Source organism: Actinoplanes sp. NPDC004185, assembly GCF_053603475.1.
Genome location: NZ_JBSGFR010000033.1, coordinates 1 through 55295, shown reverse-complemented (window position 1 = coordinate 55295; position 55295 = coordinate 1). Strand labels below are relative to the sequence as shown.

The window sequence follows — 55295 nt, the reverse complement described above, 5'->3', positions numbered from 1 at the left end:
CGAGTGGCTCGAGCAGTTCACCCCGGCCGCCGGCTGGGAGCGCCGCTTCGACGCCCTCGAGACCGAGGTCTACCGCACTCGTCGCGAGCGCCGCCGCAGCGGCCCGACGGACCAACGACAGGAGAACACGGCATGATCAGCTCACCCACCGGCCGGCTCTTTCCCACCGCCGACGGCGGCGATCTCGTGGTCAGCCGTACGTTCCGGGCCCCGATCGAGGACGTGTGGGCGAGCGTGACCGAGTCCGGTCGCACCGCCCGCTGGTTCGGCGCCTGGAAGGGTGATGCCGCCCCCGGGAACACCATCAAAGTGCAGATGGCCTTCGAGGAGCAGGCACCCTGGTTCGACGTCCGGATCGACGCGTGCGAGCCGCCGCGCCGGCTGGCGGTGTCGATGACCGAGCAGGCCGCCGACCGGCAGATCGAGCTGCTGCTGTCGCACAGTGAGGGCCGGACTGAGCTGCGGCTCGTGCATCGCCTCGACAACGTGGCCCAGACCGGCGAGATGGGTCCCGGCTGGGAGTACTACCTCGACATGCTGGTGGCGGCCCGGGACGGCCTGCCCACCCCGAGTTTCGACGACTACTACCCGGCCATGAAGCCGTACTACGAGGGACTTCTGCCCATCACCGACCATTGATCTTTCCTTCGTGCTGACAGGCGTCGATCCGAAACGGTCTGAGATCCGTATCACTGTCAGGGCCGGATGCAGGGATCCGGCGAGCGGAGGCGCCACGGTGAACGGCAGACATGGCAAGGAGCCGTCGCGGTCCGGACCGGCTCCCGACGCGCCCGACGACGCCCGGGACTGGTTCGAACCGCGGGCCGCCGTGACCGAGCCGACGCAGGTCCTGCCGCTCGTCGCCGCCTCGCCGCCCCGGATGCCGCCGCCGATGGTGGTCGCCCGGGCGGTGATCGTCTACCAGGAACGGCCGCGGCGGCCCTGGCGGTTGTGGGTCTTCACCGTGGCGATCGTGGCGCTGACCATCGGGGTCGTCCTCGGGCAGACGGCCGCGTTCGACCCGGTCTACCGGCCGGCGGCCGGCGCCCAGGTCGAGCCGCTCCCACCGGCCCCGTCCGCACCATCCGGGCCGGCTCCGTCCGGGCCGGTGCCGAGCACGCTCGACCAGCCGTGGCCGGACGCCGCCCACCGGATCACCGCGCCGCTCGGCTCGGTGCGGGCGCGGCGCCTGGAGGTGGCCGGGGCCTCGGCGGTGCTCCGCGTCCGCGGCGCGGACCTCGGCGGGAACCTGTTCGACATCGCGACGACGGACCGGAGCGCGGTGCCGAGCCTGACCGAGAGCAAGCAGGGCTCGCGGCTCGAGCTGACCCCGACCACCGAGCCCGGGACGGTGGGTGCCGAACTTCAGCTCAACACGAAGGTCGCGTGGACCCTGAAGCTGGCCGGGGGCACGGCCGAGCAGACCATCGACCTGCGGGCGGGCATCGTGGCGGGCATCGAGATCGTCGGCGGCACCACCCAGCTCGTCCTGCAACTGCCCGAGCCGAAGGGCACCGTCAAAATCTCGGTCAGCGGCCCCGTCGGCGAGCTGGTCGTGCGCACCGCGGCCGGCACCCCGGTCCGGCTCCGCCTGCGGGGCGGCGCCAAGACGGCCACCGTCGCCGGCAAGAAACCGCGCAAGGTCAAGTCCGGCGGCGCGCTGACCCCGGACGGCTGGTCGGCCGCCCGGAACCGCTACGACGTGGTCGCCGCCGACCCGGTGACCTCGGTCAGCTCGGCGGCGTTCTGACCGGCGGCGTTCGGATGGATCAGGACCTTCAATCCGGTACGGGCGGCAGCGGTGCTCAGGGCCGTGGTGACCGCGCTCAGCGGGAACACGTCCGAGACGATCGGCGCCAGGTCGACCAGGCCCCGCGCGGCCAGGTCGATCGCGCGCGGGTAGACCTCACCCATCCGGCGGACCATCACCAGTGTCAGCCCCTTGCGCCGGGCCAGCCCCGCGCTGAACGACGTGCGGTCGCCGTCGGGAATGCCGACCAGCACGACCCGGGCGCCGGGCTTGGCCAGCCGCAGCGCCGCGTCCACGGCCGCGTCCGACCCGGAGACCTCGAAGACCACGTCCGCGACGCCGGCCCCGTCGGCCGGCTCCGCGCCGAACGACGCGGCGGCGGCCATCCGATGCGGCAACGGCTCGGCGGCGAGCACCCGGGTGGCGCCGTGCCGGCGAGCCAGCTGCACCAGCAGCAGGCCGATCGGTCCGCAGCCGACGACCGCCACCGTCGACGCCATCCGCAGGTGGGCCAGGTCGAGGGCGTGCAACGCGACACCCAGCGGTTCGAGCAGGGCGCCGTCGTCCTCGGAGAGGTTGTCCGGCAGCGGGTGCAGGCGGTCGGCCGGCCAGGTCAGGAACTGCCGCAGACCGCCGTCGCAGGAGCCGTGCCCGGCGAAGACGACAGTCGGGCACAAATTGCCGTGCCCCTCCCGGCAGGACTCGCAGACGCCGCACGGGATCGCCGGGTCGATCGCGACCCGCCGGCCGTCGTCCGGTCCGCCGCGGATGACGCCGGCCATCTCGTGACCGAGCACCAGCGGCCGGGCCAGCACAGCGTCACCGATCCCACCCTCGGTGAACCAGTGCAGGTCGGAGCCGCAGATCCCCACCGAGGTCACCTCGACGAACCGCGCGTCGGCGCTCCCCGGCGACGGACGGTCCTCGGCGTGCAGCCGGACGTCCCCGGCGCCGTGCAGACGGGCCACACGCATGCTCAGCTCGGTCACGGATCGACGCTAACACCGTTCCGGGGATCGCGAGTTGCCGATGAACCCGTCATGATCAGCGACATGACCGACGCCGCGGTGCCCCGCCCATGACCGCCGCCGACCTGCGCGCGATGCTCACCGCCGACCACCTCACGCACGTACCGGGGGTCTGGGACCCGGCCAGTGCGGCGCTCGCCGTCCGGGCCGGGCACCGGGCCGTGCACCTGTCCGGGCAGGCGATCGCGGCCACCATGCTGGGCCGGCCGGACCTCGGCCACACCCCGGCCACGCAGATCGCCGACCGGGCCACGACCCTGATCCCGGCCCTCGAAGGTGTGCCCCTGCTCGCCGACGCGGACATCGGCTACGACAGCCGTGACGACGCCGTGTGGACCGCGCTCTCCTACCAGCGGGCCGGGATCAGCGGGCTCGTCCTCGACGACGGCCAGGACGCCGGCCGGTCGGCCGACCGGATCGCAGCGCTGGTCGCCCAGGTGCCCGGCATCGTCCTGGTCGCCCGGGTACGCGGACGCGGGCTCGCCGAGACGATCGAACGGTGCCGGGCGTACGCGGGCGCGGGCGCGGACGCGGTCCTGCTGGAGGACATCTCCGAGGCGGACGATCTCGGTCGATTGCGAGCCGCGCTTCCCGCCGTACCGCTGGCAGTGAACCGATCGGAGACCGCGAGTGGCCGCGGGCGCCTGACCGGCGCGGAGCTGGCCGGGTCGGGGGTGCGGCTGGTGCTGCACCCGCTCGCTGCCGTGCTGGCCGCGCTGCGGGCGGCGTCGCTGACCTACCGCACGATCGCCGACGAGGGGGACGCCGGGAACGTGGACCGGATGCCGCCGGCGGCGCTGGCCACGGTGACCCAACGGCCGGCCGCGCCGCCGGCGACGCGCGAGCAGCCGGCCATCGACAAGATCGACACCTGAGCCGGTTAATGGGTTGTCCGCCCGGCCGGGGCGGGCCTACCGTATGGATCACCACCGAGACGCACCGAGATGGTCAGGAGACCGAGATGTTGTGGCAGCCCTCGAACACCGCGCACCGGCTCACGCCGTGCCGCGAGGCTGCCGTCGCCCTGACCGGGCGGCTCAGTGCGGTCAGCGAGAACAGCCACGGCAACCAGGAATCGGGCAGGCGGCGCGACTAGCGCACCCTCGGCACAGCCGCCGCCCACCCTGCCGGGTCGGGCGGCTTTCTCGTATCCCTACGGGCGTAGCTCAATCGGTAGAGCAACGGCTTCCAAAACCGTGCGTTGCGGGTTCGACTCCTGCCGCCCGTGCTTCTGCGCCCCGGCCCCGGCCGGCGGCAACGGCGCTTGAAAACTCCACAGCGGATGACAGAAGAGAACCGCCGCGCCACGGGCGCGGCGGCGACGCCCGTGAGGCTGAGGGAGGTAGACCACCGGACTCTCAATCCGGAGGACCGGGTTCGACCCCCGGACGGGCGACGGCACTTGTTCGACGCGGTTGTAGCTCAGTGGTAGAGCGCGACGTTGCCAACGTCGAGGTCCCGGGTTCGAGTCCCGGCAGCCGCTCCGAATCATCCTGGGTCGCGCGCTTTCCCGGCGTGGCGACCGGCCGGCGGGGCCGCGACCCCGCCGGCCCCCTGCGGGCTGGTGCAATCCGGCAGCACGCCCGGCTCTGGACCGGGAGGTTGGAGGTTCGAATCCTCCGCCCGCAGCTCACGCCCTCGTAGCCCAACGGCAGAGGCCCGACGTTGAGGACGTCGCCAGTGCGCGTTCGAATCGCGCCGAGGGCACGCAAGGCAGGCCAGTGGAGCACGACAGGTCGTGCACCCGTTTCGTAATCGGGAGGTAGCGGGTTCGAGTCCCGCCGCTGGCTCCGCACCTGGGCTCGTAGCTCATCTGGTAGAGCGCCCGTGTCGCAAGCGGGAGGTGGCCGGTTCGACTCCGGCCGGGTCCACGCAAGAAGACCACCGCGCGTCGGTGGTCCAAGGAGAGCTGGCCGAGTCCGGTTGAAGGCAGCGGAGTGCTAATCCGCCGCAGGGGCACCAGCCCCTGCCGAGGGTTCGAATCCCTCGCTCTCCGCGAGTGCATCGCACGATCCGGCGTCGCCCAATCGGCAGGGCAGCGCACTGTTAATGCGTACAGGTGAAGGTTCGAGTCCTTCCGCCGGAGCCGTCCCGCCCGTATAGCTCAGCGGGAGAGCGCCGCCTTCACACGGCGGATGTCCCAGGTTCGATCCCTGGTGCGGGCACTGGCCGGACAGGCCGACGTTGTGGCTGTAGCTCAGCTGGTCCAGAGTGCCGGGTCGTGGCCCCGGAGGTCGCCGGTTCGAATCCGGTCAGTCACCCTCACGTCTGATATGCCCTCGTAGCTCAGCGGACAGAGCACCGGATTCCGGATCCGGGGGCCGCTGGTTCGATCCCAGCCGGGGGCGCGCACGGTCGGATGCCCGAGTGGTCAGGGACCCGTCTGCAAAACGGGACACGCCGGTTCGAATCCGGCTTCGGCCTCCAACCTGTCATCCGCTGTGGAGAAGCCCGTGACCCCTGATCTGGGCACCGTTTTCGTACGGTGGACGTGGTGCCGGGCCGTATTGCACCGCGGCTGGTGGCTGGTGACCAGCGTCTACCTCGTCGTCGACGCGCAGCTCGGCCCGTCCGAGCTGGTGGTGATCGGTGTCGTCCAGGCCGGGGTGGCGCTGGTGTTCGAGGTCCCCGCCGGGGTCGTCGCCGACACTGTCAGCCGTAAGTGGTCGCTGGTGCTCTCGCACGTGCTCATGGGGACCGCCATGCTCGCCACCGCGCTGGTCGACGGCTTCCTGTCGTTGCTGGCCACGCAGATGTTGTGGGGGCTGTCGTGGACCTTCGCCGGCGGCGCGGACGTGGCGTGGATCAGCGACGAGCTTGATGATCCGGTTCGCGTCCCGGTGGTGTTGATCCGCGCCGAGCAGGCCCAGCTCACCGGGACCGTCGCCGGGCTGGCCGGCGTCGGCGGGCTGGCCTGGCTCACCGGGCGGCCCACGGCGATGGTGCTCGCCGGCGCAGCCATGTCGCTTCTCGGCCTGTACGTGGCCGCCTTCCCCGAGCGGCGTTTCGTTCCGGCGCCGGCGAAGCGGTGGGCGGCGGCCTGGTCGATCCTGATACGGGGATCGGCGCTGGTCCGCGCCGGCCCGGCCCTGATCGCCGTGTTCGCCGCGACGTTCCTGGTCAGCGGTGTGGCCGATGCCTTCGGGCGGCTGTACCCGTTGCGGCTGGTCGCTCTCGCGCCGGGCGTCGATCCGGTGCTCTGGTTCACCGGGCTGGGCGTGGTGATGTGTCTCGCGGGGGTGGCTGCCCTGCGCTTCGAGCGGGCCCGGCTGGGCGGTCCGCCCATCGTCCGGCGGGGCTTCGTGCTGGCCTGCGGCGTCGCGGCGATCGGCGTCGTCGGCCTGGCGTTCGCCCCCGACCCGGTCAGCGGCAGTTTCGCCGTACTGCTGGCGGCGGGTGCCCTGCCGCTGACCCGGACCTTCGGCACCCTGCTTGTCAACGCGCGGACCCCACCGGCGGTCCGGGCCACGGTGCACTCGCTGCTCGCCCAGGCCGAGTACGCGGGAAAAATCGTCTGCGGGCTCGCGATCGCCCTCGTCGCCGGCCGCACCGGGATGCATCTGGCGCTGACAGCGTGCGGTCTTCTGCTGGTCGTCGCCGGGGTCGTGGCCCGGTGGCGCCGCGTTTAGGACGGCGGCGCGGTCGGCTTGGGGGAGTGCTTGTCCTTGCACTCGGCCACGGTCAGGCAGGTGAAGACGAGCTGGTCGACGCCGGACAGGCTCTTCACCGGGCGCTCGTCGTCGCGGAGTTTGCGGACCGCGGCGATGTCGGTCATCCGCACCTCGAAGCTCTCCGGCAGGTTCTCCGGACCGATGCCCGCCACATCGGACGGATCGGCCGAGAACATCTGGTGCATCTTCTCGTACGCGGCCTGCTTGTCCGTGAACGTGAGGCCGGTGAAGCCGGGCAGGGCCCGCAGCGCCGTCTCGACCTCCGCCCGCTGCGCCGGGGTCGCCTCGTTGTCGAGGATCACCGAGAAGAACGCGTTCTCGTCCAGGATCTTCTGGATCTGCTCGTCCCGCGACGGCCCCGCGTCATCGCCGAACAGGCCGCACCCGGCGGACCCGGCCACCGCCAGCAGAAGGACAACGACGATCTTCAAAGTGCGCACGGCGGGTAATGCTAGTGCGGCCCGCAAGGATCGACGCTTGCCCGGATCAGCCGCTGACCGGTCCGGACACGAAGGTGCCCGGGCGGGACGCCCGGGCACCTTGTGGCGGGGTCAGCGGATCACGAGATCCGGATCTTGGCGGAGGTGCCGTTCTCCTGCAGGACGCGGATCTTCACGCCCACCGCGGGAAGCTTGACCCCGTGGTTGGGCAGTTCCTCGTAGAAGTACTTCTTGGTGTCGTCGAACAGCGGCTGCGCCGCCTGCCCGCGCAGGTACGACGGCTGGCCGTTGATGTGCAGCGTGAACGAGTCGGCCTTGCGGAGCCCGAACGGCGCGTCGTAGACCTGGATGCGCGCGCTCCACGGCAGCCCGTCGAGCCGGTACTGCGGCTGGGGATGGGCGTCGATGTAGAGGTTGCGGCCCTGGCCCGGATGCCAGTTGGTGTCGTTGTCCACCTGCGAGCGGTCCCAGTAGGAGATGAGCACACCCTGCTGGTACGAGTAATGCTCCACCCAGTCCGGTTTCGTGTTGAGGAAGCCGAAGTTGTACGGGCCGGTCTTGAGATAGCGGTCGTAGGAGACGTACGTCCGGTGCCCGGCGATGTAGAAGTTGTCGTAGTCGCCGGTGGAGCTGGTGCCCACGGTGCTGAAGCCCTTCAGCGTCCAGGGCGTGGTGCCCTCGGCGTCGTCGCTGAACAGCACCGTGCCACCGTCGGTGACCTGGATGTTGTCGGCGAAGAAGCCACCGGCCGAGAAGCCGCCGTCGGTGCGGTAGTAGAGCTGCAGGTAGACGTTCTGGCCCGCGTACGCGTCCAGCGGCACGTTGACGTCGACCCACTGGTTGTCGGTGCTGCCGTCGATCGCCGGCCGCGGCGGGTTGGCCCCGTCCCGCCCGAACGGCTGCCCGTTGACCGTGCCGTCGAGGGCCGTCCACCGCTGGCCGTCGAGCGACGCCCGGACGTACAGGTAGTCGAAGCCCTCCTCGATGTTGTAGCGGGCCTTGAACGACAAGGCCGGATCGGTCGCTCCGGAGAGGTCGAACTGCCGGGTCATCGAGTTGCGCAGGTCGTCGGCGTTGCCGGAGAAGTACTGCCGGGAGCCGGCGAACGGCGCGCCGAACTCGGTGGTCACCCGTTTCTTCGGCAGCACCACGACGGCCGCCTGAGCCTTCTTGCTGTTGTACTCCTGGGGGCCGAGGGTCAAGGTGCGCTTCTGCTTCGCCACCACCGTCTCGTAGTCGAGCCAGCCGAGCTGCAGTTTGTTCCACGCGCCGAGATCGCCCGGGCGGGTGCCCAGCGGCTCACCCTTGGCGTTGAGGCGGCTCTGCGCCATCAGCGTCCAGTACTCGTTGTTGTTGGTGCCGCCGGTCAGCACGTTGTAGTCGTCCGGCAGGCCCAGGTCGTGGCCGTACTCGTGGACGAAGACGCTGAGCCCGCCGTTCTCCGGCTGCATCGTGTAGTCGCCGATCCACAGGCCGGTGCCGGCGATCTCCGTGCCGCCCAGCAGGTTGCCGGCCGGGCCGCGGTCACCCTCGTCGTCGCCGTACGCGAAAGCGCGGTGGCTCCAGATGGCGTCCTCGGCCTGGTACGGGTCACCGTCGGCCTCGTCCCCGCCCGCATGCACGATCTGGAAGTGGTCGAGGTAGCCGTCCGGCTCGTTGAAGTTGCCGTCGGCGTCGAAGTCGTACCGGTCCCACTGGTCGAAGGTCTTGAGCTCCGCGGTGATCTGGGCCTTGGTGCGCCCGCGGGCCTCCTGGTCGGCGACCCACTGGTTGGCGGCGTCGCGGACCAGGTCGTAGGAGGTGTTGCAGACGTTGCTGGAGCAGACGTTCGGGTCGTCGCCGTTGGCGTCGGTCGGATCGTCGCCGGAGCGGCCGTACCGGGCCTCGTTGTACTTGACCTTGACCCAGTCGGTGACCGTGCCGTCCACGCTGTACCGGCCGGAGGACTGCGTCTGGTAGTAGGTCTTGACCGACTCGACGTTGCGGCCCTCGCCGAAGTACAGGTTCTGGTAGTGCTCGCGGTTGTAGTCGGCCTGCCAGACGGTCGTGTTGTCGACCGCCCGGTTCGGCGCGGGGATCTGGTTGTGCACCGGACCGTCGAAGCGCTGCGGCCCGGGCGTGCCCGGATCGGTGTCCTTGTCCGGGAAGCGCGGGTCACGTTCGTCGCCGAACTCGGCGAGGATGACGAAGATCCGGTCGGTCTGCTCGCGGGCCAGCTCGACGTACTGGTCCCGGTTGTCCTTGGCGCCGCGGCGGTGACGCGCCTCGCCGCCGAAAGCGCCACCGCCGGCGGCCTGACCGACCTTGACGACGGTGCTGCCGTTGCGCTTCTCCAGCTTCGCGCGGCCGGACAGGACGTCACTGACGGCCTTGTCCCGCAGCGTGCGCCGCTTCTTCTCCAACGGGCTGACCAGCTCGTCGCTGGACACGCCCGGGTCGTTCTTCGACGGCCCCGCCGCCGCTGTATCGGCCGGCGGAGCCGCGACCGCCGCCGGACTGAGTGAGACGCCCACACCGGACGCCAGACTCAGGCTCAACAATCCCACCAAGGCTTTTCGCACGGACGAACCTCCGCGATCGTCTTGCCGTCCCCGCCGATCAGGCGGGACGGCCCGGATCGAATGTGGACCTGGACAAGGCCTGTGAAGGAACGTAGACATCGACGAGTTCGGAAGGGAAGACCTGGGCCGGGTCGGCTGCGCGACGCCGCTCGGCAAGAGCAACAAGCGACTCCTCGGCTATACCGGTACACACACGGCCAGCTCGGCTTTTGTCGCAGGGCAGGTCGCCCGTCGCTCTTGGTCTCACCTCAACGTCCCGATTCCCCCGTACGCGCTGCGTAACCGGGCGAGGGCGACCTGTTCCCTGCAACGGATCCAATGGTCGTCGGCAGACCTTGTGCGAAGCATGGGAGACTGGTCAGGTTCCTTGTAGATTTCTTGAATCCCCTGGTGGGGAGCGTTCGGGTGAAGGGTGTGCTGAGGTCAGTTGGCGGCGGAGTTCGGGGTGCTCGGCGCCGTGGAGGCCCGGGTCGACGGCCGTCCGGCCGAGCTCGGGCATGCTCGGCAGCGCTGCGTCCTGGGGGTGCTGCTCGTCGAGGCCGGCCGGCCGGTCACGGTCGACCAGCTGATCGACCGGGTGTGGGGCGCCGACGCCCCGCAACGGGCCACCGGCGCGCTCTACAGCTATCTGTCCCGGCTGCGGCGGGCCGTCGCCGGCGCCGCCGAGGTGACGATCGAGCGCCGGGCCGGCGGATACGTCCTGACCGTCGACCCGCAGGCGGTGGATCTGCACCTCTTCCGCCGGCTCGTCACGCAGGCCCGGGCGGCCGAGTCCGACCGGTCGGCCACCGAGCTGATCGAGCAGGCCCTCGGCCTGTGGCGCGGTGAGCCCTTCGCCGGCCTGGACACCCCGTGGCTGAACGCGATGCGGCGGCTGCTGCTCGGTGAGCGGTTCGCCGCCGAGCTCGACCGCAACGACGTGCTGCTCCGGCTGGGCCGGCACGGTGAGCTGCTGCCCGCCCTGGCGGCCGCCGTCGCCGAGCATCCGCTGGACGAGCGGCTCGCCGAGCAGTCGATGCTGGCTCTGTACAGGTGTGGCCGCCAGGCGGACGCCGACGAGCAGTACCGGCTGATCCGGCGCCGCCTCGCCGACGAGCTCGGCAGCGATCCCGGCGCCGGGCTGCGCCGGCTGCACGAGCGCATCCTGGCCGCCGACCCGGCTCTGGCCGCCCCGGCCGCCGACGCCCCGGCTGCGGCGGTTCAGCTCGCCGCGCCGGCGACGGTGCCGGCCCAGCTGCCCGCGGACGTGCGCGCCTTCACCGGCCGTACCGGTGAACTGGCCGCGCTGGACCGCCTGCTGGCGCCGCCCGAGGGCGACGAGCCGCCGCTGACGGTCGCGCTGCTCTCCGGCACGGCCGGGGTGGGGAAGTCGGCCCTGGCCGTACGGTGGGCGCACCGCGTCCGGGAGGCGTTCCCCGACGGCCAGCTGTACGTGAACCTGCGCGGTTACGACGCCGAGCAGCCCGTGGCAGTCGCCGACGCCCTGGCCGGTTTCCTGACCGCGCTGGGCGTACGGGGTGCGGAGATGCCGCTGGGCACCGACGAGCGCGCCGGCCGCTACCGGTCCGAGCTGACCGGCCGCCGGATGCTGGTGCTGCTCGACAACGCCTCGTCGGTGGAGCAGATCCGGCCGCTGCTGCCCGGCACCGGCTCGTGCCTGGTGCTGATCACCAGCCGGGACTCGCTGCCGGGCATGGTGGCGGTGCACGGCGCCGAGCGCGTCAACCTGGATCTGCTTCCCCTGGCCGACGCGGTGGGCCTGCTGCGCCGGCTGATCGGTGCCCGGGTGGACCGCGAGCCGTCCGTGGCCGCCGACCTGGCCGCCGCCTGCGCCCGGTTGCCGCTGGCGCTGCGGATCGCCGCCGAGCTGGCCGCCGCGCGCAGCGACGTCTCGCTGGCCGAGCTGGTCGCCGAGCTCGGCGACCATCAGCTGCGGCTGGACCTGCTGGACGCGGGCGGCGACCCGCGGGCCGCGGTCCGCGCCGTGTTCTCGTGGTCGTACCAGAATCTGCCCGCCGACGCGGCGCGGGCGTTCCGGCTGCTCGGTCTGCATCCGGGCGACACCGTGCACGTCGCGGCGGTGGCCGCGCTGACCGGCGCGGACCTGGGGGAGGCCCGGCGGCTGCTCGGCGTGCTGGTCCGGGCCAGCCTGGTGTACATCGGGCGGGGCGGGCGGTACGGCATGCACGACCTGCTGCGGGCGTACGCCGCGGAACTGGCGGCCGAGCACGACCCCGCGCAGGAGCGGAAGGCCGCCCTGACCCGGGTTTTCGACCACTACCTGGCCGGTGCCGTCGCGGCGATGAACGCCCTGCACCCGGATGACCCCGCGACCGGCGGTGACCCGGACACGGCCCGCAGCTGGATCGAGGCGGAACGGCCCAATCTGGCCGCCGCCTGCACGTACGGCGCCGCGCACGGCTGGTATCGGCACGCCGTCACCATCGCGGCGACCATGTTCCGCTATCTCGACGCCGGCGGCCCGGTCGCCGAGGCGGTCACCGTGACCGCAGCCGCTGTCTCCGCGGCGCGGGCCCTCGGCGACCGCGAGGCCCAGGCCCGGGCACTGTCCGATCTGGGCCGGTTGCACCGGCGGCAGGGCCGGCTCGACGAGGCCGCCGAGACCTACCGGCAAGCTCTGCTGCTCTACGCCGACCTCGGTGAACGCGCAGCCGAAGCGGTGGCGCTGCGCAACCTGGGCAGCGTCCACTGGCGGCTGGGCGACTACCGGCAGGCCGCGGAGCACTATCGGCGGGCCTGGACGCACTACCGCGAGCTGGGCGACGAGGCCGGGCAGGCCGACGCCTCGGTACGGCTGGGCCTGGTCGACGCCCGGCTCGGCGACGAGACCCAGGCGAGCGGACGGCTCCGGTCGGCCCTGGAGCTCTTCGCGCGGCTCGGCGACCGGTTCAGCGAGGCGTACGTGCTCTCCCTGCTCGCGCGGCTCACCCAGCAGCCCGCCGACCTCGAACGGGCCGGCGTCCACCTGGAACAGAGCCTCGCCGCGGTCCGGCAGGCCGGCGACCGCACCGCGGAGGCGTACGTGCTCACCGACCTGGCCGCCGTGTACGCCCGGGTCGGGCGGCTCGCCGAGGCGGCCGGTCAGCTGCGGCAGGCGCTGTTGCTGCACCGACGGATCGGCGACCGGGCCAGCGAGGCCGAGGCGCTCAACGACCTCGGCCAGGTGCTGCGCGCCGCCGGTGACGACCAGGAGGCGCGGCACCAGCACGACCAGGCGCTGCTGCTGGCGCGGGAGATCGGCGACCGGTTCGAGCAGGCCCGCGCGCACGACGGCCTCGCCGCCACCGACGTGACCGGCGGGCCGCACCGCGAGCTCGCCCGCGCTCTCTTCGCCGACCTGGCCGTGCCCGCCGCGCCCAGCCTGGAAATGCCCACGGCGACTCCCGGCCGGTAGTCAGACCCGGAGCACGCCCTCGACCCACAGCACCGTGACCGGGCATCCCCGGGTCCGGGCATACGTGACGATGTCCGCCGTGCCGCCGAGGCCGCGGGCCGGCCGTCCGTCCCACACCGCGAAGAGATGATCACAGCGGTCCACCAGGGCCTGACCGGCGGCGAGATACGCCTGCTCGCTGGGCTCCGGGTACGGCATCGTGGTGACCGTCGCCGCCGCCCGCCTGAGCTTGGCGAACCTGGCCCGGCTGTCGGCCCCGCTCAGCGAGCAGGCGTAGCCCTCGCACGGCAGGATCACCTCCAAAGTGCCGCCGGCCGCCAGCACGTGGGCGGCGAACAGCTGGTCGGCGCCGTCGGCGAGGTTCGACAACCCGTACAGCTGGGCGCCGGCCGGGAGGACCCGGCGCCAGTGGTCCTCCGCGCGGTCGACGATCTCCGGCGGGAGAATCTGATGACCGGTGACACCGAACCGCACCCCGACCCCCGTACGAAGGCTCGTCGACCTGTAGAAGCACCATGACGATACGGTCTCCCGCCTTTTGCCGGGGGACGCCGGCATGGACAATCTGTCGTCGCTGGACATGCTGACTGCCGGGGGATCGTGTCATGACCTTCAATGGGTTCATTTCGTACAGCCATGCCGCGGACGGGCGTCTCGCGCCCGCCGTGCAGCGTGGTCTGCACCGGCTGGCCAAGCCCTGGCACCGTCGGCGCGCCCTGTGGATCTTCCGGGACCAGACCGGTCTGTCGGTGACCCCGGCGCTGTGGTCGTCCATCCAGACCGCGCTGGACGGCTCCGAGTACTTCGTGCTGCTCGCCTCGCCGGAGGCCGCGGGATCACCGTGGGTGAACCGGGAGATCGAGCACTGGATGGCCACCAAGACGGCGGACCACATCCTGCCCGTGGTGACCGACGGCGAATGGGCGTGGGACTCCGAGCGGCACGACTTCACCGAGGACTCGACGGCGGTGCCCGCGGCGCTGCGCGGCGTGTTCGACGAGGAGCCACTGTTCCTCGACCTGCGCTGGGCGCGCGGCAGCGAGCACCTCAGCCTCCAGCATTCCCGCTTCCGCGACGCGATCGCCCAGCTCGCGGCCCCGATGCACGGGGTCAGCAAGGACGAACTGGAAGGCGAGGACGTCCGGCAGCACCGCCGGGCGCGGCGGCTGCGCTCGGGTGCCGTGGCGACCCTGGTGCTGCTGACGATGCTGGCCACGGTTACCGGCATGTCGGCAGTGCGCAACGCGGAACGGGCGCGGGCCGCGGCGGCCGAGGCGATGCGCCAGCAGCAGGTGGCCGAGGTGCAGCGCGGCAGTGCCGAGCGGTCCGCGCAGGAGGCGCTGCGCCAGCAGGAGCTGGCCCGGCAGCAGCAGGATCTGGCGCAGCAGCAGCGCACCCGGGCGACCGACGCGGCAGCCGCGGCGGAGGAGGCCGAACGGCTGGCCGGGGAGCAGCAGAAGATCGCCGACGCGGCGGCCGCGGAGGCGCGGCGGCAGCAGCGGCTCGCCGACCGGGCGGCGACCCGGACGCGCGAGCAGCAGCGCCTGGCCAAGACGGCGACCGAGCGCGCGCAACGGATGGAGGAGGAGGCGCGGCGGCTCGAAAAGGTCGCGCAGGAGCAGCGGAGGCTGGCCCGGGAAGCAGCCGCGGAAGCCGACCGGCAGCAGGCCAAGGCCGACGAGCAGCAGCGGATCGCGGTCAGCCGGCGACTCATGATCCGGGCCAAGGCGTCGATCGTCGACGACCCGAAGACGGCCCTGATGCTCGGCGAGGCCGCCCACGAGCTGCGGCCCGACGCCGAGAGCCACAAGGAGCTGGCCGGGGTCATCACGGCGACGAACTACGCCGGCTCGATCAAGAACGCGACCTGGACCGCGTACGCGAAGGACGGCGTTCTGGCCGCGCTCGGCACCGACGGCCGGGTGACGCTGTGGGACGTCACCGACCGGCGGAACCCGTCGGCGATCGCCACGCTGCGCGAGCCGGCCGCCAAGGGCGGGTCTCTACTGTTCAGCCCGGACGGCAGGACGCTGGCCGTGGTGGGTGCGCAGGACAAGGCGGTGCTGTGGGACGTGGCCGTCCGGTCGCGTCCGGCCCGGCTCGCCACGCTGCCGAACGACGGCACGGTTCGCTCGCTGGCGTACAGCGCGGACGGCAAGACCTTCGTCACGGGTGACCGGTCCGGGATCACCACCCTGTGGGACACCAGTGACCGGGCCGAGCCCGAGCTGATCACCCGGCTGGACGACTTCCTGCCGTACCCGGTGGAGGACCTCGCGTTCAGCCCGGACGGACGCACTCTGATCGTGGACAAGGGCCGGTTCGTCCCGGTCTATGATATGACCGATCCGCTGGATCCGATCTCGCTGCGCGGGGTCGTCGGTTTTGGCGGGTCCCCCATGGTGTTCACGCCGGACTCGACGAAGCTGATCGTCGGTGAGTACGACGGCAGGGTCGCCTACTACGACATCGAGGCGCGCCGGAACGAGGTCCGTGACCGGGTCCGGGTCATGGACGACGGTCCGCAGCCGCCGGACATGCCGCCGGACGAGCCGGACTGGGGCGCTTACGACGTGGTCACCAGCCTCGGCGGGTCCATCAGCGCGATCACCCTCAGCCCGGACGGGCGGATGATGGCCGCCGGTGACAGAAACGGAACGGTGACCGTGTGGGACGGCCGCGAGGTGGTCTCCAGCATGCGGGCCAACGCCGGGATCGGGACGCTGGCCTTCGGGCCGGGTGCGGAGACGCTCGTCACCGCCGACGGCTCCGGGACCGTGACCATGTGGAACGTGAGGCCCCGCTCCGCCCCGGACCGCCTGGCCGCGCTCGCCGGGCCGGGCGGGTCGAACCGGTCCACGTCCTTCCGCCCGGACGGCCGTACCCTGCTCGCCGCCGGCTCCGACGGCACGGCGAGATCGTGGAAGGTGACCGACCCCGCCCGTCCCGTCCGGGATGCCGACGTGACCGTCCACAACGGAGCGGTGCGGTCGGTAGCGTTCAGTGCGGACGGCCGCACTGTGGCGGCGGTCGGGTCGGAGGACGGTCGGCTGACAGTCTCCGACGTGGCCCGGCCGGCCCGGTCCGTGACGCTCACCGTGTTGCCTGACTACGTGCTGGGAACGAACGCGATGGTGTTCAGTCCCGACGGGCGCACCCTCGCCGTCGTCGTGGACGAGACCAGAATGATGCTGTGGGACCTGGCCGACCGGAAGCGCCCGGTCCTGCGGGCCACGCTGGGTGACGGCAGCTACGGCACGGCGCTGGCCTTCAGCCCGGACGGGCGGACCCTGGCCGTCGGCGGCTACGACCGCACGCTGACGCTGTGGGATGTGGCCGGCCGCGGCCGTCCCGTCCGGCTCGCCGCGCTCACCGGTCACAGCGACTTCGTCGAGTCTCTCGCGTTCGCCCCGAACGGGCGGACCCTGGCCAGCGCCGGCTTCGACGCCAGAACGGTCCTGTGGGATGTCACCGATCGCGTTCGCCCGCTCCGGCTCGCCCTGCTGGGCGGTCACGCCGGGCCTGTCGAGTCGGTGGCCTTCAGCCCCGACGGGCGCACCATGGCGACCGGCGGCCGGGACGAGACGGTGACCCTGTGGGACACCGCGAAGCCGGCTGAGCCGATCCGGGTGGCCACGATCCCGTCCGGCCTCGACGGCGAGGCCCGCGAGGTGACCTTCCGGCGCGACGGGCAGACGCTGGCGGTCACCGGGCAGTCCCGTGACAGCGTGACCGTGACGCTGTGGAGCTACGCGAAGCTGAACAGCCTGCGCAACGATCCGGCGGGATACGCCTGTGCGATCACGGGCCGCGGCCTCAACCGGAGCGAGTGGGCCCGGCACGTTCCCGAGCTGGCCTACCGCCGTACCTGTGCCGGCTAAGGGTCGAGCCCGGCCCGCCGGGCCCGGAGGAAGGCCCGCTCGGTCTCGTTGCCGGCCAGGGTGATGGCTTCGTCGTAGGCCGCCGCGGCCTCGCGCACCCGGCCGAGCCGGACCAGCAGGTCAGCGCGGGTCGCGGGCAGCAGGTGGTAACCGGGCAGCTGGAGGTGCTCCAGCGCGGCCAGCGCCAGCGCCGGCCCGTGCACCTCGGCCACCGCGACCGCCCGGTTCAGCGCCACCACGGGGGTCGGCGCCAGCGCCTGCAGCTGGTCGTAGAGCGCCAGGACCTGCTGCCAGTCGGTGGCCGGGCCGTCGGTGTGCACGGCGTTGATCGCCGCCTGGATCTGGTACGGGCCCGGCCGGTTGCGCCGCAGGCACCGGCGGACCAGGTCATGTCCCTCGGCGATCAGCGCCCGGTTCCACAGTGACCGGTCCTGGTCCGGCAGCAGCACCAGCTCGCCCCCGGGACCGGTACGGGCCGGCCGGCGCGCCTCGGTGAGCAGCAGCAGGGCGAGCAGGCCGACGACCTCGGGCTCGTCCGGCATCAGCGCGGCCAGCTCCCGCGCCAGCCGGATCGCCTCGGCGCACAGGTCGGTTCGGATCAGGGACCCGCTGGTGGCCGCGTACCCCTCGTTGAACATCAGGTAGAGCACCGTCAGCACCGGCGGCAGCCGGTCCGGGAGCTCCTCGGCGCGCGGCACCCGGTACGGGATGCCGGTGTCGCGGATCTTCTTCTTGGCGCGCACGATGCGCTGGGCGATGGTCGCCTCCGGCATCAGGTACGCCCGGGCGATCTCCGGCACCTCGAGCCCGCCGAGCAGGCGCAGGGTCAGAGCGGTCCGCGCGTCGGGGGCGAGCGCCGGGTGGCAGCAGGTGAAGATGAGTCGAAGCTGGTCGTCCTGCACCGGTCCCACCTCCTGGGGTTCGTCCGGTTGGTGCAGCAGCAGCGCCTGGGCGTGCCGGGCCTCGCGGGTGGATTCCCGGCGGAGCCGGTCGATGGCCCGGTTGCGGGCGGTGGTCACGATCCAGGCGCCCGGGTTCGGCGGCAGCGTGTCCCACTTCTCCAGGGCCACCGCGAACGCGTCCTGGACGGCCTCCTCGGCGAGGCTGATGTCGCCGAGGAGACGCACGAGCGTCGCCACGCAGCGGCCGTACTCCGCCCGGTAGACGCCGTCGATGTCCATGCCGGCGGGCCGCCCGTTCAGCTCTCGGGCTCGTCTTCGAACGGCCGCACCTCGACCGGCCCCATACAGGCCGCGGAGCACTTGGCGGCCCAGCTCAACGCCTCGTCGAGGTCCCGGCAGCGCAGCACCCAGAACCCGCCGAGCTGCTCCTTGGTCTCGGCGAACGGGCCATCGGTCATGGTGGTGCCGCCGCTGTCGGCCCGCACGACGGTCGCGCTGTCGGGCGGCAGGAGGCCTCCGCCGAAGACCCAGGCGCCGACGGCCTTCAACTCATCGTTGACCTTGTCGACCTGGGCGTAGGCCTGCTGCGTCTCCTCCGCCGAGCGCGTCGGCGCGTCCTCGACCATGTGGACGGCGAGCATGTACTGCTTCATGATTCTTCCTCCGGTGAATAGACAGCTGAAATGGTGACAGAACCGAGGGGTGCGTGTCGCGAGGTCAGGCCGGCAGACGCCGGGCGACGACCGGGATGACGATCGCGGCGGCGACCAGGTGGGTGAGCATGAGCAGCGCCCTGGTGCCGGGCGCGGCGTCCACGATCAGGTCCGGGACCAGCGAGAGGGCGGTCAGCACGACGGTCGTGCGCACGAAGGCCCGCCGCGGGTGCCGGGCCGTACGCGCCAGCACCGCGGCCAGGATCACGCCGACCAGGGAGAACACGGTCGTCAGCACGCCGAATCCGGAGACCGGGATCGGCGCGCCGCCGACGTCGAGGCTGACCCCGGCCGCATCACCGGCAGCGGCGATGATCATCGTGGCGGCACTCGCGGCCGCGGTGGCGGCGACCCCGAACCCGATCAGGGCCGCGACGCCGGAACCGGCGGTACGGGTCGTCGTGGCGGTGGTGGCGGCGGTGGTGGTCATGATGCCCTCCGGGCGGTCCGCGGGCCGGCTCCGTGCCGGCCTCTCACCAGGGCTACGAAAAGCGCCCGCCCCGATCGACGACCCCGCCGAAGATTCTCAGAACTTTTTTGCGGCGCCGTCTGATTCCTCCCGGCGCACCATCTCGGTGATCCAGATCGGCGCGAACGGTGAGGTGCAGTTCGGCGGCGTCGGATAGTCCTCGAGCACCTGCAGCCGCTCGCCGATGGCGATCGCGCGGGCGCGGTGCCCGGCGTGCTCGATCCCGATCTGGGCCAGGCAGTGGTTCATCGCCCACTGCAGGCGGTCGGGGGCGTCCTTCATCCCGGCCTCGATGATGTCGAGCAGCCCGCCGAGATCCAGGCCGGCCGGTTGCTTCGCCACCCGTTCGGTGGTCAGCGCCCACCCGGCGCTCGCGACCACCGGGTCGGGATCGGCGAACCAGGCCAGGCGCAGCTCCTCGGCGTGCGGGCTCTTCTTGACCACGTAGTTGACGAGCCAGTCGTGCACCTTGGGCGTACGCGCCCGGCGCACCATCACGTCCAGCTCGTCCCGCCCGAACGCCTTCGGCCGGCAGATCAGCAGCGCCAGCAGCTTCGCCGCGGTGTCGTCGGTCTCCCAGAGCTGCCGCGCGAGGTCCTGCTGGACCTTCAGCCGCTTCGCCACCGCGCGCAGCTTGGTGAGGTTCACCCCGTGATCGTCACCGTGCCGCTCGTTGACCGCGCGGACCTTCGGGTCCTCGAGCGCGGCCAGCTCGGCCAGCACCTCGTCCACCGTCGTCCCCGCCACCTCGAGCTCCCCTCGTCACCCGGGGTGTCAGCCTACGAGGTGCGGCGGATGATCGGATCGGACGCCGATGATCGGGCGCCGCCGGCACGTCGCGGGCCAGGATCGACCCCGAAGGGAGGCCTCGTGATCGCGGACCTCAACCGGCTGGTCGACCTGGTCGAGCAGCACCTGACCGGGGACCTGGACGTCACCGCGACGGCCCGGGAGCTCGGCACGACCGAGTACCACCTGCGCCGGGTGTTCTCGTCGCTGGCCGGCATGCCCCTGTCGGAGTACGTGCGCCGGCGTCGCATGACCGTCGCCGCTGCCGAGGTCGTCAGGGGCGAGGATGATCTGCTGACCATCGCGGTCCGGCACGGCTACGGCTCCACCGAGGCGTTCGGCCGGGCGTTCCGGGCAGTCCACGGCGCCGGTCCGGGTGACGTACGGCGTCACGGCGGCCCCCTTCGCACACAACCACAGCTCAGGTTCCGCCTGACCGTCGAAGGGAGCAACCCCATGGACACCCGCATCGTCGACCGGCCCGCGTTCCGGCTCGTCGGACACGCCGCCCGCGTCCCGCTGCAGCACCGGGGCGTCAACCCGCACATCCAGCAGCACATCGCCGGGCTGCCGCACGAGGAACACAGCCGGCTCAAGGCGCTCGGGGACACCGAGCCGGAAGGCCTGCTGCAGGTCACCGACGACCTCGACCCGGACAGTGCCGAGGGCAGCGAGCTCACCTACCTGCACGGAGTCGCCGTCTCCGAGGACACCGCGGTGCCCGGGGACCTCGACGCCGTCGGTGTGCCGGCAGGCCGGTGGGCGGTCTTCCGCACGGCTGGTCCGCATCCGCAGGCGTTGCAGGAGACCTGGGCCGCGACCGCGACCGAGTGGTTCCCGTCCAACCCCTGGCGGCTCCGGCCGGGCCCGTCGATCGTCGCTGTCCTCGAACGCGCGGACGACTTCCGCACCGCGATCTGCGAGCTGTGGCTCCCGGTCGAACCGGCGTAACCGTCCTACAGTGCGAGCATCGCCGCGGCGACCTCGTCGGCGGCGGCGTCAGGGATCTTCGTCGCGGCCCGGTCGAGCACGAGCAGCCGGGCCCCGGGGATCTCGCGGGCGAGGGCCTCGCCGTTGCCCAGCGGGAAGAACGGGTCGCGGCGGCCGTGCACCACGAGCGTCGGGATGGTCAGCTCGGGCAGACGTTCGCGCCAGCGCGGTCCGCAGTCCAGCTTGGCGAACACCATGCCCAGCTGGTTGGCCATGTGTACGGCGGGCCGCGGGTCCGGCGTACGGTCGAAGATCCGCTCGGCCGTCGCGCGGGCCGCGGCCGGGTCGTCGCCGAGGATCTCCGCGCGGGCGGCGGCGCTCTGCGCCACCGCGGCGCGGTCGGACCAGTCGGGCAGCGGGAGCGCGAAAGCCCGGCTCATCGTCGCCGCGTCGTGGTCGGGCAGGTCGTCGTCGACCGGGCCCGGTGCCATCGGCCGCGTGCCGGCCAGGGTGAGCGCCGAGAAGGCGTCCGGGTGGTCCAGCGCGGCGACCTGGGCGACCAGCCCGCCAACGCCGATGCCGGCCAGCTGCGCCGGCCGGTCGTCCAGCCCGCGGGCGAGCGCGGCGGCATCGGCGGCGAGATCGCGCAACGTGTACGCCGGCGCGTCCGGATCACCGGTCGACGACGCACCGGAGTCACGCAGGTCGTAGCGCACCACGTGACGTCCGCCGCGAGCGAGGGCCGAGCACAGCGAGTCGGGCCAGGAGAGCATGGTCGTGCCGCCGGCGAGCAGCACCAAGGGGGCCGCCGCGTCACCGAAGTGCTCGACCGCGAGCGTGACGCCGCCGGGCGTACGGATCAGAACGGGGGCGCGTCCTCGCCCATCAGGGCCAGCGTGACGCCGCCCTTGCCGGTCTTGAGGCTCTGCACCACGACCTTGCCGGTGCGGCCGTCCGGCAGCTCCAGCGTGAACGTCTTGCCGACCGCGTTCTTGGGGCCGTAGCCGGCGTCGTTGGCCGGCCGGAAGTCGCCCGCCCACGGCGGGACGCCGCCTCGGCGACTGGGCTCGGCGAAGAGCGCGGCGGTGCCGGGCGTCCTGGTGCCGTCGGCGGAGACAAGCGTTGAGGAACTGCGAAAGGTAGCCATATGCGCTCAGGCTATCGCGCGCGGGCCCCTGCGTGGGGAACACCGCGGGCCCGATTGTCGGGAGCACCGGATGATCACGGAGCGTGGCATCGACGCCTTACTATGCCGGGGGTCGCGGCACCGCCGCCGCGAGCCACCGTCAGAAGGGTCGTCCGTATGTCATCGAAGACGCACCGACTACTGACCGCAGCGCTGGCCGGCATCGTGCTGGCCGGCGTCGCCGCCGCGCCGGGGTCGGCCGCCCCGGCCGCCGCCGAGCGCACCAGCAAGGCGGAGAGCCGGCGGGTCGACGCCGTGCCCACGCCCAAGCTCGGCTGGTACAAGTGCTACGACATCGCCGAGTGTGCGACCGCTCAGCTGCCCCTCGACTACGACCAGCCGAAGGGCGCCACCACCGAGATCGCCGTGCTGCGGATCAAGGCCAAGGACCAGAAGCACAAGCTCGGCAGCCTGTTCCTCAACCCCGGCGGTCCGGGCGGATCGGCGACCGACTTCGTGCTGTTCGCGCCGTACTTCCTCAGCGACTCGCTGCTCCAGCGCTTCGACATCGTGGGCGTCGACCCCCGGGGCATCGGGGCCAGCGCGAACGTCCACTGCTTCAAGTCGGTCAAGGACCAGACCGCGGTCCTCGACCTGCTGAACGTGCCGTTCCCGGTCACGAGGACCGAGGAGCGGCGGTACGTGAAGGGGTCGAAGCTGCTGGGCAAGGCCTGCTCGACCACCGGCCGGCCGCTGTCCGGCGCGATGTCCACCGCCGAGGTGGCCCGGGACATGGACGTCATGCGCCGCGCGGTGGGTGACCGCAAGCTCAACTACCTGGGCTTCAGTTACGGCAGCGCGCTCGGTCAGTACTACGCGAACATGTTCCCGGACCGGTTCCGCGCCCTGACGGTGGACGGCGTGCTCAACCCGGTCGCGTGGGTTGGCAACACCCGGCAGATCCTCGACGAGCGGCTGCGCTCGTCCGACGGCGCGTACCGGGCGCTGATCGAGATCCTGAGGCGCTGCGACCGGGCCGGTGAGAAGTTCTGCGTCTTCGCCGACGGCGACCCGGTCAAGAACTTCGAGACCATCGCCCGCCGGCTGCGTGCGAAGCCGCTGGAGCTGCCGGACGGCGACGGCGGCACGATCACCGTCACGTACGCGGTCTTCGTCAGCGCCATCCTGGGCTCGCTCTACGGGACCGACGCGGGCCAGGTGGTCACCGAGATCGCCGCCGAGGTCTGGGCAGCGCTGAACTCCGGCTCGACCGCCGCACTCACCGAACGGGCGCGGGCGGCGAAGGCGACCAAGCGGGGGTACGACTTCCCGTACCAGAACGGCTTCGAGGCGAGCAGCGCCGTCATCTGCACCGACGGCCGGCACCCGGCGAACGCGGAGTTCTGGCCGGCCGCCACGGCGCGCCGCGACCGGCAGGCGCCGTACTTCGGCCGGGCCTGGGGCTGGATCGACAGCCAGTGCGCCCACAAGACGTGGACGGTCCAGGACGAGGACGCCTACCGCGGGCCGTTCACCAAGCGGACCGCCGCCCCGGTGCTGGTCGTCGGCAACTTCTGGGACCCGGCGACGAACTACCAGGGAGCCGTCTCGTCGAGCCGGCTGCTGCCGAACTCGCGGCTGCTGTCGAGCAACAACTGGGGCCACACCGCGTACGGCTCGGGCGTGTGCGCCACCACCGCGATCGACAACTATCTGCTGACCGGAACGCCGCCCGCCAAGGGCACGGTCTGCACGGACTCGGCGCAGCCGTTCACCGAGCCGCTGCCGCCGCCGGGGGAGGCCACCATCCTGTCCACACCGACCGGTAAGCAGCGTCCGCCGGTCGCCACGCTGATCCCGGAGTCGCCGCTGACGCCGGCGAAGTGACCCTCCGTGGGCGGGGTGGCTCCGGCCGCCCCGCCCACGCGGGCGGTTTGGATTCCCCGGCGGCCGCTGGATCATGGGCCCGTGATCGGATCCGGCACCTTCTCGCTGACCACCCCGCCGTTGTTCGCCGCGCTGGCTCCGGCCCGCAACGTCCTGATCGCCGGCGCGGGTGGCGGATTCGACGTGTACGCCGGTCTGCCCCTGGCCCTGGCCCTGTGGCGCAGCGGCGTCCAGGTGCACCTGGCCAACCTGTCCTTCTCCGAACTCGTCCTGCTCGACCGGGACAGCTGGACGGCGGAGAACGTCGCGGTGGTGACCCCCGACTCGGCCAGCACGGACTGGTACTTCCCCGAGCGGACACTGGCCCGGTGGCTCGCGGATCAGGACCTGCCGTCGAAGGTGTACGCGTTCCCGCCGCTCGGGGTCGAACGGTTGCGGGCCGGCTACCGGCACCTGATCGACCAGCTGGACATCGACGCGGTGGTGCTGGTCGACGGGGCACCGACATCCTGTTGCGCGGCGACGAGAGCAACCTCGGCACACCGGTGGAGGACATCACCAGCCTCGCCGCGGCCACCAGAGGCGACTTCGGCGACGTCCAGTTCACCCGGCGCACCAGCGGCAGCACCCTCTTCGTCAATCCGCTGACGGCCATGTATTTCACCGTCGACTTCGACAAGCTCGCCGCCCGGTGCCTGTATCTCGACCGTATCGAGAACACCTGGGGCCGGCGTCAGGTGACCGGCCGGATCGAGAAGTTCCGGGCCGGGATCTCGCCCCGCATCCCGCGCGTGTTCCCGCACTGACCACCGTGGTGGGTCAGTGCCGCCCGACGAGGTCGCCCACCTCCGTACGCGACGAGACGCCCAGCTTGCGCAGGATGTTCGACACGTGCACGGCGGCGGTCTTCGGTGAGATGTAGAGGCGCCGGGCCAGCTCCGTGTTGGTCAGCCCGTCGCTGATCAGCACAGCCACCTCCCGCTCGCGGGGCGTCAGCGCGGCCGGGCCGGTCACTGCCGGTGGGGCGTCGACCGGGGCGAGGCCGAGCCGGGCGCGTACCCGGGCGAGCTGGTCCACCCGCCAGCCCCGCCACCCGGCCAGCAGGGATGCGGCCGCCTCGGCCCGCGCGGTGGCCTCCTCGCGCCGGTCCTCGGCGAGGAGGCAGCGGGCGGCGCCGACGTGGACGGTGCCGCGATTGGCCGGTCCCAGGATGTGCGCCTCGGTGATCGACAGGTAGCCGGTGAGGGCCTCGGCGTGCCGGCCGCGCGCCTCGGCGAGCTGGGCGTCGACGAGGGTCCGGTAGGCGTCCCACACGTCCTCGTCGAGCAGCGCGGCGGCCATCCGGTCGAGCTGGGGCGACGGCAGGCCGATCTCCAGCGCGGCGGAGATCAGGTCGTGGGCCTGCTCACCGCTGCGCCAGTTCTCGTCGGCCAGGGCCGTGAGCAGCTCGTCCAGGGCCGCCTCGGCGCGAGGCAGGTCGCCGCGGCGGCAGGCGAGGTTGAACACGAGGCCGGGGATCGTGGTCGGCGGGTTGTCGGTCAGCGTCGCCAGGTCGGTGATGAGCTGCTCGACCCGGTCCAGCTCGCCGGCCTCCAGGTAGAGCCCGGCCAGGAAGACCCCGTGGTAGTCGGCCCAGCGGCCCCGGCGCCGGTAGCCGCGGTCCTGCTCGCGTCCGCTCTCCAGCGCCGCGATCGCGGCATCGAGGTCGCCGGCCCGGATCGCCAGCCGGGCCCGGCCCTGGAAGTACGTGGCCACCGCGAGCGACTCGAAGCCGGCCCGCTCGGCGTCGACCCGCATCCGTTCCAGGGTCTCGGCGTGCTCAGCCGGTGAGGTGGGCGGCTCGCCGTGCACCAGGTTGTTGAGAGCCCGGGCGGCCAGCACCCATTCGCCGGCCTTCTCGGCCTCGTCGACGAGACCGGACAGGATCTGCCGGCCCTCGGCGGCGGTCTGCGGGCGTTCGGTGAGCGTCGAGCCCTTCTCCAGCAGCGCGGCCAGGCGCACGGTGGGCAGGTCGAATTCGTCGGCCAGGGCCAGGGCGCTGTCGGACCAGTGCAGCGCCGCGTCGGCGTCGTCGCGCAGGTACGCCGACTGCGCGATCGCGGTCATCGCCCGGGCCTGGTCGGCGCCGGGCGGCAGCTGCGCGATCAGCGTCTCGATGTCCTGGGTGAGGGTGCGCATCTCGTCGGTCTCGCGCGACTCCCAGGCGATCCGGACCAGCAGGTAGAGCGACTCGGCCCGGTCGGTCGAGGTGCCGGCCAGGTCCCGCCAGCGCCGGCCGTAGCGCAGCGCGTCGTCCAGCAGGCCGGCCAGCCACGCGGCCCGGGCCGCGGCGGCGACCAGCTCGGTGTCGTCGGGCACCTCGTCGAGGCCCATCTCGGCCAGCTGCAGGGCCTGGTAGGCCGAGCCGATCGACAGGTAGAGGGCGGCGCCGCGGCGGGCCGCGGCGATCATGTCGTCGTACCGGCCGGCGCCGCGGGCGTGGTGCGCCACCATGGCCGGGTCGGCCCCGCCGTCGCCGGCCAGCGGGCCGAAGGCGTCGCCCTTGCTCAGCAGCACGTCCAGGGCGGCCTCGTGCAGCCGCCGGCGCTGCCGGCCGAGCATCTGATCGGCGATCGCCTCGCGCACCAACGCGTGCCGGAACGCGAACTCGTCCTCGCCGGACTCGACCAGGACCCCGCTGGTGACCAGGTCGCGCAGCGCGGCGATGAGCTCGTCCTCGCCCGCGCCGGTCACCTCGGCGAGCAGGTCGAACGGGATGCGGTGGCCCAGCACGGTGGCCGCCTCGACGATGCGGTGGCTGAGCGGGCCGAGGTCGTCCACCTGACGGCGGAGCACGTCGGCCAGGCTCCACGGCAACGGCTGCTCGACCAGGGCCTCCACGTCGTACCCGGGCAGCGCGCGCAGCAGCTCCTCCAGGAAGAAGGGATTCCCGCCGGTGCGGTGGTGCAGCGCCGTCGCGGCGCGCAGCGGCGCCGGCGAGCCGGTCGCCGCCGCCAGCATCGCCGCGGTCTGCGCGGGGGTGAGGCGGTCCAGCCGTACGTGGGTGACGGCGTGCCGGCGTTCCGTGCGGGCCAGCAGTCCCGCCACCGGTTGGCGGCGGGTCACCTCGTCCGGCCGGTACGTCCCGATGAGCAGCCGCGGCCCGCGCTGGTCGGCGATCCGCTCGAACAGCGCCGCGCTCTCCGAGTCGGCCCAGTGCAGGTCCTCGAAGACGATGACGGCGGGGGAGTCGCCGATCAGGTCGGCCAGGACGGCCAGCCCGATGTGCAGGCGCTCGACCGGGCTGCGCCGCGGGTCCGCGAGGGTGGCCAGTTGTTCCTCGTCGATCTCCGGGTGGCCGTCGATGGCGTCGAGCAGCACCTCGTACGGCCGGGACAGTGAGCCGGGCTCGGCCTGGCCGACCAGCACCACGGTCTCCGCCGGCAACCCGGCCAGCAGTTCGTGCACCAGCCGGGTCTTGCCGATGCCGGGCTCGCCGGCGATGAGCGCGACCGCCGGCTCATGCGCCGAAGCGAGCCGCGCCAGGCGGCGCAGCTCGCTCTCCCGCCCGATCATCACCGGGCTGGCACCGCCGCGGATGGTTCGCACGACGCCAGGGTACCGGTGGGACGACCGCGGGCGACCGCGGCTTTGCGGGCCCGGCGGGCCCGGCGGGCGCTGCTCAGCAGGCGCCCCTGCTCCGCCTCGGCGACCAGCTCACGGTGCCGGTCGTGGGCCAGGTCCAGCAGGATGTCCGGGTGCATCATCATGGCTTCTCTCCTCGTCAACCGGTGATGGGTCAATCGTCGGCTGACGGGGGAGCTGTCACATCGGACGCGATCACCTATCTTGGCGGTCGCCCTGGTTCAGACGGGGTACGCGGGCCGCCTAGGCATACCTAGGCGCCCGCGCTCAGGTGCTGCTGATCGTGAGGGTCTGTCCGGGGAACTGTCCCCGTACCGCTTCCTCGACCATGGCCGCCGCGACCGTCGCCCGGCTCACCCGGTCCGGGAAGAACCGTCTCGGGGTCCGGTCCAGGGTCCGGGTGCGCCGGCCGGGGGCGACCGGGCCGTCGGTCAGCATGCCGGCGTGGAAGACGGTCCCGCCCGCGGCGATGATCGTGGCGTCGGCCGTCACCTTGTCGGGGACCTCGGCCCGCAGGAAGACGTTGAGCAGGGTGCGGGTGAGCGGGCCGGCGACGTCGGCCGACGGGCCCGTGCCCACCGCCCCGAGCCAGACGACCCGGGGGACGCCGGAGGCGGTGACAGCTTCAGCGCCGGCGGTGAGAACCCCGGGCGGGTTGCCCTTGACCACACCGAGCCCGGACAGCAGTACGTCGGATCCGGCGACCGCCCGGGCGATGGACTCAGCGTCGTGCACGTCGGCGGCGACCGTGGTCAGCCCGGGCCGCGCGGGTACGCGTCCGGGTTGCCGGGCGATGGCCGTCACCGCCAGCCCCTGTTCGAGCGCGGCGTCGACCAGCAGAGTCCCGGTGGCGCCGGTGGCGCCGAGTACGGCAATGCGCATGGCAGTCATCCTCGATCACAGTGGAGGGTCAGAGTGTGCGTTGCAGGACGTCCAGGGCGGCGGCGTGCACCCCGGGCGCGGCGGCCACGTAACCGGTGCTGGTGATCTCCCACGGCTTGCCGGCGAAGTCGGTGACGACGCCGCCGGCCTCGCGGACCAGCAGCAGCGGGCCGATGTGCGAGCGCACGTTCTCGAACTGCCAGTGGACGTCCAGCTGCCCGGCCGCCACCTGGCTGAGCTCGTGCCCGACCGGCACCGACGAGCGGACGTACAGCGCGCGCTGCAGCATGGCGGTCATGGAGGCGCCGACGCTCCGGGCCACCGCGGCCGAGTGGCTGGGCCGGGCCTGGCCGGTGCCGGTCAGGGCGAGAGCCAGGTCGGTCTTGGCGGACACCGTCATCCGGGTGCCGTTGCGGTACGCCCCACCGCCGTCGACGGCGGTGAACATCTCGTCGGACCAGGGCGCGTAGAGCACCACGAAGTCCGGGCGGCCGTCGCGGACCAGGGTGACGCCGATGTTCCAGTCGGTCATGCCGTGGACCAGGTTGAGGTTGCCGCCCACCGGGTCGACGACCCACCGGTCGTCGCCGGCCATCGGGCCGGTGGCGTGCTCGTCCTCCTCCCAGCCGGAGCCGGGCAGAGCGGCGAGCAGGGCGGGCCGGAGCAGGTCGGCCACGGCGGCGTCGTGCCGCCGCAGGCCCGCGAACAGCTGGTCCCCGGTCGCGACGCGGTTGCCGGGGGCGTAGAAGCCCCGCAGGCGAGCGCCGGCTTCCCGGACCAGCTCGGTGGTGGTGGAGATCAGGTCAGCGGTCATGACCTGAGTCTTGGCCCAGCCGTCAGATAAGTACAGTGCACTCTCTTTAAGCTAACGTTTACCGTCATGCAACTGGATCTGAACCTGCTCACGACGCTGGACGCCCTGCTCATCGAGGGCAGCGTCCGCGGAGCGGCCGAACGGCTGCACCTGTCGTCGCCCGCGGTCAGCCGCTCACTCGGCCGGATCCGGAAGCTGACCGGCGACGACATCCTGGTGCGGACCGGCCGGACCATGACGCCCACCCCGTACGCCCTGGCGGTCCGTGAGCAGGTCAGCGGGCTGGTCCGGCAGGCCGGCGCGGTGCTGGCACCGAGCCGCGACCTGGACCTGGCGACCCTGGAACGCACGTTCACGCTGCAGTGCCACGACGCGCTGACCACGGCGCTGGCCGCGCCGCTGCTGGCCGCGACGGCTGAGCGGGCGCCGGGCGTACGGGTGCGGTTCCTGACCGAGACGGCCGTGGACACCGACGACCTGCGGCACGGCCGGGTGGACCTGGAGATCGGCGCGACGACCCCGGACCTGCCGGAGATCCGGTCCGAGACCGTCGGCCACGACCGGCTCGTCGTGGTGCTGCGCGGTGATCACCCGTACGCCGGGGGTCTGGACCTCGAGGCGTACGCGGCGCAGCCGCATCTGCTCGTCTCCCGCCGCGGCCGGCTGAGCGACCCGGTGGACGAGCTGCTCGCCGCACACGGCCTGCACCGCCGGGTGCTGGCCGCCGTCGGCACCACCGCGGCCGCCCTGCACGTGGCCGGCCACAGCGACGCCGTCGTGACCGTGCCGGAGGTGATGTGCCGGCCGCTGATCGCGGCCTTCGGGCTGGCGGTCGCCCCGCTGCCGGAGCCGCTGCGGCTGCCCCCGGTGCCGATCGTGGGCAACTGGCATCAGCGCTACGACACCGACACCGGCCATGCCTGGCTCCGCGAGCAGACCCGGGACGTGCTGGGTGCGGTCCTCGGCGGCCGCTACCCGAGTTCTTCGGCCAGCCCGACGATGATGCCCTCGGGGCCGCGGAGGTAGCAGAGCCGGTAGGCGTCCTCGTACCGCACCACCTCACCGACGAGCTCGGCGCCGTGGGAGAGCAGGCGGGCGACCACCTCGTCGATGTCGTCGACGGCGAACATGATGCGGCGGAGGCCCAGCGTGTTCACCGGGGCGATCCGTGGCTCGGCGCTGACCGCCTCCGGCGTGTGGAACCGGGCCAGCTCGACGCCGGAGCTGCCGTCCGGGGTCCGCAGCATCGCGATGTCCTGCCTGACGCCGGTGAGCCCGATGACCTGCTCCACCCACGGCCCCTCGACCGGACCCCGGCCCTGCAGCTCCAGGCCCAGGTCGGCGAAGAACGCGATGACCGCGTCGAGGTCCTCGACCACGATGAGGACGTTGTCCATCCGCTGGATCGTCATGCTGGTCTCCTCGCTGCCGGACGGCCAGGATGACCGTCTCGGCACCGGGGACGCGGCCGCCACGCCGTTCTCGACGTCCCGGCCGGCTCTTTCAGCGGGATTTCCGGGGTAAGCGGGACGCGTGCAACGAGGCGAGGAGCTGCAGCCGGTCCGCGTCGGCGCTGCCCGGCTCCGCGGTCCAGATGAGCATGACCGGGCCGGGATTGCCGGGCAGCGGATAGGTGTCCCAGTCCAGGACGATGTCGCCGACCTCGGGGACCGGAAACGTCTTGGTGCCGCTGACCGACTCGCGGACGTCGTGCCGGGCCCACAGCCGCCGGAACTCCGCGCTGCGGATGCTCAGCTCCCCGACGATCGCGGTGGCGCGGGGATGGGTCGGGTCGGTGGCCACCGCGGCGCGCATCATGCCGATGTAGTCCAGGGCCTGGCGTTCCCAGTCCGGGCAGCTCCGCTCGCCGGTCCGGGTGTCGTCGAACATGAGCAGCAGCATGTTGAGCCGGTCGGCCGGGTAGCCGTGCGGGTCGCCGAGCAGCGCCTCCGCCATCGTGTTCCAGGCGAGCAGGTCGAGGTGGCGGCCGAGCACGACGGCCGGGGTGTCCATCACCCGCAGCAACCGCCGGGTGCTGTCCGGCACCCGTTCCGGGCCGTGCTCCGGCCGGGCGGGCATCGGCCGGCGGGCGGCGTGGGCCAGCGTGAACAGGTGGCGGCGTTCCTCGTCGTCGAGTGCCAGCGCACCGGCCAGGGCCTCCAGGACGTCGTCGGAGGGGCGTACCTCCCGGCCCTGTTCCATCCGCTGGTAGTAGTCGGTGCTCAGCCCGGCCAGCAGGGCCAGCTCCTCACGGCGCAGCCCGGTGACCTTGCGCCGGCCGCCCGGCTCCAGGCCGACGTCGTGCGGGCTCAACCGGCTGCGCCGGGCGCGCAGGAAGTCGCCGAGCTCGCGAGCGTACGGATGCGGGCTGCTCATGCCGCAAGTGTGCCGCGGCCCGGACCACCGTGGGTAGGTCCGGCAGACCTAGGCAGGCCGGAACGACGGAACCGGCCGGGATCGCTCTTAGCGTCAGCGGTCCACGCACCGAGACGTCAGGAGCAGCAGATGACCGGATGGACCGCCGACCGCATCCCCGACCAGCACGGCCGGACCGCGGTCGTGACCGGCGCGAACTCGGGCCTGGGCCTGGTCACCGCCACCGAGCTGGCCCGCCACGGCGCGCACGTCGTGCTCGCCGTCCGCAACACCGCCGCCGGTGCGGCGGCCGCCCGCCGGATCGGGGGCGACGTCGAGGTGCGCGAGCTGGACCTGGCCTCGCTCGATGCGGTACGGGGGTTCGCCGCGAAGCTGGCCGCCGACCACCCGGTGATCGATCTACTGGTCAACAACGCCGGCGTGGTGCTGCTGGGTCCGCGCCGCACCTCGGCCGACGGCTTCGAACTGCAGCTCGCCACCAACATGCTGGGCCATTTCGCGCTGACCGGCCTGCTGCTCGGCAACCTGGCCGCGGCCCGGGCGGCGCGGGTGGTCAGCCTCAGCTCGATCACCCACCGGACCGCGCGCCTCGACTTCGACGACCTGATGGCCGAGCGGCGCTACCGGGCCTCCGCCGTCTACGGCCGGTCCAAGCTGGCCACCACGATCTTCGGCGTCGAGCTGGACCGTCGCCTGCGCGCCGCCGGCTCGCCGGTCATCAGCGTGCTGGCCCACCCGGGTATCACCCGCACCAACCTGACCCCGCGGGCCTGGGAGCACCGCGGCCGGCTCGGCCGGGTCATCGCGCGCGTGGGCCTGGTGGCCACCCAGCCGGTGGAGCAGGGGGCACTGCCGCAGCTGCGCGCCGCCACCGACCCGGAAGTGCGGGGCGGGCAGTTCTTCGGGCCGGCCGGACTCTGGGAGACCCGGGGCCGGGTCGCCGAGGCCCGGTTCAGCCGGGAGGCCACCGACCCGGCCGCCGGCGGGCGTCTCTGGGCGGCGGCCGAGCAACTGACGGGCGTCAGCTATCTCTGAGCTGAGCCTCGAACGCTGCTCACGACTGGCCCGCGGCGGCGAGCTTGTGCATGTCGAGGTCATCGTTGAGCCACAGCTCGAACCACTGGCTCAGGGTGAGGTCGAGCGGGTGCAGGGTGCTCTGGTCCAGGAAGAGCATCCGCCCCTCAGGGGTGCGGCAGTCGAGCAGCGCCCACATCGCGCACCCGAAGTCACAGAACGAGACCACGCCGGGCGTCCACGCCGGGAAGTCGTCGGGGATCTCCCCGTCCCGCCACTGGATGTAGTTTCTGCTCGGCCTCGGCCAGGGCTTCGGCCGGGCCGGTCCTGCGGGTACGGCTCCGGCAGGTCGGCGCCCCGGCCGGAGTCGACCCGGGCGCTGATGGCGGCGACAATCTCGTCATCGGTCATCGGACGACCATCAACGGCGCCGCGGCTCTCCGCCACCCCGTCCGCCGTCGGGCCGGCTCAGGGCAGCAGCCGGATGACCGCGGCGGGGCAGCGGTCGACCGCCTGCTGCACCGCCGGCCGTTCCGACTCCGGCGGCTGTTCGTCGAGCAGCACCACGACCGCCTCCTCCGGGTCCTGGTCGAAGACGGCCGGCGCGGTGAGCACGCACATGCCCGCGCCGATGCACAGGTCGCGGTCGACGGTGACTCTCACGACCAGGCCACCGGCAGCTCGACGGGGCCGCGGACCACGGAGTCCTTCTTCCACACGATCTCCTCGGGGGGCACCGCGATCCGCAACGCCGGCACCCGGCGGGCCAGCGCCCCGAGCACCGTGGTCAACTCGATCCGGGCGATCTGCTGACCCACGCAGGCGTGCGCGCCGTGCCCGAAGCCGAGGTGCGCGCCGGGTCTGCGGGCGACGTCGAACGTGTCGGCGTCCGGGTGCAGCGCGGTGTCCCGGTTGCCCGACTGCACCGCCACCACCACGTAGTCGCCCGCCCTGATCGGCTGCCCGTTCACCACGGTGTCCTCGGTGGCCTGCCGCAGCAGCCCGATGCCGACGCCCAGGTAGCGGACGAGCTCCTCGGCCGCCGAGGCGGCCAGCTCGGGCTCGGCGCAGAGCTTCGCCCACTGTCCCGGGGTGTTCAGCAGGCAGACCAGACCGTACGTGATCATCGACGCGGTCGTGTCGAAGCCGGCGACGAGCAGCGCGCCGTTCATCTGCGTCAGTTCCTCGTCGGTGAGCGGGCGCTCGCTGTCGGCGCTGTGCTCGATCATCCGGCTGAGCACGTCGTCGCCGGGCCGGGCCCGGCGGGTGGCGACCAGCTCATACAGGTACGCCCACAGCGGCTCGATCGCCCGCCGCAGCTCGTCCGGCGTGGTGGAGGTCTTGAACAATGCCGTCGCCGCGTCGTGCAGCAGGTGGCGCTGCTCGGGTGGTACCCCGATCAGCTCGGCGATCACCGCGGTGGTGATCGCGGTGGAGAACCGGCTGTGCAACGGATAGGGCTGCGGGGACGCCAGCATGCGGTTGATCGCCTCGTCGGTGATCTGCTCGACCAGCGGCCGCAGCTCGGCCAGCCGGCGCGGGTGCGACACCTGCGGGGCGAAGTTGCGCCGGATCCGGATGTGCTCCGGGCCGTCCAGCTGGCTGAAGCCGGTGACCGGCGCGTCCGGCCCGCCGAACGCGTCCAGCACGTGGGTGGCCTGACCGGGCCGGGTCGAGAAGCGGCGGCCGTCGCCGAGCACCTCCCGGACGCCCGCGTAGTCCGAGACCAGCCAGGCGTCCAGGCCGGTCGGGCAGGTCACCCGGACGACCTGCGGGGCGGCGCGCAGCCGGGCGTACTCCGGTGGCGGGTCGAACGGCAGCTGGTCCTCGTCCGGCAGTGGCAACGCAGGCAGAGACATCCCCGAACCTCCACAATGTGTAGTCGGGAGAACACTCTACGCGGCTTAGACGAAGGTCAATATCCCTGAATCAGGAGGAGAACGGGTCGTAGCCGTCGTTGTCGCAGGTCCGGCGCTGGGCGATGCAGTTCCGGACCCGCTGGTTCATCTCCTTGACGTCCCACATCACGAACGCGTCGCCGTGCATCGACGAGGCACTCCGGCCCTGCGGATCGGAGGAGAGGTAGTAGCCGGCCTTCGAGCCCTTGGCCCCGTACGCGATGTCGAAGGTCAGGGCCGGAATCCGGACCGGATGCCCGGCCGGGCAGCCGGCGTCGGTCCCGAAGGCCACATGCTCCTTGTGGTGCGGGCTGTCCAGGTTCTTGCCGTCCCAGCAGTCCGGGAACTGCAACATGAAATGCAGGCTCGCCGGCTCTCCACAGATCGGCCAGTTGCCGTTGTCACTGCGGGCGACGCCGTTGATGTCACCCGGTCCGTAGAAGGCGCAATAGAACTGACCCTGCGCGCCCCGCGGCGTCGGCTGCTTCTTCTTGGCGTCCCCGGCGACCATGCGCAGCCCGTTCGGCATCGGCATGATCCCGTCCGAGTTCTTCCGGATCGAGCGGTAGTAGACCCGGAATCCGGTGGTCTCGACGGGCTTGCGGGTGGCCGCCTCGTAGAGCGTCGGCACCCAGTAGGCGGAATGGTCCACGACCGGCTTGCAGGTCGTGGCCGTGAACTTCATCAGATCGCCGGCGACAGTGTTCGCATCCACGGCCTTGTTGCCGACGAAGGAGTGCATGTGCGAGGCACCCGGCAGCCCGGGGAAGACGATCGGGTCGTCGGCCTTGCGATGGCTGTAGCGGCAGTCGGCCCGGAACTCCGGCAGATTACCGGCGTTGCCCGGCGGGTCGGCCTTGGTGGCCTTGTACCGGGCGACCTGCGCGTTCCAGGCCGCCCGGTCGACCGGGATCCAGCCGGCTCTGGGAGCCTGCTGGGTGGCGGTAGCAGTGGCAGCCGCAGTGCCAGGAGAGGTGGCCGTGGCCGACGGCCTTCTGGCCGACGGTGAGGCCGTTGCGGTCGTCGTTGCCGTGCCCGGTGCTGAGGTCTGCGCGCGGCTCTGACCCACGGCCTGCGGCTGCTGCCCGGTGGAGGCCCGGGCGAGGCTCACCGACACGACCACCGCGGTGACGAGGGCGACGGTCACGCCGGCGCCGGCCACAGCGAGTCCCCGCCCGGGCCGGACATGGCGACCGGACTCAGGCACGGAGAAAGGCAGACGCGGCACAGGTCACTCCCCACAAAGCGAACACGACAAGCCGGCCGAACCGAGCGACCGCCGGAATGGTAGGCCGGTGGGAAGCGCACCTGACAGGCGTTTAAGCCGGAACAAAGAATGACTGTCCGACAGGACAGAATCCGCGGCTCAGCCCCGAAAAAGTGTTAGCGGTGCCGAGGCCGGTCCGGCCGCAGGGCGATCACCGCGCGCAGCTCGTCCGCAGTGAGCGGCCCCCGGGCCTCGGCCGCGATGCATTCGGCGAGCTCGGCGCGGTTCTTGACGCCCAGGACGACGGTGGCGACGCCCGGGACGCTCAGCGCGTACCGGTGGGCCAGGGCCGCCGGGGTCTCGCCGAGCTCGGCGGCCAGCTTGCGGAACGGCTCCGCGCGAGCGAAATCGACGGCCGCCGGATGGTCGGCGCTCACCTCCCGGTCGAGCGCGGCGGTGAGCGACCCCGCCGCGACGGCGCGAATGCCGATCACCGGCACCCCGTTCGCGCCCGCCACCCGGACGATCTCCTGGTTGGCCGGCTCGGCGCCGGTGCCGTACGACCACAGGTCGCCTTCGGAATCCAGCGCGTTCACGACGACCTGGGCGGCGTCCGGCCGGGGCGTCGTCCCGAGCGCGTCCACGACCGACGCCGGGTACGCCACCGCGGTGATCCCCCAGGCGCGGATGCTGCCCTCGTCCCGCAACCGCTCGAACTCGGCGGCGACCTCGAGGTAGTCCGGCCAGTCGAGGTCGTCCGGCACGGCGGTGGACGGATCACGCGGCCGCAGCTGGGTGTGCAGCAGGAACAGGTCGAGATGATCGCGGCCCAGCCGGGCGAGACTGTCCCGCAGGCTCCCCCGGATGCGGCCGGCCCAGTCCGGTGTCCCGGACAGCTTGAGCAGCTGCACCTTGCTGGTGATCATGATGTCCGCGCCGGACCGGCCACGCAGCGCGGCACCGGCCGCCCGCTCCGACTCGAAGTCACTCCCGTAGCTCGGCGCCAGGTCGAGCATGGTGACGCCGGCGTCCATCGCGGCGTGGATGGTGGCAACCGCCTCAGCGCGGTCGGTGCTGCCCCACACGCCGGCGATGCCGCCCCCGCCGAGGGTCAGGGCGCTGATCCGGCCGAGCCGTCCGAAACTTCTGGTCTCCATGGATTGTCCTCCCACCGTCAGGCGTTCGCCGTCGACGGTAAAAGCTGGAGCGCGCTCCAGATCAAGCCCACGGTGTCAAGGCCGCCTCATTTGACCTTGAGGGTTACTCCGCTGCTCGTCGCGCCCGCGTTGTAGGTGCCGCCCGTTATCGACACCCGGACGGTCCAGGTGCCGCGCTTGAAGGACCGGGAGAACGAGTACGCCCCGCTTGCGGTCGTCTTCGTGGACGTGACGGTCACCCACTTGGAGCCCGACTTACGTTGCAGGGTCACCTTCACGCCGGCACGGGCCGGTTTGACCGTACCGGTGAGCTTGATCTTCTTGTTGGCCTTGGGCCTGGTCGTGCTCGCCTTGATCGTGGCGGTGTAGTGGACCGTCGCCACCGGTGTTGCCGAGGTTGCCGGCCAGGCGCCGGCCGAGCCCGCGTACCGGATGCGGTAGGTCGTGGTGATCGACGGCTTGACGGTCGCCCGCCAGGCGCCCTTCGTGTCGGTCCTCACCGTCGTGATCCGGGTCCAGGCCGCCGTGCCGGCCGGGCGTTGTTCCAGCGTCGCCGACGTCCCGGCGATCGCGGCGCTGCCGCGGAGGATCTTCCCGGTGAGCGTGGCCGGCTTGCCGTAGGCGAACGTGCTGGGCGTCACCGCGAGCGACAGGGCGGTCGGGCTCAGCGTGACCGTCTTCTCCGCGCCGTCGCCGATCGTGCTGGTGGCCCGCACCCCGATCGTGTACGCGCGGCGCGGGTCCAGCCCGGTCAGGTTCAACGACCGGGCCGAGGCGGGCAGCGTCGTCTCCTGGCCGGGGGAGAGCCGCACGATGTAGCCGGTGGGAACCATCACGCCGGTGCTGTAACTCGGCCTGACCCACTCCAGCAGCGCGGTGCCGGTGCCGGCGGCGACCGACACGCTGACCGGAGCGCCCGGTGGCTGCGCCGGCAGCACCCGCCACGGCACCGAAGCCGTCACCTGGTCACCGTCGGCGTCGGTGGCGGTCACCACGGTGGTGCCGGAACCGGCGGTGGTGGGTATCCCGCTGATGTCGGCGACCAGCGTGCCCGAACCCGGCCGGTGCACCCCGAGGGTGATGCCCGCCGGCAGGCCCGTGGCGGTCACCTGGAACGAGCCGGCGGCATCGACCAGGTGGTCCGGTGCGTCGGTGAAGGTAACCGGGAAGTTGCCGAAGGCGCCGTAACCGAGCTGCATCGTCTGGGCCGGGGGCACCGACCGGGCGACCGGCGGACCCTTGACCACCCACCACATCAGCTGCCGGCCGGAGTTGCCGTCCGGGTCGGTCGCGATGATGTCGCCGGGATACTCGCCCTTGACCGTGGGCGTGCCCGTGATCAACCCGTCGGCGTCGATCGACACCCCGGGCGGCAGATCGGCGGCGCTGAAGGTGACCGGCTGACCCTGCGGATCACGGGCGCTGACCTGGATATGTACGGAGTCCCCGACGTGCGGGGTGGGCGTGCTGTCCTCGAAGTACGCCAGCTGCGGGACGCCGTACGCCGGGTCTGAGCCGTCCACGCCCGCGGCCAGCCAGGCGGCGTCGACGGTGCGCCGCTCGACGCTGTCCGGGCCGTACAGGTCCGCGGCCGCGCGGATGGTCGCATCCCGCGCGCCGGAGAAGTTGGTGTTCGAGACCATGTAGACGGTGAGGGCGCGGTACCAGATCTGCGCGGCGCGGTCGTTGCCGATGCCGGTGACCGGCGCGGCGTCGCCACACGGCGGACTGTCACCCCATCGCGTCGTGCCGCTGCCCGCGGCCAGGGTGTAGAAGAACTTGTTGCCGATGCCCGACGAGTAGTGCGGATCGAGACTCCTGGCCGTCGGGACCCAGCACGACGCCGACTTGCCGTCGCGGCCCGGCTCGTCCATCCGGCGCAGGGCCGGGGCGCGGGCCTCGGTCTGTTCGCCGATCAGATAGTCCGGCGGGTCGACGGGGTTGTTCGCCGCGAACTCGACCAGCGTGCCGAAGATGTCGCTGCTGGACTCGTTCAGGCCGCCGGACTCGCCGGAACTCACCAGGCCGGCCGTGCGGTAGTTGAGGCCGTGCGCCACCTCGTGCCCCACCACGTCGAGCGCCGTGAACGGCTTGCCGGTGGGCGCGCCGTCGCCGAAGTACACGCACACGCAGGAGCTGCTCCACGCCGCGTTGGCCTCGTCGACGTCGTGGTGGACGTACGCGGTCAGCCCCTTGCCGTCGTTGCGCAGACCCGAGCGGCCGAACGACTCCCGCAGGTAGTCCCAGGTCTGCGCCATGCCGTAGTGCACGTCGGCCGCGGCGGTGGCGCGGTCGGCGCGGGTGCCGTCGCCCCACACGTTGTCCGCGTCGGTGAACTCGGCGAACTTCTTCGGCTCGAACACGAAGTCCTCGTTCAGACCGTCGCGGACGGTGTTGCCGCCCCGGTCGGGGTCGGTCAGCGCGTACGTGCCGTCGGCCTGCCGGGTGGTGCTCAGGGGGACGTCACCCACCAGCATCCCGTGCCCGGTGCCCGCCTCGGCGGTCTGCACCTGGTCGTACGCGCGGCGGACCGCCCCGGTGGTCGCGTCGACGATCACCAGCCGGGCGCCGATCGGCACCTCCCAGGCGCGCACGGGCTTGCCGGCGAAGGCGTCGATGACCTGTCGCGCGTTGCCGGTGCTGCGCTGCCCGGCGAACCGTTCGGCGGACGCGACAGCCTGCTCGCGGCCGACCTCGGCGGAGGCCGGAACGTCGATCGCCTGCTGCTGCGCCACGGTGGCGTCCGTGAACCGGCCGGTCGCGGCCGAGTGGACCACGAAGTCGCCGCCGAGCACGGCGAGGCCCTGATGCGTGCGCTGGAACCGGATGTGCCGGGTGCCGGCCGCGTCCACCGTGGTGTCCACCACCCGGTACTGCTCGCCGGGGGCGGACCGGATGGCCGGGCCGTTGCGGCGGATCCCCGCCCGCGCGTCCCGGACCGCCCGGGCGCGGGTGACCGCCGGCCCGGTCGTCGGCGTGGCGGAGGTCTTCGGCCGGGCGGTCCCGGCCGGCTTGCCGGCGGCGGGCAGATCGGTGGCGGAAGGTCGGGGCGCGGCGGCCTCGTTCCACCGTGGTGGGGGACCGGCGGGGACCTCGCGGGCGATCGCGACCCCGGCTCCGGTGAGCACCAGTACGGCGGCGAGCGCGATCGGGACACGGCGATGCCGGACTGCCATCCTCATTTTCCCCCGTCGATCTTCGATGAGGAGGGGACGATACCGGACCGACGCTGAATGAACAGCCCCGCGATCAGCCCGGCCGGCCCGGCCCGAGGGGCTAGTTTGTCGGGATGAGTCTCCTTGATGACGTGGCCGAGCGTGACGGCTGGCGGTGCTGGGTGTGCGACGAGCCGGTCGACGCCGGCATGTCGGTGAACGACCCGCGGGGTCCGAGCGTGGACAGCCGGACCGCCGACCGCAAGGCCAAGGTCACCGAGCGGCTCGCCCACCGCGCCTGCAACACCCGCAAAGGTGCGGTCAAGGTGGTCATCGCCTGGCCGGACCGGCTGCATGTGGTGGAGCCGGCGCCGCTGGTCGCGGTGGCGGACCGGCTCGAACGCAAGGGCGGCCGGGAGCTGGTCGCCCGGTGCCCGAGCCGCAAGGACGCCCAGGAGGCGGCGGACTGGCTGCTCGACCGGTTCTCCCGGCTGGTGCCCGGGCTGCCGGTGACCGCCAGCGTCGACGCGGGCGGCGGGCAGTTCCTGGTCGCCCTGGCTGCCCGGCGGCGCTGACCGATCAGGCTTCGTGGCCGCGCAGCAGTGACGCGATCTCCGTGGTCTGCGGATGGTCGTCGCCCAGGACGCGCCGGCGGTCGCGGAGGACCTGTTCCCACAGCTCGATCGCTTCGTCCGGCCGGCCGGCCGTGCGGTAGGCGTACGCCAGATCGCTGCGGCTGGACAGGGTGTCCGGGTGGTCGTCGCCGAGCACCCGGCGCCGGTCGGCGAGGACCTGCTGGAACAGGTGGATCGCCGCGGCCACCCGCCCGGCCAGGTGATACGCGTAGGCCAGGTCGTAGCGGTTGGCCAGCGTGTCCGGGTGCTCGTCGCCGAGGACGCGCCGGGAATCGGTGACGAGCTGCTCGAACAGGTCGACGGCCTCGGCCACCCGCCCCGCCGCCAGGTAGGCGCCGGCCAGGTTGTTGCGGCTGACCAGGGTGTCCGGATGGTCGTCGCCGAGCACCCGGCGCCGGCTCGCGCGGGCCTGCTCGAACAGGTCGATCGCTTCGGCCAGGCGTCCGGCCGCCCGGTACGCGAACGCGAGGTCGTTGCGGCTGGCCAGGGTGTCGGGGTGGTCGTCGCCGAGCACGCGTTGCCGGTCGGCGCCGACCTGCTCGAACAGCTCGACCGCGGCCGAAACCTGGCCCTGGGACTGCCGGTAGACCGCTGCCTGGTCGTTGACGTCCATCAGGTCGGTGTTGCTGTGGGCCGGACCGGCGTGCCGGGTCAGCGCGTCGATGTGCGGCAGCAGCTGATTCCAGCGGGGCCAGCCGGCGACATTCGTCAGCGGAGCATCCGGTATCGCCGCCCGCACCATCGAGACGGCGGCAGCCGCGTCCTGTTCCTCCCGGACCACCGCCTGCACCAGCCGGTGCACACTCACCTCGCCCGTCCGGCGGTTGATCAGACTGAAGGACACCAGCACCGCGAGCGCGTCGCCGGTCGCGACCGGATCGGCCGGCGGCGGGGACAACACCTCCACGGGTACGGCGTCAGGGCCGAGCCAGGCCAGCACGCGCAGCACCCGCACAGCCAGCGGCGACCGCCCGGCGACCGCGTCCATGCCGGCCCGCCAGATGGTGGCCACCGTCCGCCGCGTCGAGTCCCCCTCGCCCGGGTCGGCCGCGACCAGCGCGAACCGGTCGGTCAGCAACCGGACGTAGTCGTCGAAACCGAGGCCTTCGTGCTGGCTCACGTACCCCGCGGCCTGCTCCAGCGCCAGCGGAAGATCGCCCAGCGCGGCCGCCAGCCGGCCGGCGCCGTCGCGGTCGTCCAGCCCGGTCAGCCGCTGCAGCAGCTGCACACTCGCCGACCTGTCCAACACGCCGAGCCGCAACGGCGCCAACCCGAGCCGGGCCCACCGGGCCGTACCGAGATCGCGCCGGGTGGTCACCACCACCCGGCCCCGCCCGGCCACCTGGGCCAGCAGCGGCTCGATGTCGGCGACGTCCTCCACGTTGTCCAGCACCAGCAACCAGTCGCGATGGGTCTGCAGCCAGCCCAGCGCCCACGAACGCGCGTCCGCCAGCGTCGCCACCGGATGCAACCGGCTCGTCAACGCGGCCAGACCGAGCTGCACGTCGGCCGCGGTGTCCGCGGCGATCCACCACACGAGCGAGTGCCGGGCCCGGAACGCCCGCGCATAGTGCACCGCCAGCTCGGACTTCCCGACACCACCCAGCCCGAGCACCGCCGCCTGACCCGCACCGCGAGCCAGCACGTCGTCCAGCGCGGCGACGTCCCGTCCCTCGAACACCGCCGACGCGGGCGGCAGATTGTCCAGCCCCGGCGGGGCATCCACGGTGTCCGGCGTGACTGCCGCCGTACCGGCCAGCGAGATGACGTTGTGGACGTTGCCGGTGCCGACCTGCACGTTGGCCGAGCCGGTGACCGTGACGCCGCCGGCGGGCGGCTGCCCGGCCGGGCCGGTCATCGCGCCGGCGGCGGCTGGTGGACGGACAGGACGTTGTGGTCGCCGACCTGCACCCCGGTCGAGTTGGTCACGGTAACGGTGAAGGTGTCCCCGCGTACGGGGGAGGCCGCGACCATCGCCGCGATCTCCTCGGCCAGCTCGGCGTCTTCCGACAGCGCGCGTTTCACCTGGGCGTACACGGCGGCGGCGAACGCCTCGTCGTCCGGATTCTCGCCCAGGTCGGTCACCGCGGCCCCGACCTGCGCCGCGCGCGGCGATGTCAGCAGCCGGCCCAGCAGCCGCCGCCCGGCCCCCACGGTCGCGTTCGCCGCGGCGTCGGTGCCCTGCTCGGTGGCCTTGCTGACCACCGCGCTGCCGTACGCCCCGGCCGCCGCCGACAGGAGCGGCACGACGGTGCCCGCGAGCTCGCCCACTTCGATCATGGTCACGCCTTCCTCACCGGATGCAACGACATATACCAGACCAGTCACAGTGGATCACGGGTCGAACGCGTGGACCGGACCGTCCGGTAATGGCGGGCCGCGCGGACGCGATTGCCGCACGCGACCGAGCACCATTCGCGGCGTGGGTGCGTCTTGGCGAAGTAGAGCACGCAGCCGGGCGCGAGGCAGGCCCGCAGCATCGAACCGCTGGTCAGCAGCTGCTGGGCCGCGGCGGCCACCTCGGCGAGGCCGGCGGTCACCGGTGAGGCCGCGGATCCGGCGGCCAGTTCGAGGTCTGCCTCGTGCATCACCAGCTGGGGGACCGGAAGCTCCCGCACGACTGCGTTCACAGTCTCGAGGGCCTGTCGGACGTCCGGCCCGGCCGAGGCTGCCGCGGGGCGGTCGTCGCCGGTCACGAAGGCGGCCAGCCGGCGGACGGAATCGCGCAGCGCCCGCGCGCGGCGGAACTCGGCGCGCGTCGCCGCCACGCCATGGCGGGCCACCCCGATCGCGTCGAGCCACTCGTCGAGATCCGGTGGCCCGGCGAGGTCGTCGTGCACCCCGTCGGTGTCGGCCCAGATCGTCGCCATCAGGCGGATCGGGACCGGCTCGTCGGGAAGCATCCAGGTGCGCACCGCGGAAATCTATCACGGATGAAACGGCTTGCATCCGTTAGAACAACGGAGTACAACTGGCCACCTGGGAAGGGGCTCACGATGACTGCGGCTCACCAGCTCGCCGACGCGGGCTTCCACGGCGGCGAGCTCGCCGTGCAGCGCCAGGCCGGCGTACGGCAGGACGCCGCCCGCCTCTCACGCATGCTGGCACCGGCGGAGCTGTCCGGCGGCATCGCCGGCTTCCTCGCCGCGCGCACCCTGCTGGTCATCACCGGCCGGAACGCGGCCGGCCGGCTCTGGACCTCCCCGCTGGCCGGCCCGGCCGGGTTCCTCGAGGTCCGCTCCGACACCGAGCTGGCCGTCCACCGCGGGGTCCCGGCTGATGACCCGCTGCACGGCATCAACGCCGGACAGCGCCTCGGCACGACCAGCCTCGACTTCGCCCTGCGCCGCCGGGTACGGCTCAACGGCACCCTCACGGCCGCCACCGATGATCTGCTGATCGTCGACGTCGAGCAGGCGTACGGCAACTGCCCGCAGTACATTCAGCAGCGGCTGCTCACCCCGGCCGGCTCCACCCCGGAGACGCCATTCGATGTGCGCCGCGGTGCCACGTTCGAGCCCGCTGACCTGGACGTCATCCGCTCGGCCGACACTTTCTTCCTCGGCACCGTGCACCCGCAGCGAGGCGCCGACGCATCCCACCGTGGCGGGCCGCCCGGCTTCGTCCGCGTCGACGAGCGCGGCCTGTGGTGGCCGGACTATCCCGGCAACAACATGTTCAACAGCCTCGGCAACCTGGCCGTCAGCCCGGAGGCCGCGCTGCTGTTCGCCGACTTCACCACCGGTGTCACCCTGCAGCTGTCCGGAACGGCCCGGGTCGAGTGGGGCGAGGCCGGACGACCCGGGGACGACGGGCGCAGCGGCCGCATCGTCCGCTTCGACCTCGACCAGCTCGTCGCCGCGCGCCGAGCTTCGTTGCGGGAGTCCGCCCACCGCCCGTACCCGCACAATCCGGCGCTGACCGACCGAGAGGACCGATCCCGATGACCGAGGCCCGACCGCCGTTCCCGCCGTACGACCTGGCGGCCGCCCGGCAGAAGGTCCAGGCGGCCGAGGACGCCTGGAACACCCGTGACCCCGCCCGGGTCGCCGCCGCCTACACGTCCGACTCGCAGTGGCGTAACCGCGACGTGCACTTCACCGGCCGCCCGGCGATCATCGAATTCCTGACCGCCAAATGGGAACGCGAGCAGGACTACGCGCTCCGCAAGTCGCTGTGGGCCTTCCACGACAACCGCATCGCGGTGCGCTTCCAGTACGAATGGCACGACACCGCGGGCCAGTGGTGGCGCAGCTACGGCAACGAACTGTGGGAATTCGCCCCGAACGGCCTGATGAGCCGGCGCGAGGCCTCCATCAACGACCACCCCATCAACGAGGCGGAACGCCGCATCACCGGCCCCCGCCCGGAATCCGACCACGGCCTCGACATCCCGATCTGGTGATCGGGGACGGCCGTGGCCCGTTCGCCCGCAGGTCGCGCAGCGAGTTCGCCGCGCTTCGGGCGAACAGCAGGAGGACGACGAAATTGGCACCCAGCAAAAGTGTCAGCAGCGCGTCCGACGGCCGATAGCGCTCTCCGAGCAGAGGAAACGCCAGGGACGCGCCGCCGGCCCCGAAAGTGGTGAGCAGAACGACAACGGCGGGCACCAACCTCGGGGCGCAATCTCGCCGGCCGCAATCGTCGTACCCGGATCGCGCCGTACGACGCGACGATCAGCACCGCGATCAGAATCAGGCCGACAACAACGGGAATCACAAGCGGCGGGCGGCTACCGCACGTCGGTTCGCAGCGCACGGCGACGGCGGTCATCGTGGCCATCGTGGCGTAGCTCAGTACCCAGACAGGACCGCCGGCAGCCACGACATACACGCTGACGCGGCCGATGTCCGCCAGCGCCGGGCGCTGGAGAAAGATGATCGCCAGGGTGTAGAAGAGCAACAGCACCGATGTGCCGAACGGAAGGCCGTAGACGATCGCCGCCAGCGCGGCACTTCCTGTCGCCTTCGGAGCGCCTGCCAGCACGGCGTACGAAGCGGCACACAGAATCAGCGCGGCGACAGCGGCGGTCAGGTTGGCGGCAACCGCCTGATCCCCGGTATCTCGGAACTCCTTGCTCGCGCGGGTCAGGTAGAGCAGAAGGGCGGCGAACGCGATTCCGGCAAGGACACCCGCGAGCTGCGAGTAGAGGCCGGCAGTCTCGCCGCCGTCAAACGGCTCGAGAGCCGAAGTCACCGTCATCAACAGCCTTCCGTTACTGGCCTGGACGGCAGAACGGTAAGGCGATGACCCAAACGAGTGACTGCTGATCAGCTACCGATGAGGTGGGTCTGTGCTGATCGACGGAACTCGGCGACAAGGGGATTGGTGTCCTCGCGCCGGGTGGCGACCACGACGTGGCACGGTTCGATTCCTTCGACCGCGCCGGTGACGAGGTCGTTCCGGGCGGTCACGCGGGGGTCGTTCGCCGCTACGAGGGCGACCGCCTGTCCGTCCGCGACGGCTTCGAGCTTGTCCTCGATGGCGTCAGCGGGCATCGCCGCCAGCGGGGCGCCGCCCTGGTCCGGGCGCGGTTCGAGCCGCCAGAATCCCGTCCAGGCCGTGGGCGCCCCGGCGCAGGCCACCATCGGCTCGTCGGTGAAGTCGGCCAGGGCGACGACCTCCTTCCCGGCCAGGCGATGGGACGCCGGCAGCACCAGCACGCGTGGCTCCTCGTAGAGCACGGTGAGGTCGAGGTCGTCGGCCGGGATCGGGAGGGGCGTACGGACGACCAGCGCGTCGACCCGGCCGTCGGGCAGCGCGCGGGTCTCGTTCCAGTTCAGGTGGCGGGTGCGGACGTGCGCGCCGGGGTGGCGGCGGCGCAGGTCGCGGACCGCGGCGGTGATGCTGAGGTCCTCGACGTAGCCGATGGTGATCGTGCGTGGTGGCGCGGCGTCCCGGGCGGCGCGCACGGCCTGGCCGGCCTGCTGCACCAGGGTCTGGGCCCGGGGCAGGAAGGCCTCACCCGCGGCGGTGAGCCTGCTGCCCTGGGTGGTGCGCTCCAGCAGCCGTACGCCCAGAGCGTCCTCGAGCCGTTGCAGCTGGCGGCTCAGTGACGGCTGGGCGACGTGCAGGGCCTCCGCGGCGCGGGCGAAGGTGCCGTGCTCGGCCAGTGCCGTGAAGTAGCGGACCAGCCGCAGGTCCAGGTCCGGTACGCCGTCGGCCATCTCAGCAGCGTACTCGTTATGTCGTTCCGGTATGACGGGGTGCGGAACGGGTCTTGGACGACGCCGCCCGGCGCGCGGGAGGTTGGGTGCCATGACCGTTGACTACCGCGCCCAGACCGTCCTGCTCACCGGGGCCAGCTCCGGGATCGGAGCCGCTTTCGCCACGGCGCTGGCGGCGCGCGGCTCGAACCTCGTACTCGTCGCGCGCCGGGCCGGGCGGCTGACGGCAATGGCGGACGAGCTGCACCGCACTCACGGCGTACGGGTGGAGGCCGTTCCGTTCGATCTCGGGCACCCGGCCGCCGGCAGCGAGCTCCGCCAGGCTGTCGCCGACCGGGGTGTCGCCGTCACCAGCCTCATCAACAACGCGGCCTTCGGCACCTTCGCCCGGTTCGCCGACGCCGATCCCGGCCGCCTGGCCGAGGAGATCGCCGTCGACGTGGCGGCACCGGTCCAGCTCACCGCCGCGTTCCTGCCGCAGCTGCTGAGCGCCGCCAACGGTTTCATCATCAATGTCGCCGGCGTCTCCGCCTACTTCCCGTCACCGCGGATGGCCGTCTACAGCGCCGGTAAGGCCTTCGTGCTGAGCTTCACCGAGTCCCTCTGGACGGAGTTGCGGGGCACGGGACTCACCACGTTCGCCGTCTCGCCCGGCGCCACCGATACGGATTTCACCACCGGGATGGGCCCGGGCGCCGGCGTGCTGACCTCGGGCCGGATGCGGACGCCCGGTGATGTCGTCGCCACCGCGCTGGCCCACCTCGAACGCCGCGACCCGGGCCCGGGCGTGGTCGACGGACGGTCCAATCAGCTCGGTGTGATCATGAGCCGGCTCGCGAGCCGGCGCCGGAGCGCCCTGCTGATGGACCGCGTCCTCGACCCGGACCGCCGGGCGAAGACCATCGCGGGCTGACTGCCACGCCTTCCCCGGGTGCGGTCCGAGTCATACCCTTCGATGGGAGCCCGGTACGCGCGCACAACGCTGAGGAGGGGTCATGAAAGTCGTGGTCAGGTTCGTGGTGGCGGTCGTGCTGGCCGTGGGACTCGCAGGGGCGGCCGGGTCGGCTGCGGCGGCGTCGCCCGGGCATCAGAGATTCAATGCGCTCGTCTTCTCCAAGACCGCGGCGTTCCGGCACGACTCGATCCCGGCCGGGGTGGCCGCGATCCAGCGGCTCGGCGCCCGGCATCACTTCCGGGTCGACGCGACCGAGGACGCCGCGGCGTTCACCGACCGGAACCTCGCCCGGTACGACGTCGTGGTGTTCCTGAGCACCACCGGCGACGTCCTCGACGAGGCGCAGCAGGGCGCGTTCGAGCGTTACATCCGCGCCGGTGGGGGCTACATGGGCATCCATGCCGCCTCCGACACCGAGTACGACTGGGCCTGGTACGGCGGCCTGGTCGGCGCCTACTTCCGTGACCACCCGGGCGCGGTCAACCCGCAGTTCCAGGTGGCCACCATCAAGGTTCTCGGCCACGACACCGCGGCCACCCGCCCGTTGCCGCGCCGCTGGGAGCGCGAGGAGGAGTGGTACAACTTCCGCACCAACCCGCGGCACACCGTCCGGGTCCTCGCCGAAGTGGACGAACGGACCTACGACCCGCGCGGCTACAGCGTCCCGGGCGGTTCGCCGGGGATGGGCCGGCACCACCCGATCTCCTGGTGCCAGCCGTACGACGGCGGCCGCGCCTTCTACACCGCGCTGGGGCACAAGGCCGAGTACTACAACGAGCCGCTGCTGCTCGACCACCTGCTCGGCGGGATCCGGATGGCGGCCGGCGTGACCAGGTTCAACTGCGGCCGCGAGGACTGAGCAAGGCGCAGCCGCTCCGGGTCACTGCTCGGAGCGGCTGCTCAACCAGGCGGTCCGGCGCCGCTGGGAGGCCCGCGACAGCCAGGCGTCCTGGATCACCTCGGCCAGCTCCGTACGGCTGAGCTCGCCGAGCCGGCTCGCCCGGATCAGCACCGACGGGTGGCCGTTGAAGTGCGGAGTCGTGAAGAAGGGCGTCGTCTCGTCCTGGACGAGCGCCTGCTTGTCCGCGTCCGACTCCACCCAGAAGACGATCACGTCGGGGTAGCGCTCGCCGGTCTCCGGGTCCACCGCGTCGGGGCGCGGGTTGCGGAAGAAGACGAACGACTTGCCGCCCACCTGATAGACCGCGTTGTCCGCCGCCGGGTCGTGGACGGTGACGTGCGGCATCGCCGAGGCGAGTTCGTGGACGTCCTCGACGCACGCGGGACGATCGGCCGGGTCGGGCACCGCCCCAGTTTAGGGTGCGAGCAGTGCGGCTGTGAGCACAGCGGCCGTTCGTTCCTGCCACTGGTCGGGGGTCCACCCGCAGACGTCGGTGAACTGCAGGTACGTCTCGACGTTGCTGAGGACGAAGGCGAGGTCACGGGCCTGCTCGACGTCGAGCCCGGGCCGGAGGGCGCCCTGCTCGGCGAGCAGCTCCGCGAGGAAGCCGTGGGCCGCCCGCGTCTGGGCCTGGTTGGTGTCCCACTGGGCGGCCACCTCGGGGTCCGTCCCGGTGGCTCCGCGCAGGACCCGCATGAGCGGGACGATCCGGTCGAGGATGGTCCGGCCGGTGATCAGCCACAACTCGATGATCCGGACCGGATCGGTCTCCTGCCGGATCTCCTGCACCCAGGGCCGGTCCATCAGCGGCACGGGGTCGTCGTCGCCCACCGCGGCGACGTCCAGCGCCTCCTTGAGCAGCGTGCGCTTGTTGCCGAAGTGGAAGTACACGGTCTGGACCGCGACACCGGCCTGCTCGGCCACCTGATCGAGCAGCGTCGCGCCGTAGCCGTGCGACACGAACTGCGCCGCGGCGGCCGCGATGATGCGCCGGCGCGTCGCCTTCGCTTGCTCGGCCCGGCTGACGCGGGGCTTGACAGATCTCGTCACACGCTAGAGCCTACTCTAGTGAATTACTAGAGCCGACTCTAACGAGTGGGGATGAGATGCCCGACCTGTCCGGCTTCCACCACGTCAAGCTCCCCGTTTCCGACCTGACCCGCAGCCGCGAGTGGTACTCGTCCGTGCTCGGCCTGCGGGTCGAGATCGAATTCGTCGAGGACGGCACCCTGCGGGGCCTGGCCCTGGCCGACGCGAGCGGCCGGACGCGCTTGGCGCTCCGGCTCGATCCCGTACGGGCGGAGGCGCTGGCCGGCTTCGACCCGGTCGCGCTCGAGGTGCCGGAACGCGCGGACGTCGAGGCCTGGCGGCGTCGGCTGGACGACCTGGGTCAGCCGCACGGCGGCATCGTCACCGGCCACAAAGGTGGGTCGGTCCTGGTCGGGCTGCACGACCCCGATGGCCTCGAAATCCGGCTCTACGCCGCCTGAACGGGAGGAACGATCATGATCAACGCTTACGCCGAGCTCACCCGGACGATCGTCGACGGCGCCGAGGTGGCCTACACCGACTCGGGCGGCGACGGCGAACCGCTGCTGCTGATCCACGGCGGCGGGCTCGCCGACTGGCTCACGCCACTGGCCGCGGCCCCCGGGCTGACGGGCCACCGGGTGATCCGCATGGTCCGCGCGGGCTACACCGGCGGCCCGCTGCCGGCCGGTCTGACGGTGGCTGACCACGCCCGCCACGCCGCCACCCTGCTGCGGCAGCTGGATGCCGCGCCCGCCCACGTCGTCGCCCACTCGTCGGGCTCGACCATCGCCCTCCAGCTGGCCGTGGACGATCCCGCTGCCGTCCGTACGCTCGCTCTCTGCGAACCTCCGCTGGTCGACGCCCTGGCCGACCCGGCCGACCGGGATGCCCTGCACGCCGCCTTCGGACCGGTGATGGGAACAGCGATGGCCGCGACCGCCCAGGGCGACCACGCGACCGCCTTCGACGCTTTCATGGCGCTGGTGTGCGGGCCGGACTACCGGGCGGTGATGAACGACGTGCTCGGGGCCGGCCTCGTCGACGACGCGGCGGACCACAGCGGGGCCTTCTTCACCGGCGAGCTCCCGGCGGTGGGTGCGTGGACGTTCGATCCGGCGGTGACCCGGCCGGTCCTGCTCATCCAGGGCGCCGACAGCCCGCCGCCGGTGCACCGGCTGGTCGCCCATCTCGCCGGGCTGCTCCCGGAATCAACGGTCGTCACTGTGGACCACGCCGGCCATCTGATGCCGCTGACCGCGCCGGCCGAACTCGCCACCGTGGTCGGGCGTTTCGCGAGGTGACTAGCCGGCCCGGCGGTCGCGGCGCGGGCGCTTGAGCACGAGCACCCCGCCGACGACCAGCACGATGCCGAGGACGATCCCGATGAGATCGGCGCGGACCACGCTGGACACGGTCATCAGCACGCCGATGACGACCGCCGCCACGGCGACGTACTGCAGGATGTAGACGGCGACCGACTTGCCCGTGATATCCACCATGGACGGTTTGCTACCCGGCGGGCCGATCCGTGAAACGGCAGGCGCCGCGGGTTCCGCGCAGTCCGGATGAGGTCACCGGTGTGCCCGCGCCGACACGCCGTACTCGATCGCATCGAAGGCCTGGTTCAACCGTTGCCGGTGGGCCGCCGCGACGTCGGCGAGATCGTCGCCGGCGAGCCGGCGCCGGACGGTCGCGACCGCGACGATCCGGTACGCCGCGACGACGAGCGCCGCGAGGAGCGCACTGTCGCCGGAGAAGCGCTCGTCGGCGGCCAGCTCCTCGGTCAGCGCGGCCTCGATCTCGTGCTCGAAGACCCGGAGCCGGGCGATCAGCGTCGGCGCCTCCACGACGATCCGCAGGAACGGTTCGATGCCCTCGTCCAGGGCGGACAGCCCGTGCCGTTCCTCGGCCAGCGTGAGCAGCGTCCGCCGGATCGCCTCGACCGCGCTGACCTCGTCCGCCCGCTCGCGCACCGCCGCCCGCGCGATCTCGACCACGTCGGGCAGCCGATCGAGCAGCAGGTCCTCCTTGCGGTCGAAGTGCTTGAAGACGGTCACCTTGGACACGCCCGCCGCGGCGGCGACCTCGACGATCGTGACGTCGTCGAAGCCCCGGTCGAGGAACAGCCCGGTGGCGACGTCGGCGATGTGGGCCCGGGTCTTCGACCCACCACGGTCTCCCCGATTGGGCATGGACACGACTCCTCAGCGGTGTTAGCCTTACCCGGTAAACTTACTTGGTAAGCACACCGAGTACCTCGCCCCAGACGGTAGCGGGGTGAGCCACCACCGTTCAGGAGCCCCCGTGCCCACTTCCGTAACGATCATCGGCGCCGGTCTCGGCGGCCTCATGCTGGCCCGCGTCCTGCATGTGCACGGCATCTCCGCGACCGTCTACGAGGGGGAGGTCGCGCCGACCGCGCGCGCCCAGGGCGGCCTGCTCGACATCCATGACGACAACGGCCAGCCGGCTCTGCGGGAGGCCGGCCTGATCGATCAGTTCCGCGGCCTGGTCCTCGAGGGCCGCCAGGCGAGCCGGTTCCTCGACCGGGACGGGACCGTCCTGGCCGAGCAGAGCGACGACGGTACGGGCGGACGCCCCGAGATCCTCCGTGGTGACCTGCGCCGGATGCTGCTCGACTCCCTCCCGGCCGGCAGCGTCACGTGGGGTCACCGGGTCACCGGCGTCGCCGCGCTCGGCGACGGACGGCACAAGGTGATCTTCGCCGACGGCACCTCGGTCGTGACGAGCCTCCTGGTCGGCGCGGACGGTGCCTGGTCCCGCGTCCGGCCGCTGCTGTCCGGAGCCACGCCTGAGTACACCGGCATGTCGGCGGTCGAGACCCACCTCTTCGACAGTGAGACCCGGCACCCCGCCACGGCGAAAGCGGTCGGCCAGGGAGCGATGTACGCCCTCGCGCCGGGCCGGGGCCTGCTGGCGCACCGGGAGCGGGGTGGCACCCTGCACAGCTACGTGTTCGTCACCGAGCCGCAGTCCTGGTTCGCCGCCATCGACTTCACCGACACCCCCGCGGCCGCTGCCCGGATCGCGCGGGAGTTCGACGGCTGGGCCCCGGAGCTGACCGCGCTGATCACCGACAGCGACACCCCGCTGGTTGCGCGGCCGCTCCACACCCTGCCCGCCGGGCACCGGTGGGATCGGGTGCCGGGGGTGACTCTGCTCGGCGACGCCGCCCACCTGGCCGCCCCGAACGGCGAAGGCGCCAATCTGGCCATGTACGACGGTTCGGAGCTGGCCCGGGCCATCGCCGCCCGTCCGCACGACATCGAAAGCGCCCTCACCGAATACGAGCAGGCGATGTTCGCGCGGAGCACCGAGGCCGCCGCCGAAGGCGCCCGAACCCATGAGCTGCTCTTCGGCCGGGGTGCGCCGTACGCCCTGCTCGGGATGGACGGCTCGTAATCGCCTCGGCAATGCGGCCGGACGGCTTCAATTCCAAAATATGTTATGTCGGCGCCATATCGCGAGTCGCGTCACCGCTATTCCCGCACGCCTTGACACCTATCGATATCCATATCAGAGTGGGAGCGCTCCCAACTGTTTCATCGATATTGCGTGTCGGGGTCAAGGAGACGTGGATGAGGAAATTCAGGCCGGCCACCACCGTGCTGGTCTCGGCCGCTGCCGCCCTTCTGGCGTCCGCCGCGGTCGTCGTGGCGCTGCCGGCCGGGGCGGCCGCCGCCGGTTGCTCGGTGAGCTATGTGGTCTCGTCGCAGTGGCAGGGCGGCTTCGGCGCCAACGTCACCATCACCAATCTCGGTGACGCGCTCTCCAACTGGTCGCTGACCTGGTCCTACAGCGCCGGGCAGACGGTGACCCAGGCGTGGAACACGACGCTGACCCAGAGCGGCGCCGCGGTCACCGCCAAGAACGTGAGCTACAACGGTTCCGTCCCCACCAACGGCACGGTCTCGTTCGGCTTCAACGGCGCGTCGGCCGGCAGCAACCCCGTCCCGACGGACTTCGCGGTCAACGGCTTCGTCTGCGGCGGCGGCCCAGTGCCCACCACGGCACCCACCACACCGCCCACGACGCCACCCACCACCGCACCGGCCGGCACGCCGGACATCACCGTGAACAGTGCCACCAGATACCAGACGATCGACGGGTTCGGGGCTGCCGTATCGATCTGGGGCGGCGCATGGTCCACCGCCGAGACCCAGACCCTGGTCGGGTCCGGCGCCGGCCAGCTCGGCCTGTCGATCGTGCGGACCGGCATCTCGCCGGTCTCCAGCGAGTGGTCGGCGCAGGTCAACGCCCTGAAAACGGCCAAGTCGTACGGCTCGAACGTGAAGATCCTCGCCTCGCCGTGGACGGCCCCGGCCGCGTGGAAGACGAACAACAGCCGGGTCAACGGCGGCAAGCTGAAGACCGACTACTACGACGACTATGCGAACCACCTGAACAGCTACGTCCAGTACATGAAGAACCAGGGCGTGGCCATCGACGTCACCTCGGTGCAGAACGAGCCCGACTGGCACCCGGACTACGACTCGATGGACTGGAGCGGCACCGAGCTGCGCACCTTCGTCCGCGACCAGGGCGCCAAGGTGCAGAACACCAAGCTCATGGTCGCCGAGGCGGTGAACATGAACTACAGCTACACCGATCCGACCCTGAACGACGCGAGCGCCCGGAACAACATCGGCTATGTCGGCGGCCACCTGTACGGCACCGAGGACGCGGGACGGCTGAAGCCGTACTCGCTGGCGGAGCAGTACAACAAGCCGGTGTGGATGACCGAGTGGAACTTCCACGAGGCCGACGGCAACGGCTCGAACATCTGGGGCAACCCCGGCAACCAGGCGGTCTGGAACGAGACTCTCGACGACATCATGCGCACCGTGCACAAGTCGATGGAGTCCAACTGGAACGCCTACATCTGGTGGTACGGCAAGCGTTACTACTCCTTCATCGGTGACGGCGAAGCGGCCTACGGCACCACCGCCGGAGTCCCGCTGAAACGCGGCTACGCGTTCTCGCAGTACGCCAAATACGTGCGCCCCGGTTATCAGCGGGTGGGCCTGACCAAGAGTGCCAAGGCCGCGCCGCTGGAAGTGACCGCTTATCAGGGCGGCGGCAAGACGACGCTGGTGATCCTCAACCGTTCGGCCGGCGCGGTCACCAATGCCGTACTCCAGGCCCCGCAGAACGTCACCAAGGCCGAGTACTACCTCACCTCGCAGAACGCCGACGCGGCCGGCCAGCCGACCAGCGTGAACGGGGGACAGGTCACCGTCAGTGTTCCCGCCCGCAGCATCTCCACCGTCGTGTTGACCCATCCCTCAGGAGTGAACCAGTGACCAGATCCAGATCGATCAGTGTCGGCTTGGCGTCGGCCGGTGCCGTCCTGCTGGCGTCGGCCGCGGTTGCCGTGGCGTTGCCCGCGGGTGCCGCGGCGGCGGGCTGCTCGGTGAACTACGCCGTGTCGTCGCAGTGGCAGGGCGGCTTCGGGGCCAGCGTCGCGATCACCAACCTGGGTGATCCGGTGTCCAGCTGGACGTTGACCTGGTCGTACGGCGCCGGCCAGACCGTGACGCAGGCGTGGAACACCACCCTGACCCAGAGCGGCGCCGCGGTGACCGCCAAGAACGTCAGCTACAACGGCGCACTCGCGACCAACGGCTCGGTGTCGTTCGGCTTCAACGGCTCGTGGACCGGCAGCAACCCCGTGCCGGCCAGCTTCGCGCTGAACGGGGTGACCTGCACCGGCGGCACGACCCCGACGACCCCGACGACCACGCCACCGGAGTCGCCGTCCCCGTCCCCGACCGTCTCGCCCTCGGCGCCAGGCGGCACGTGCACGCTGCCGTCGAGCTACCGCTGGTCGTCGACCGGCGCGCTGGCCAGTCCCAAGAACGGCTGGACGTCGCTGAAGGACTTCACCAACGTCGT

At 72.1% G+C, this 55295-nt stretch carries 54 protein-coding genes and 13 tRNA genes (1 of these 67 running past the window's edge); 37 read left to right on the top strand and 30 right to left on the bottom strand.

Annotated features, from left to right (window positions below; translation table 11 throughout):
* From ACWEOZ_RS29740 to ACWEOZ_RS29730, 3 genes are all read left to right on the top strand, one after another.
* On the top strand, nt 1-136 hold the 3' end of the coding sequence (locus ACWEOZ_RS29740) for a metalloregulator ArsR/SmtB family transcription factor (RefSeq protein WP_451913959.1). 227 nt of this gene lie to the left of the window's left edge; the window shows 136 of its 363 coding nt (coding positions 228-363); its start codon lies beyond the left edge, outside the window; it ends in the stop codon at nt 134-136.
* Complete coding sequence (locus ACWEOZ_RS29735; protein ID WP_451913958.1) at nt 133-639, top strand: SRPBCC family protein; 507 nt, start codon at nt 133-135, stop codon at nt 637-639. Before ACWEOZ_RS29740 ends, ACWEOZ_RS29735 begins: the two co-directional genes overlap by 4 nt.
* Nucleotides 640-736: 97 nt before the next feature.
* The gene (locus tag ACWEOZ_RS29730) at nt 737-1750 is read left to right on the top strand and encodes a hypothetical protein (RefSeq protein ID WP_451913957.1); all 1014 of its coding nucleotides are present in this window, start codon (nt 737-739) and stop codon (nt 1748-1750) included.
* Here ACWEOZ_RS29730 and ACWEOZ_RS29725 read toward each other — a convergent pair.
* Nucleotides 1696-2739 (bottom strand): zinc-dependent alcohol dehydrogenase, encoded by a 1044-nt coding sequence (locus ACWEOZ_RS29725; RefSeq protein WP_451913956.1) that lies wholly within the window; start codon nt 2737-2739, stop codon nt 1696-1698. The genes ACWEOZ_RS29730 and ACWEOZ_RS29725 overlap by 55 nt on opposite strands.
* 89 nt (nt 2740-2828) lie before the next feature.
* Between ACWEOZ_RS29725 and ACWEOZ_RS29720 the strand changes: the two genes are divergently transcribed.
* From ACWEOZ_RS29720 to ACWEOZ_RS29645, 16 genes are all read left to right on the top strand, one after another.
* A complete protein-coding gene (locus tag ACWEOZ_RS29720) occupies nt 2829-3653 on the top strand; it encodes an isocitrate lyase/phosphoenolpyruvate mutase family protein (RefSeq protein WP_451913955.1) in 825 nt (274 codons plus the stop codon).
* Between the two features lie 86 nt (nt 3654-3739).
* Nucleotides 3740-3874 (top strand): hypothetical protein, encoded by a 135-nt coding sequence (locus ACWEOZ_RS29715; protein ID WP_451913954.1) that lies wholly within the window; start codon nt 3740-3742, stop codon nt 3872-3874.
* A 59-nt stretch (nt 3875-3933) separates the two neighbouring features.
* A tRNA-Trp gene (locus ACWEOZ_RS29710) sits at nt 3934-4006 on the top strand.
* Nucleotides 4007-4100: 94 nt separating this feature from the next.
* Nucleotides 4101-4174, top strand: a tRNA-Glu gene (locus ACWEOZ_RS29705).
* A 15-nt stretch (nt 4175-4189) separates the two neighbouring features.
* Nucleotides 4190-4261, top strand: a tRNA-Gly gene (locus ACWEOZ_RS29700).
* Between the two features lie 72 nt (nt 4262-4333).
* Nucleotides 4334-4407: transfer RNA gene (locus ACWEOZ_RS29695), tRNA-Gln, on the top strand.
* Nucleotides 4408-4412: 5 nt separating this feature from the next.
* Nucleotides 4413-4485: transfer RNA gene (locus ACWEOZ_RS29690), tRNA-Leu, on the top strand.
* A gap of 10 nt (nt 4486-4495) precedes the next feature.
* Nucleotides 4496-4568, top strand: a tRNA-Thr gene (locus ACWEOZ_RS29685).
* Between the two features lie 8 nt (nt 4569-4576).
* A tRNA-Ala gene (locus tag ACWEOZ_RS29680) sits at nt 4577-4649 on the top strand.
* A gap of 32 nt (nt 4650-4681) precedes the next feature.
* Nucleotides 4682-4774, top strand: a tRNA-Ser gene (locus ACWEOZ_RS29675).
* Nucleotides 4775-4790: 16 nt separating this feature from the next.
* A tRNA-Asn gene (locus ACWEOZ_RS29670) sits at nt 4791-4864 on the top strand.
* A 7-nt stretch (nt 4865-4871) separates the two neighbouring features.
* Nucleotides 4872-4943 (top strand) — tRNA-Val (locus ACWEOZ_RS29665).
* Nucleotides 4944-4964: 21 nt separating this feature from the next.
* Nucleotides 4965-5039 (top strand) — tRNA-His (locus ACWEOZ_RS29660).
* 14 nt (nt 5040-5053) lie between these two features.
* Nucleotides 5054-5126: transfer RNA gene (locus ACWEOZ_RS29655), tRNA-Arg, on the top strand.
* A 5-nt stretch (nt 5127-5131) separates the two neighbouring features.
* Nucleotides 5132-5205: transfer RNA gene (locus ACWEOZ_RS29650), tRNA-Cys, on the top strand.
* 26 nt (nt 5206-5231) lie between these two features.
* The gene (locus ACWEOZ_RS29645) at nt 5232-6407 is read left to right on the top strand and encodes an MFS transporter (protein WP_451913953.1); all 1176 of its coding nucleotides are present in this window, start codon (nt 5232-5234) and stop codon (nt 6405-6407) included.
* On the opposite strand, the gene ACWEOZ_RS29640 is transcribed toward ACWEOZ_RS29645, so the two are convergent.
* Together ACWEOZ_RS29640 and ACWEOZ_RS29635 are read right to left on the bottom strand one after the other, a co-directional pair.
* Nucleotides 6404-6889 carry a permease-like cell division protein FtsX gene (locus ACWEOZ_RS29640; RefSeq protein WP_451913952.1) on the bottom strand — a complete coding sequence of 162 codons (486 nt, stop codon included), beginning with the start codon at nt 6887-6889 and terminating at the stop codon, nt 6404-6406. The genes ACWEOZ_RS29645 and ACWEOZ_RS29640 overlap by 4 nt on opposite strands.
* A gap of 119 nt (nt 6890-7008) precedes the next feature.
* Entirely contained in the window at nt 7009-9435 is a 2427-nt protein-coding gene (locus tag ACWEOZ_RS29635) for an immune inhibitor A domain-containing protein (RefSeq protein ID WP_451914008.1), read from the bottom strand.
* Between the two features lie 442 nt (nt 9436-9877).
* On the opposite strand from ACWEOZ_RS29635, the gene ACWEOZ_RS29630 reads away from it, so the two are divergent.
* Nucleotides 9878-12865: a BTAD domain-containing putative transcriptional regulator gene (locus ACWEOZ_RS29630; protein WP_451913951.1), complete on the top strand. Its 2988-nt coding sequence runs from the start codon at nt 9878-9880 to the stop codon at nt 12863-12865.
* Here ACWEOZ_RS29630 and ACWEOZ_RS29625 read toward each other — a convergent pair whose 3' ends face one another.
* A complete protein-coding gene (locus tag ACWEOZ_RS29625; protein WP_451913950.1) occupies nt 12866-13339 on the bottom strand; it encodes a hypothetical protein in 474 nt (157 codons plus the stop codon). It abuts the gene before it with no gap.
* Nucleotides 13340-13470: 131 nt separating this feature from the next.
* On the opposite strand from ACWEOZ_RS29625, the gene ACWEOZ_RS29620 reads away from it, so the two are divergent.
* Nucleotides 13471-16746: a TIR domain-containing protein gene (locus ACWEOZ_RS29620; protein WP_451913949.1), complete on the top strand. Its 3276-nt coding sequence runs from the start codon at nt 13471-13473 to the stop codon at nt 16744-16746.
* On the opposite strand, the gene ACWEOZ_RS29615 is transcribed toward ACWEOZ_RS29620, so the two are convergent.
* The 4 genes from ACWEOZ_RS29615 to ACWEOZ_RS29600 form a co-directional block, all read right to left on the bottom strand.
* Complete coding sequence (locus ACWEOZ_RS29615; RefSeq protein ID WP_451913948.1) at nt 16743-17927, bottom strand: RNA polymerase sigma factor; 1185 nt, start codon at nt 17925-17927, stop codon at nt 16743-16745. The two genes, ACWEOZ_RS29620 and ACWEOZ_RS29615, sit on opposite strands and share 4 nt — an antisense overlap.
* A gap of 17 nt (nt 17928-17944) precedes the next feature.
* Nucleotides 17945-18301: a YciI family protein gene (locus ACWEOZ_RS29610; RefSeq protein ID WP_451913947.1), complete on the bottom strand. Its 357-nt coding sequence runs from the start codon at nt 18299-18301 to the stop codon at nt 17945-17947.
* 64 nt (nt 18302-18365) lie between these two features.
* Entirely contained in the window at nt 18366-18791 is a 426-nt protein-coding gene (locus ACWEOZ_RS29605; protein WP_451913946.1) for a DUF6069 family protein, read from the bottom strand.
* A 96-nt stretch (nt 18792-18887) separates the two neighbouring features.
* The gene (locus ACWEOZ_RS29600; protein WP_451913945.1) at nt 18888-19577 is read right to left on the bottom strand and encodes a DNA alkylation repair protein; all 690 of its coding nucleotides are present in this window, start codon (nt 19575-19577) and stop codon (nt 18888-18890) included.
* A gap of 123 nt (nt 19578-19700) precedes the next feature.
* Here ACWEOZ_RS29600 and ACWEOZ_RS29595 point away from each other — a divergent pair, with 123 nt between their 5' ends.
* Nucleotides 19701-20570, top strand: a complete 870-nt coding sequence (locus ACWEOZ_RS29595; RefSeq protein WP_451913944.1) for an AraC family transcriptional regulator — start codon at nt 19701-19703, stop codon at nt 20568-20570.
* A 5-nt stretch (nt 20571-20575) separates the two neighbouring features.
* Here the strand turns inward: ACWEOZ_RS29595 and ACWEOZ_RS29590 are convergent, their stop codons facing one another.
* Nucleotides 20576-21346, bottom strand: coding sequence for an alpha/beta fold hydrolase (locus tag ACWEOZ_RS29590; RefSeq protein WP_451914007.1), 771 nt, complete (start codon nt 21344-21346; stop codon nt 20576-20578).
* Between the two features lie 62 nt (nt 21347-21408).
* Entirely contained in the window at nt 21409-21696 is a 288-nt protein-coding gene (locus ACWEOZ_RS29585; protein WP_451913943.1) for a hypothetical protein, read from the bottom strand.
* A gap of 156 nt (nt 21697-21852) precedes the next feature.
* Here ACWEOZ_RS29585 and ACWEOZ_RS29580 point away from each other — a divergent pair, with 156 nt between their 5' ends.
* The 3 genes from ACWEOZ_RS29580 to ACWEOZ_RS29570 all read left to right on the top strand — a co-directional run bounded on the left by ACWEOZ_RS29580 (nt 21853) and on the right by ACWEOZ_RS29570 (nt 24368).
* Complete coding sequence (locus ACWEOZ_RS29580; protein ID WP_451913942.1) at nt 21853-23562, top strand: alpha/beta hydrolase; 1710 nt, start codon at nt 21853-21855, stop codon at nt 23560-23562.
* Nucleotides 23563-23643: 81 nt separating this feature from the next.
* Nucleotides 23644-24210: a hypothetical protein gene (locus ACWEOZ_RS29575; protein ID WP_451913941.1), complete on the top strand. Its 567-nt coding sequence runs from the start codon at nt 23644-23646 to the stop codon at nt 24208-24210.
* Between the two features lie 5 nt (nt 24211-24215).
* Complete coding sequence (locus ACWEOZ_RS29570) at nt 24216-24368, top strand: hypothetical protein (protein WP_451913940.1); 153 nt, start codon at nt 24216-24218, stop codon at nt 24366-24368.
* Between the two features lie 13 nt (nt 24369-24381).
* On the opposite strand, the gene ACWEOZ_RS29565 is transcribed toward ACWEOZ_RS29570, so the two are convergent.
* From ACWEOZ_RS29565 to ACWEOZ_RS29550, 4 genes are all read right to left on the bottom strand, one after another.
* The gene (locus ACWEOZ_RS29565; RefSeq protein WP_451913939.1) at nt 24382-27150 is read right to left on the bottom strand and encodes an ATP-binding protein; all 2769 of its coding nucleotides are present in this window, start codon (nt 27148-27150) and stop codon (nt 24382-24384) included.
* Nucleotides 27117-27311: a hypothetical protein gene (locus ACWEOZ_RS29560; protein ID WP_433720997.1), complete on the bottom strand. Its 195-nt coding sequence runs from the start codon at nt 27309-27311 to the stop codon at nt 27117-27119. The genes ACWEOZ_RS29565 and ACWEOZ_RS29560 overlap by 34 nt, the downstream gene beginning before the upstream one ends.
* Before the next feature lie 142 nt (nt 27312-27453).
* A complete protein-coding gene (locus ACWEOZ_RS29555) occupies nt 27454-28068 on the bottom strand; it encodes an NAD(P)-dependent oxidoreductase (protein ID WP_451913938.1) in 615 nt (204 codons plus the stop codon).
* Between the two features lie 28 nt (nt 28069-28096).
* Nucleotides 28097-28882 (bottom strand): inositol monophosphatase family protein, encoded by a 786-nt coding sequence (locus ACWEOZ_RS29550; RefSeq protein WP_451913937.1) that lies wholly within the window; start codon nt 28880-28882, stop codon nt 28097-28099.
* 66 nt (nt 28883-28948) lie between these two features.
* Here ACWEOZ_RS29550 and ACWEOZ_RS29545 point away from each other — a divergent pair, with 66 nt between their 5' ends.
* The gene (locus ACWEOZ_RS29545; protein WP_451913936.1) at nt 28949-29908 is read left to right on the top strand and encodes a LysR family transcriptional regulator; all 960 of its coding nucleotides are present in this window, start codon (nt 28949-28951) and stop codon (nt 29906-29908) included.
* On the opposite strand, the gene ACWEOZ_RS29540 is transcribed toward ACWEOZ_RS29545, so the two are convergent.
* Both ACWEOZ_RS29540 and ACWEOZ_RS29535 read right to left on the bottom strand, forming a co-directional pair.
* Nucleotides 29854-30294 carry a VOC family protein gene (locus ACWEOZ_RS29540; RefSeq protein WP_451913935.1) on the bottom strand — a complete coding sequence of 147 codons (441 nt, stop codon included), beginning with the start codon at nt 30292-30294 and terminating at the stop codon, nt 29854-29856. The two genes, ACWEOZ_RS29545 and ACWEOZ_RS29540, sit on opposite strands and share 55 nt — an antisense overlap.
* 91 nt (nt 30295-30385) lie before the next feature.
* On the bottom strand, nt 30386-31258 hold the full coding sequence (locus tag ACWEOZ_RS29535; protein WP_451913934.1) for a helix-turn-helix transcriptional regulator: 873 nt from the start codon (nt 31256-31258) through the stop codon (nt 30386-30388).
* 129 nt (nt 31259-31387) lie between these two features.
* Here ACWEOZ_RS29535 and ACWEOZ_RS29530 point away from each other — a divergent pair, with 129 nt between their 5' ends.
* Nucleotides 31388-32293, top strand: coding sequence for an oxidoreductase (locus ACWEOZ_RS29530; protein ID WP_451913933.1), 906 nt, complete (start codon nt 31388-31390; stop codon nt 32291-32293).
* Between the two features lie 19 nt (nt 32294-32312).
* On the opposite strand, the gene ACWEOZ_RS29525 is transcribed toward ACWEOZ_RS29530, so the two are convergent.
* The 6 genes from ACWEOZ_RS29525 to ACWEOZ_RS29500 all read right to left on the bottom strand — a co-directional run bounded on the left by ACWEOZ_RS29525 (nt 32313) and on the right by ACWEOZ_RS29500 (nt 39710).
* Nucleotides 32313-32501, bottom strand: a complete 189-nt coding sequence (locus tag ACWEOZ_RS29525) for a hypothetical protein (RefSeq protein WP_451913932.1) — start codon at nt 32499-32501, stop codon at nt 32313-32315.
* Between the two features lie 239 nt (nt 32502-32740).
* Nucleotides 32741-32935 carry a ferredoxin gene (locus ACWEOZ_RS29520; RefSeq protein WP_451913931.1) on the bottom strand — a complete coding sequence of 65 codons (195 nt, stop codon included), beginning with the start codon at nt 32933-32935 and terminating at the stop codon, nt 32741-32743.
* Nucleotides 32932-34131, bottom strand: coding sequence for a cytochrome P450 (locus ACWEOZ_RS29515; RefSeq protein ID WP_451913930.1), 1200 nt, complete (start codon nt 34129-34131; stop codon nt 32932-32934). The genes ACWEOZ_RS29520 and ACWEOZ_RS29515 overlap by 4 nt, the downstream gene beginning before the upstream one ends.
* A gap of 70 nt (nt 34132-34201) precedes the next feature.
* Nucleotides 34202-35377: a DUF1996 domain-containing protein gene (locus ACWEOZ_RS29510; RefSeq protein WP_451913929.1), complete on the bottom strand. Its 1176-nt coding sequence runs from the start codon at nt 35375-35377 to the stop codon at nt 34202-34204.
* 176 nt (nt 35378-35553) lie between these two features.
* Nucleotides 35554-36534 (bottom strand): aldo/keto reductase, encoded by a 981-nt coding sequence (locus ACWEOZ_RS29505; protein WP_451913928.1) that lies wholly within the window; start codon nt 36532-36534, stop codon nt 35554-35556.
* Nucleotides 36535-36620: 86 nt separating this feature from the next.
* The gene (locus tag ACWEOZ_RS29500) at nt 36621-39710 is read right to left on the bottom strand and encodes a M4 family metallopeptidase (protein WP_451913927.1); all 3090 of its coding nucleotides are present in this window, start codon (nt 39708-39710) and stop codon (nt 36621-36623) included.
* A gap of 113 nt (nt 39711-39823) precedes the next feature.
* Here ACWEOZ_RS29500 and ACWEOZ_RS29495 point away from each other — a divergent pair, with 113 nt between their 5' ends.
* Nucleotides 39824-40264 carry a hypothetical protein gene (locus ACWEOZ_RS29495; protein ID WP_451913926.1) on the top strand — a complete coding sequence of 147 codons (441 nt, stop codon included), beginning with the start codon at nt 39824-39826 and terminating at the stop codon, nt 40262-40264.
* Nucleotides 40265-40268: 4 nt separating this feature from the next.
* Here the strand turns inward: ACWEOZ_RS29495 and ACWEOZ_RS29490 are convergent, their stop codons facing one another.
* From ACWEOZ_RS29490 to ACWEOZ_RS29480, 3 genes are read right to left on the bottom strand one after another with little or no spacing between them, the layout of a single operon-like run.
* Nucleotides 40269-42182, bottom strand: coding sequence for a tetratricopeptide repeat protein (locus ACWEOZ_RS29490; protein WP_451913925.1), 1914 nt, complete (start codon nt 42180-42182; stop codon nt 40269-40271).
* Nucleotides 42179-42610, bottom strand: coding sequence for an RIP homotypic interaction motif-containing protein (locus tag ACWEOZ_RS29485; RefSeq protein ID WP_451913924.1), 432 nt, complete (start codon nt 42608-42610; stop codon nt 42179-42181). Before ACWEOZ_RS29485 ends, ACWEOZ_RS29490 begins: the two co-directional genes overlap by 4 nt.
* Before the next feature lie 38 nt (nt 42611-42648).
* On the bottom strand, nt 42649-43239 hold the full coding sequence (locus ACWEOZ_RS29480) for a CGNR zinc finger domain-containing protein (protein WP_451913923.1): 591 nt from the start codon (nt 43237-43239) through the stop codon (nt 42649-42651).
* Nucleotides 43240-43320: 81 nt separating this feature from the next.
* Between ACWEOZ_RS29480 and ACWEOZ_RS29475 the strand changes: the two genes are divergently transcribed.
* Nucleotides 43321-44271, top strand: coding sequence for a pyridoxamine 5'-phosphate oxidase family protein (locus tag ACWEOZ_RS29475; protein WP_451913922.1), 951 nt, complete (start codon nt 43321-43323; stop codon nt 44269-44271).
* A complete protein-coding gene (locus tag ACWEOZ_RS29470; protein WP_451913921.1) occupies nt 44268-44729 on the top strand; it encodes a nuclear transport factor 2 family protein in 462 nt (153 codons plus the stop codon). The genes ACWEOZ_RS29475 and ACWEOZ_RS29470 overlap by 4 nt, the downstream gene beginning before the upstream one ends.
* Before the next feature lie 865 nt (nt 44730-45594).
* Here the strand turns inward: ACWEOZ_RS29470 and ACWEOZ_RS29465 are convergent.
* Nucleotides 45595-46491 carry a LysR family transcriptional regulator gene (locus ACWEOZ_RS29465; protein ID WP_451913920.1) on the bottom strand — a complete coding sequence of 299 codons (897 nt, stop codon included), beginning with the start codon at nt 46489-46491 and terminating at the stop codon, nt 45595-45597.
* Nucleotides 46492-46582: 91 nt separating this feature from the next.
* Between ACWEOZ_RS29465 and ACWEOZ_RS29460 the strand changes: the two genes are divergently transcribed.
* Both ACWEOZ_RS29460 and ACWEOZ_RS29455 read left to right on the top strand, forming a co-directional pair.
* On the top strand, nt 46583-47404 hold the full coding sequence (locus ACWEOZ_RS29460; RefSeq protein WP_451913919.1) for an SDR family NAD(P)-dependent oxidoreductase: 822 nt from the start codon (nt 46583-46585) through the stop codon (nt 47402-47404).
* Nucleotides 47405-47486: 82 nt separating this feature from the next.
* Nucleotides 47487-48305 (top strand): ThuA domain-containing protein, encoded by an 819-nt coding sequence (locus ACWEOZ_RS29455; protein WP_451913918.1) that lies wholly within the window; start codon nt 47487-47489, stop codon nt 48303-48305.
* Between the two features lie 21 nt (nt 48306-48326).
* On the opposite strand, the gene ACWEOZ_RS29450 is transcribed toward ACWEOZ_RS29455, so the two are convergent.
* Together ACWEOZ_RS29450 and ACWEOZ_RS29445 are read right to left on the bottom strand one after the other, a co-directional pair.
* Nucleotides 48327-48752 carry an MmcQ/YjbR family DNA-binding protein gene (locus ACWEOZ_RS29450; RefSeq protein ID WP_451913917.1) on the bottom strand — a complete coding sequence of 142 codons (426 nt, stop codon included), beginning with the start codon at nt 48750-48752 and terminating at the stop codon, nt 48327-48329.
* A 9-nt stretch (nt 48753-48761) separates the two neighbouring features.
* A complete protein-coding gene (locus tag ACWEOZ_RS29445) occupies nt 48762-49397 on the bottom strand; it encodes a TetR/AcrR family transcriptional regulator (RefSeq protein WP_451913916.1) in 636 nt (211 codons plus the stop codon).
* Between the two features lie 56 nt (nt 49398-49453).
* On the opposite strand from ACWEOZ_RS29445, the gene ACWEOZ_RS29440 reads away from it, so the two are divergent.
* Together ACWEOZ_RS29440 and ACWEOZ_RS29435 are read left to right on the top strand one after the other, a co-directional pair.
* Nucleotides 49454-49837: a VOC family protein gene (locus tag ACWEOZ_RS29440; protein ID WP_451913915.1), complete on the top strand. Its 384-nt coding sequence runs from the start codon at nt 49454-49456 to the stop codon at nt 49835-49837.
* A 15-nt stretch (nt 49838-49852) separates the two neighbouring features.
* Nucleotides 49853-50680 carry an alpha/beta fold hydrolase gene (locus tag ACWEOZ_RS29435; protein ID WP_451913914.1) on the top strand — a complete coding sequence of 276 codons (828 nt, stop codon included), beginning with the start codon at nt 49853-49855 and terminating at the stop codon, nt 50678-50680.
* Here the strand turns inward: ACWEOZ_RS29435 and ACWEOZ_RS29430 are convergent, their stop codons facing one another.
* Nucleotides 50681-50878 carry a hypothetical protein gene (locus ACWEOZ_RS29430; protein WP_451913913.1) on the bottom strand — a complete coding sequence of 66 codons (198 nt, stop codon included), beginning with the start codon at nt 50876-50878 and terminating at the stop codon, nt 50681-50683. It lies immediately after the preceding gene.
* A gap of 72 nt (nt 50879-50950) precedes the next feature.
* Nucleotides 50951-51571, bottom strand: coding sequence for a TetR/AcrR family transcriptional regulator (locus ACWEOZ_RS29425; RefSeq protein ID WP_451913912.1), 621 nt, complete (start codon nt 51569-51571; stop codon nt 50951-50953).
* A gap of 112 nt (nt 51572-51683) precedes the next feature.
* Between ACWEOZ_RS29425 and ACWEOZ_RS29420 the strand changes: the two genes are divergently transcribed.
* The 3 genes from ACWEOZ_RS29420 to ACWEOZ_RS29410 all read left to right on the top strand — a co-directional run.
* Nucleotides 51684-52802, top strand: a complete 1119-nt coding sequence (locus ACWEOZ_RS29420) for an FAD-dependent oxidoreductase (protein ID WP_451913911.1) — start codon at nt 51684-51686, stop codon at nt 52800-52802.
* Between the two features lie 176 nt (nt 52803-52978).
* The gene (locus ACWEOZ_RS29415; RefSeq protein WP_451913910.1) at nt 52979-54703 is read left to right on the top strand and encodes a cellulose binding domain-containing protein; all 1725 of its coding nucleotides are present in this window, start codon (nt 52979-52981) and stop codon (nt 54701-54703) included.
* On the top strand, nt 54700-55295 hold a 596-nt coding region (locus ACWEOZ_RS29410; protein WP_451913909.1), incomplete at its 3' end, for a non-reducing end alpha-L-arabinofuranosidase family hydrolase. The genes ACWEOZ_RS29415 and ACWEOZ_RS29410, both read left to right, overlap by 4 nt.

Coding starts and splice junctions, on each gene's coding strand:
- ACWEOZ_RS29735 (WP_451913958.1), top strand. CDS start 133: ATGATCAGCTCACCCACCGGCCGGCTCTTTCCCACCGCCGACGGCGGC.
- ACWEOZ_RS29720 (WP_451913955.1), top strand. CDS start 2,829: ATGACCGCCGCCGACCTGCGCGCGATGCTCACCGCCGACCACCTCACG.
- ACWEOZ_RS29715 (WP_451913954.1), top strand. CDS start 3,740: ATGTTGTGGCAGCCCTCGAACACCGCGCACCGGCTCACGCCGTGCCGC.
- ACWEOZ_RS29620 (WP_451913949.1), top strand. CDS start 13,471: ATGACCTTCAATGGGTTCATTTCGTACAGCCATGCCGCGGACGGGCGT.
- ACWEOZ_RS29615 (WP_451913948.1), bottom strand. CDS start 17,927: ATGGACATCGACGGCGTCTACCGGGCGGAGTACGGCCGCTGCGTGGCG.
- ACWEOZ_RS29610 (WP_451913947.1), bottom strand. CDS start 18,301: ATGAAGCAGTACATGCTCGCCGTCCACATGGTCGAGGACGCGCCGACG.
- ACWEOZ_RS29605 (WP_451913946.1), bottom strand. CDS start 18,791: ATGACCACCACCGCCGCCACCACCGCCACGACGACCCGTACCGCCGGT.
- ACWEOZ_RS29585 (WP_451913943.1), bottom strand. CDS start 21,696: ATGGCTACCTTTCGCAGTTCCTCAACGCTTGTCTCCGCCGACGGCACC.
- ACWEOZ_RS29580 (WP_451913942.1), top strand. CDS start 21,853: ATGTCATCGAAGACGCACCGACTACTGACCGCAGCGCTGGCCGGCATC.
- ACWEOZ_RS29570 (WP_451913940.1), top strand. CDS start 24,216: ATGTATTTCACCGTCGACTTCGACAAGCTCGCCGCCCGGTGCCTGTAT.
- ACWEOZ_RS29560 (WP_433720997.1), bottom strand. CDS start 27,311: ATGATGATGCACCCGGACATCCTGCTGGACCTGGCCCACGACCGGCAC.
- ACWEOZ_RS29555 (WP_451913938.1), bottom strand. CDS start 28,068: ATGCGCATTGCCGTACTCGGCGCCACCGGCGCCACCGGGACTCTGCTG.
- ACWEOZ_RS29550 (WP_451913937.1), bottom strand. CDS start 28,882: ATGACCGCTGACCTGATCTCCACCACCACCGAGCTGGTCCGGGAAGCC.
- ACWEOZ_RS29545 (WP_451913936.1), top strand. CDS start 28,949: ATGCAACTGGATCTGAACCTGCTCACGACGCTGGACGCCCTGCTCATC.
- ACWEOZ_RS29540 (WP_451913935.1), bottom strand. CDS start 30,294: ATGACGATCCAGCGGATGGACAACGTCCTCATCGTGGTCGAGGACCTC.
- ACWEOZ_RS29535 (WP_451913934.1), bottom strand. CDS start 31,258: ATGAGCAGCCCGCATCCGTACGCTCGCGAGCTCGGCGACTTCCTGCGC.
- ACWEOZ_RS29530 (WP_451913933.1), top strand. CDS start 31,388: ATGACCGGATGGACCGCCGACCGCATCCCCGACCAGCACGGCCGGACC.
- ACWEOZ_RS29515 (WP_451913930.1), bottom strand. CDS start 34,131: ATGTCTCTGCCTGCGTTGCCACTGCCGGACGAGGACCAGCTGCCGTTC.
- ACWEOZ_RS29505 (WP_451913928.1), bottom strand. CDS start 36,534: ATGGAGACCAGAAGTTTCGGACGGCTCGGCCGGATCAGCGCCCTGACC.
- ACWEOZ_RS29500 (WP_451913927.1), bottom strand. CDS start 39,710: ATGGCAGTCCGGCATCGCCGTGTCCCGATCGCGCTCGCCGCCGTACTG.
- ACWEOZ_RS29495 (WP_451913926.1), top strand. CDS start 39,824: ATGAGTCTCCTTGATGACGTGGCCGAGCGTGACGGCTGGCGGTGCTGG.
- ACWEOZ_RS29490 (WP_451913925.1), bottom strand. CDS start 42,182: ATGACCGGCCCGGCCGGGCAGCCGCCCGCCGGCGGCGTCACGGTCACC.
- ACWEOZ_RS29475 (WP_451913922.1), top strand. CDS start 43,321: ATGACTGCGGCTCACCAGCTCGCCGACGCGGGCTTCCACGGCGGCGAG.
- ACWEOZ_RS29470 (WP_451913921.1), top strand. CDS start 44,268: ATGACCGAGGCCCGACCGCCGTTCCCGCCGTACGACCTGGCGGCCGCC.
- ACWEOZ_RS29465 (WP_451913920.1), bottom strand. CDS start 46,491: ATGGCCGACGGCGTACCGGACCTGGACCTGCGGCTGGTCCGCTACTTC.
- ACWEOZ_RS29460 (WP_451913919.1), top strand. CDS start 46,583: ATGACCGTTGACTACCGCGCCCAGACCGTCCTGCTCACCGGGGCCAGC.
- ACWEOZ_RS29455 (WP_451913918.1), top strand. CDS start 47,487: ATGAAAGTCGTGGTCAGGTTCGTGGTGGCGGTCGTGCTGGCCGTGGGA.
- ACWEOZ_RS29440 (WP_451913915.1), top strand. CDS start 49,454: ATGCCCGACCTGTCCGGCTTCCACCACGTCAAGCTCCCCGTTTCCGAC.
- ACWEOZ_RS29435 (WP_451913914.1), top strand. CDS start 49,853: ATGATCAACGCTTACGCCGAGCTCACCCGGACGATCGTCGACGGCGCC.
- ACWEOZ_RS29430 (WP_451913913.1), bottom strand. CDS start 50,878: ATGGTGGATATCACGGGCAAGTCGGTCGCCGTCTACATCCTGCAGTAC.
- ACWEOZ_RS29425 (WP_451913912.1), bottom strand. CDS start 51,571: ATGCCCAATCGGGGAGACCGTGGTGGGTCGAAGACCCGGGCCCACATC.
- ACWEOZ_RS29415 (WP_451913910.1), top strand. CDS start 52,979: ATGAGGAAATTCAGGCCGGCCACCACCGTGCTGGTCTCGGCCGCTGCC.